50 protein-coding genes, 1 tRNA gene, 2 other RNA genes and 1 other annotated feature (2 of these 54 cut by a window edge) are annotated in these 57,671 nt (G+C 44.2%); of the genes, 51 read left to right on the top strand and 2 right to left on the bottom strand.

Features of this window, described 5'->3' with window-relative positions; translation table 11 throughout:
• The 46 genes from hydG to thrS form a co-directional block, all read left to right on the top strand.
• Positions 1-1,032, top strand: partial view of a [FeFe] hydrogenase H-cluster radical SAM maturase HydG gene (gene hydG / locus CKV62_RS06370; RefSeq protein WP_095066214.1) — the 3' portion only. It extends 387 nt beyond the left edge of the window; the window shows 1,032 of its 1,419 coding nt (coding positions 388-1,419); its start codon lies beyond the left edge, outside the window; it ends in the stop codon at positions 1,030-1,032.
• 194 nt (positions 1,033-1,226) lie between these two features.
• Positions 1,227-3,209: a single-stranded-DNA-specific exonuclease RecJ gene (gene recJ, locus CKV62_RS06365; protein ID WP_095066213.1), complete on the top strand. Its 1,983-nt coding sequence runs from the start codon at positions 1,227-1,229 to the stop codon at positions 3,207-3,209.
• Between the two features lie 11 nt (positions 3,210-3,220).
• A complete protein-coding gene (locus CKV62_RS06360) occupies positions 3,221-5,461 on the top strand; it encodes a RelA/SpoT family protein (RefSeq protein ID WP_095066212.1) in 2,241 nt (746 codons plus the stop codon).
• A complete protein-coding gene (locus CKV62_RS06355) occupies positions 5,461-6,096 on the top strand; it encodes an MBL fold metallo-hydrolase (protein WP_095066211.1) in 636 nt (211 codons plus the stop codon). The genes CKV62_RS06360 and CKV62_RS06355 overlap by 1 nt, the downstream gene beginning before the upstream one ends.
• Positions 6,097-6,145: 49 nt before the next feature.
• Positions 6,146-6,634: a Fur family transcriptional regulator gene (locus tag CKV62_RS06350; RefSeq protein WP_095066210.1), complete on the top strand. Its 489-nt coding sequence runs from the start codon at positions 6,146-6,148 to the stop codon at positions 6,632-6,634.
• Entirely contained in the window at positions 6,627-8,054 is a 1,428-nt protein-coding gene (hemZ, locus tag CKV62_RS06345; RefSeq protein ID WP_095066209.1) for a coproporphyrinogen dehydrogenase HemZ, read from the top strand. The genes CKV62_RS06350 and hemZ overlap by 8 nt, the downstream gene beginning before the upstream one ends.
• The gene (hisS, locus tag CKV62_RS06340) at positions 8,054-9,325 is read left to right on the top strand and encodes a histidine--tRNA ligase (protein ID WP_095066208.1); all 1,272 of its coding nucleotides are present in this window, start codon (positions 8,054-8,056) and stop codon (positions 9,323-9,325) included. Before hemZ ends, hisS begins: the two co-directional genes overlap by 1 nt.
• Before the next feature lie 8 nt (positions 9,326-9,333).
• The gene (aspS, locus tag CKV62_RS06335; protein WP_095066207.1) at positions 9,334-11,130 is read left to right on the top strand and encodes an aspartate--tRNA ligase; all 1,797 of its coding nucleotides are present in this window, start codon (positions 9,334-9,336) and stop codon (positions 11,128-11,130) included.
• An 80-nt stretch (positions 11,131-11,210) separates the two neighbouring features.
• A non-coding RNA gene (gene ssrS, locus CKV62_RS06330) (6S RNA) lies at positions 11,211-11,382 on the top strand.
• A gap of 41 nt (positions 11,383-11,423) precedes the next feature.
• The gene (locus CKV62_RS06325; RefSeq protein ID WP_095066715.1) at positions 11,424-12,725 is read left to right on the top strand and encodes a replication-associated recombination protein A; all 1,302 of its coding nucleotides are present in this window, start codon (positions 11,424-11,426) and stop codon (positions 12,723-12,725) included.
• A gap of 82 nt (positions 12,726-12,807) precedes the next feature.
• Positions 12,808-15,450, top strand: a complete 2,643-nt coding sequence (locus CKV62_RS06320; RefSeq protein ID WP_095066206.1) for an FtsK/SpoIIIE family DNA translocase — start codon at positions 12,808-12,810, stop codon at positions 15,448-15,450.
• A gap of 122 nt (positions 15,451-15,572) precedes the next feature.
• Positions 15,573-16,025 (top strand): helix-turn-helix domain-containing protein, encoded by a 453-nt coding sequence (locus CKV62_RS06315; RefSeq protein WP_095066205.1) that lies wholly within the window; start codon positions 15,573-15,575, stop codon positions 16,023-16,025.
• 39 nt (positions 16,026-16,064) lie between these two features.
• Complete coding sequence (locus CKV62_RS06310; protein ID WP_095066204.1) at positions 16,065-18,014, top strand: YgiQ family radical SAM protein; 1,950 nt, start codon at positions 16,065-16,067, stop codon at positions 18,012-18,014.
• A 23-nt stretch (positions 18,015-18,037) separates the two neighbouring features.
• Positions 18,038-19,075 carry an ABC transporter substrate-binding protein gene (locus CKV62_RS06305; RefSeq protein ID WP_095066203.1) on the top strand — a complete coding sequence of 346 codons (1,038 nt, stop codon included), beginning with the start codon at positions 18,038-18,040 and terminating at the stop codon, positions 19,073-19,075.
• Positions 19,076-19,190: 115 nt separating this feature from the next.
• The gene (gene rimO, locus CKV62_RS06300; RefSeq protein WP_095066202.1) at positions 19,191-20,537 is read left to right on the top strand and encodes a 30S ribosomal protein S12 methylthiotransferase RimO; all 1,347 of its coding nucleotides are present in this window, start codon (positions 19,191-19,193) and stop codon (positions 20,535-20,537) included.
• A gap of 270 nt (positions 20,538-20,807) precedes the next feature.
• Entirely contained in the window at positions 20,808-22,055 is a 1,248-nt protein-coding gene (locus CKV62_RS06295) for a competence/damage-inducible protein A (RefSeq protein ID WP_095066201.1), read from the top strand.
• A gap of 1 nt (position 22,056) precedes the next feature.
• Entirely contained in the window at positions 22,057-23,097 is a 1,041-nt protein-coding gene (gene recA / locus CKV62_RS06290) for a recombinase RecA (RefSeq protein WP_095066200.1), read from the top strand.
• 5 nt (positions 23,098-23,102) lie between these two features.
• Positions 23,103-23,546 carry a regulatory protein RecX gene (locus CKV62_RS06285; RefSeq protein ID WP_095066199.1) on the top strand — a complete coding sequence of 148 codons (444 nt, stop codon included), beginning with the start codon at positions 23,103-23,105 and terminating at the stop codon, positions 23,544-23,546.
• Positions 23,547-23,756: 210 nt separating this feature from the next.
• Positions 23,757-25,262, top strand: coding sequence for a ribonuclease Y (gene rny, locus CKV62_RS06280; RefSeq protein ID WP_095066714.1), 1,506 nt, complete (start codon positions 23,757-23,759; stop codon positions 25,260-25,262).
• 168 nt (positions 25,263-25,430) lie between these two features.
• Entirely contained in the window at positions 25,431-27,203 is a 1,773-nt protein-coding gene (gene dnaG / locus CKV62_RS06275) for a DNA primase (RefSeq protein WP_095066198.1), read from the top strand.
• Positions 27,204-27,229: 26 nt separating this feature from the next.
• Complete coding sequence (rpoD, locus tag CKV62_RS06270; RefSeq protein WP_095066197.1) at positions 27,230-28,405, top strand: RNA polymerase sigma factor RpoD; 1,176 nt, start codon at positions 27,230-27,232, stop codon at positions 28,403-28,405.
• Positions 28,406-28,512: 107 nt separating this feature from the next.
• Positions 28,513-28,851, top strand: coding sequence for a 6-pyruvoyl trahydropterin synthase family protein (locus tag CKV62_RS06265; protein WP_095066196.1), 339 nt, complete (start codon positions 28,513-28,515; stop codon positions 28,849-28,851).
• Positions 28,838-29,545, top strand: coding sequence for a radical SAM protein (locus CKV62_RS06260; RefSeq protein ID WP_231968304.1), 708 nt, complete (start codon positions 28,838-28,840; stop codon positions 29,543-29,545). The genes CKV62_RS06265 and CKV62_RS06260 overlap by 14 nt, the downstream gene beginning before the upstream one ends.
• A 1-nt stretch (position 29,546) precedes the next feature.
• A complete protein-coding gene (gene folE, locus CKV62_RS06255; RefSeq protein ID WP_095066194.1) occupies positions 29,547-30,110 on the top strand; it encodes a GTP cyclohydrolase I in 564 nt (187 codons plus the stop codon).
• Between the two features lie 62 nt (positions 30,111-30,172).
• A tRNA-Ile gene (locus CKV62_RS06250) sits at positions 30,173-30,247 on the top strand.
• Between the two features lie 209 nt (positions 30,248-30,456).
• A complete protein-coding gene (locus tag CKV62_RS06245) occupies positions 30,457-31,179 on the top strand; it encodes a tRNA (adenine(22)-N(1))-methyltransferase (protein WP_095066193.1) in 723 nt (240 codons plus the stop codon).
• 137 nt (positions 31,180-31,316) lie between these two features.
• Positions 31,317-32,420: a Nif3-like dinuclear metal center hexameric protein gene (locus CKV62_RS06240; protein ID WP_095066192.1), complete on the top strand. Its 1,104-nt coding sequence runs from the start codon at positions 31,317-31,319 to the stop codon at positions 32,418-32,420.
• A gap of 83 nt (positions 32,421-32,503) precedes the next feature.
• Positions 32,504-32,854: RNase P RNA component class A (gene rnpB, locus CKV62_RS06235), an RNA gene on the top strand.
• A 55-nt stretch (positions 32,855-32,909) separates the two neighbouring features.
• Positions 32,910-33,242, top strand: a complete 333-nt coding sequence (locus CKV62_RS06230; protein ID WP_095066191.1) for a thioredoxin family protein — start codon at positions 32,910-32,912, stop codon at positions 33,240-33,242.
• A gap of 215 nt (positions 33,243-33,457) precedes the next feature.
• Positions 33,458-34,597: a hydrogenase small subunit gene (locus CKV62_RS06225; RefSeq protein ID WP_038115599.1), complete on the top strand. Its 1,140-nt coding sequence runs from the start codon at positions 33,458-33,460 to the stop codon at positions 34,595-34,597.
• The gene (locus tag CKV62_RS06220) at positions 34,597-36,498 is read left to right on the top strand and encodes a nickel-dependent hydrogenase large subunit (protein ID WP_095066190.1); all 1,902 of its coding nucleotides are present in this window, start codon (positions 34,597-34,599) and stop codon (positions 36,496-36,498) included. Before CKV62_RS06225 ends, CKV62_RS06220 begins: the two co-directional genes overlap by 1 nt.
• Before the next feature lie 11 nt (positions 36,499-36,509).
• The gene (gene cybH, locus CKV62_RS06215; protein WP_038115596.1) at positions 36,510-37,316 is read left to right on the top strand and encodes a Ni/Fe-hydrogenase, b-type cytochrome subunit; all 807 of its coding nucleotides are present in this window, start codon (positions 36,510-36,512) and stop codon (positions 37,314-37,316) included.
• The gene (locus tag CKV62_RS06210) at positions 37,309-37,884 is read left to right on the top strand and encodes a HyaD/HybD family hydrogenase maturation endopeptidase (RefSeq protein ID WP_095066189.1); all 576 of its coding nucleotides are present in this window, start codon (positions 37,309-37,311) and stop codon (positions 37,882-37,884) included. The genes cybH and CKV62_RS06210 overlap by 8 nt, the downstream gene beginning before the upstream one ends.
• A 32-nt stretch (positions 37,885-37,916) precedes the next feature.
• Positions 37,917-38,294 (top strand): hydrogenase expression/formation C-terminal domain-containing protein, encoded by a 378-nt coding sequence (locus CKV62_RS06205; RefSeq protein ID WP_095066188.1) that lies wholly within the window; start codon positions 37,917-37,919, stop codon positions 38,292-38,294.
• Positions 38,295-38,571: 277 nt separating this feature from the next.
• Positions 38,572-39,582, top strand: a complete 1,011-nt coding sequence (locus CKV62_RS06200) for a glycosyltransferase family 2 protein (RefSeq protein WP_095066187.1) — start codon at positions 38,572-38,574, stop codon at positions 39,580-39,582.
• Between the two features lie 82 nt (positions 39,583-39,664).
• Positions 39,665-40,486: a C40 family peptidase gene (locus tag CKV62_RS06195; RefSeq protein WP_095066186.1), complete on the top strand. Its 822-nt coding sequence runs from the start codon at positions 39,665-39,667 to the stop codon at positions 40,484-40,486.
• A 178-nt stretch (positions 40,487-40,664) separates the two neighbouring features.
• Positions 40,665-43,280, top strand: a complete 2,616-nt coding sequence (alaS, locus tag CKV62_RS06190) for an alanine--tRNA ligase (RefSeq protein ID WP_095066185.1) — start codon at positions 40,665-40,667, stop codon at positions 43,278-43,280.
• A 173-nt stretch (positions 43,281-43,453) separates the two neighbouring features.
• On the top strand, positions 43,454-43,714 hold the full coding sequence (locus CKV62_RS06185; RefSeq protein WP_095066184.1) for an IreB family regulatory phosphoprotein: 261 nt from the start codon (positions 43,454-43,456) through the stop codon (positions 43,712-43,714).
• Entirely contained in the window at positions 43,714-44,133 is a 420-nt protein-coding gene (gene ruvX, locus CKV62_RS06180) for a Holliday junction resolvase RuvX (RefSeq protein WP_038115577.1), read from the top strand. The genes CKV62_RS06185 and ruvX overlap by 1 nt, the downstream gene beginning before the upstream one ends.
• Positions 44,134-44,155: 22 nt before the next feature.
• Positions 44,156-44,452 (top strand): DUF1292 domain-containing protein, encoded by a 297-nt coding sequence (locus CKV62_RS06175; protein ID WP_038115575.1) that lies wholly within the window; start codon positions 44,156-44,158, stop codon positions 44,450-44,452.
• 134 nt (positions 44,453-44,586) lie between these two features.
• Positions 44,587-45,993, top strand: coding sequence for an endolytic transglycosylase MltG (mltG, locus tag CKV62_RS06170; protein WP_095066183.1), 1,407 nt, complete (start codon positions 44,587-44,589; stop codon positions 45,991-45,993).
• A gap of 23 nt (positions 45,994-46,016) precedes the next feature.
• The gene (locus tag CKV62_RS06165; RefSeq protein WP_095066182.1) at positions 46,017-46,622 is read left to right on the top strand and encodes an O-methyltransferase; all 606 of its coding nucleotides are present in this window, start codon (positions 46,017-46,019) and stop codon (positions 46,620-46,622) included.
• Complete coding sequence (locus tag CKV62_RS06160; protein WP_095066181.1) at positions 46,622-47,863, top strand: peptidase U32 family protein; 1,242 nt, start codon at positions 46,622-46,624, stop codon at positions 47,861-47,863. The genes CKV62_RS06165 and CKV62_RS06160 overlap by 1 nt, the downstream gene beginning before the upstream one ends.
• Before the next feature lies 1 nt (position 47,864).
• On the top strand, positions 47,865-48,209 hold the full coding sequence (locus CKV62_RS06155; protein WP_095066180.1) for a DUF4911 domain-containing protein: 345 nt from the start codon (positions 47,865-47,867) through the stop codon (positions 48,207-48,209).
• A 96-nt stretch (positions 48,210-48,305) separates the two neighbouring features.
• A complete protein-coding gene (locus CKV62_RS06150) occupies positions 48,306-49,295 on the top strand; it encodes a hypothetical protein (protein ID WP_095066179.1) in 990 nt (329 codons plus the stop codon).
• A 183-nt stretch (positions 49,296-49,478) separates the two neighbouring features.
• Positions 49,479-49,708 (top strand) — a binding site (T-box leader).
• A 141-nt stretch (positions 49,709-49,849) separates the two neighbouring features.
• Positions 49,850-51,760, top strand: coding sequence for a threonine--tRNA ligase (gene thrS / locus CKV62_RS06145; protein WP_095066178.1), 1,911 nt, complete (start codon positions 49,850-49,852; stop codon positions 51,758-51,760).
• A gap of 134 nt (positions 51,761-51,894) precedes the next feature.
• Here thrS and CKV62_RS06140 read toward each other — a convergent pair whose 3' ends face one another.
• Positions 51,895-53,379: a DASS family sodium-coupled anion symporter gene (locus tag CKV62_RS06140; RefSeq protein ID WP_095066177.1), complete on the bottom strand. Its 1,485-nt coding sequence runs from the start codon at positions 53,377-53,379 to the stop codon at positions 51,895-51,897.
• Positions 53,380-53,776: 397 nt separating this feature from the next.
• Between CKV62_RS06140 and infC the strand changes: the two genes are divergently transcribed.
• From infC to CKV62_RS06110, 5 genes are all read left to right on the top strand, one after another.
• On the top strand, positions 53,777-54,295 hold the full coding sequence (gene infC / locus CKV62_RS06135) for a translation initiation factor IF-3 (protein WP_008601314.1): 519 nt from the start codon (positions 53,777-53,779) through the stop codon (positions 54,293-54,295).
• An 18-nt stretch (positions 54,296-54,313) separates the two neighbouring features.
• A complete protein-coding gene (gene rpmI, locus CKV62_RS06130) occupies positions 54,314-54,511 on the top strand; it encodes a 50S ribosomal protein L35 (RefSeq protein WP_038115553.1) in 198 nt (65 codons plus the stop codon).
• A gap of 46 nt (positions 54,512-54,557) precedes the next feature.
• Positions 54,558-54,908 carry a 50S ribosomal protein L20 gene (gene rplT / locus CKV62_RS06125; protein ID WP_005376311.1) on the top strand — a complete coding sequence of 117 codons (351 nt, stop codon included), beginning with the start codon at positions 54,558-54,560 and terminating at the stop codon, positions 54,906-54,908.
• A 140-nt stretch (positions 54,909-55,048) separates the two neighbouring features.
• Positions 55,049-55,363: a DUF6693 family protein gene (locus CKV62_RS06120; RefSeq protein ID WP_095066176.1), complete on the top strand. Its 315-nt coding sequence runs from the start codon at positions 55,049-55,051 to the stop codon at positions 55,361-55,363.
• Positions 55,364-55,841: 478 nt separating this feature from the next.
• A complete protein-coding gene (locus tag CKV62_RS06110; protein ID WP_095066174.1) occupies positions 55,842-56,201 on the top strand; it encodes an MmcQ/YjbR family DNA-binding protein in 360 nt (119 codons plus the stop codon).
• 105 nt (positions 56,202-56,306) lie between these two features.
• Here the strand turns inward: CKV62_RS06110 and CKV62_RS06105 are convergent, their stop codons facing one another.
• Positions 56,307-57,671: the 3' portion of a DUF2075 domain-containing protein gene (locus CKV62_RS06105; protein ID WP_095066173.1), read on the bottom strand. Its footprint extends 618 nt past the window's final position; 1,365 of the gene's 1,983 nt are visible here — the last part of the coding sequence; its start codon lies off the right edge, out of view; the stop codon is at positions 56,307-56,309.

The raw sequence follows: 57,671 nt of genomic DNA, 5'->3' as shown, positions 1-57,671 counted from the left end.
GAAGCGATGGGGCACAAACGTATCGTTATCGAGTCCGGTGAAGACCCTCTCAATAATCCTCTCGAATATATTCTGGAGTCCATTAAAACCATTTACAGCATCAAGAATAAAAATGGTGAGATTCGCCGGGTTAATGTCAATATTGCGGCATGTTCCGTAGAGGATTATAAAAAACTGCATGATGTCGGCATCGGGACGTATACATTGTTTCAAGAGACGTACAATAAGGAGAACTATGAAGCGTTGCATCCGACAGGGCCTAAAAGCGATTATGCATACCATACGGAAGCGATGGACCGTGCCATGCAGGGCGGAATCGATGATGTAGGCATCGGTGTTCTTTACGGCTTGGAGCATTATAAATACGACTTCGTAGGACTCTTGATGCATGCGGAGCATTTGGAAGCGGTATTCGGGGTAGGTCCACACACAATTTCAGTACCGCGTATTTGTCCGGCTGACGATATCGATGTAGATGATTTCAGCAATGCCGTGCCGGATGATATTTTTGAAAAAATCGTTGCTCTCATTCGCGTATCCACGCCGTATACGGGTATGATCATGTCCACGCGGGAAACGCAGGAAATGCGTGAACGGGGATTGGCATTGGGGATTTCGCAAATCAGCGGCGGATCCCGTACCAGTGTAGGCGGATACAAAGAAGAAGAAAAACCGGAGGATAACTCCGCTCAATTCGACCGTAGTGATACGCGTACATTGGATGAAATCGTGGATTGGCTTCTGGATCTCGGTTATGTGCCTAGTTTCTGCACCGCATGTTATCGCGCTGGTCGTACAGGGGATCGTTTTATGGCATTGGCTAAATCCGGACAAATTCATAATTGCTGTCAGCCGAATGCGTTAATGACGTTGAATGAATACATTATGGATTATGGTAACGAAAAGACTAAGACTCATGGGGCCAAGGTTATTGAAAGCCAGTTGGAAAATATTAAAAATGACTTAGTTAAAGACAAAGCAAAAGCGTATATTGCACAGATGAAGGATGGCGAACGGGACTTCCGGTTCTAAGTGGCTCACTGATATAGAATCTCCTATTGATAATGGGAGATTCTTTTTTGTTGAGAAGAACTTATCAATTAATTGAGAATAAAATATATAAATTATTTTATTTTAAAGGCGTTTTATTGTATAATAGATAATAATGATAATGATAATACGTTAAATCAGAGAAGGATATTGATTATAAATTGTTGAGGCATGTGATGATTAGAAAGAAGCGTTGGAGACTCTCGTCGGGGGATACAGAACAAGAGAATATCTTAATCCGTGAACTTGGTGTAAATCCTATCGTCGCAAAGTTAATGGTGAATCGTCACATCGATGTCAATGAAGGACGCCGTTTTTTAACGGGTAATTTATCCGATTTGCTTGAGCCGTTTACATTGAAGGATATGGATATCGCCGTTTCGTTGATTCAGAAGACGCTAGAGAGCAATAAGTCCATCGTGATTTATGGTGATTACGATGTGGACGGTATTACAGCGACATCTTTGTTATATCGTTTTTTTCAGCGTTTACATGCCAATGTGAGTTATTATATACCGGAGCGACAAAGTGAAGGTTACGGTTTAAATTTAGAGGCTCTTGAGCATCTTGTGGAGCAGGGAACGGCGCTTGTTATCACCGTTGACTGCGGTATCAGCTCATATGATATCGTGGAGGCCGTTCGGGATCGGCTTGATATAATTATTACAGATCATCATACGGCGCCGGATAGAATCCCCCGTGCCAAGGCGGTGATTAATCATAAGCAGAAGGATTGCCCTTATACGGATAAGAATTTATCCGGCGTAGGTGTGGCTTTTAAACTATGTCAGGCCTTATGGCTCACGAAGTATGGCGAATGGTATCTGGATGATCTCGATATCGTGGCTCTGGGAACTGTTGCTGATGTGGTGCCTCTTGTCGGGGAAAATCGGGTCATCGTGAAAGCTGGCCTTGAGAAGATGAATGAGCATCCTAATCTGGGCATTCATAAACTCATTGATGTGTCGGGTTTGCATGAAAAAAATATCACATCCGGTCATATCGGTTTTACGTTGGCACCGCGTTTAAATGCGGCGGGACGTGTCACACACGCCACCCGCGCCGTAGAATTATTGGTGACTGATGATAGTGACGTGGCCGAAGCGATTGCAGAGGAATTAAATGAGACGAATCGGGAACGGCAAGAGTTGGAGCGTAATATTTATGAACAGGCTCGCATCGACGTGTTGAATCAAGGTCATGAGGCGGATTATGTAACCGTCGTAGCCGGTAAAGAGTGGCATCCGGGCGTAATAGGAATTGTGGCGTCCCGATTAGTGGAGGAATTTTATAAGCCTACATTGGTCATCAGTATTCATGACGGAGTAGGGAAAGGATCTTGTCGCAGTATTGACGGTTTTAATATTTATGATGCGTTGAAATCCTGCGAGGATATACTGATTCAGTTCGGCGGTCATGCGGCTGCGGCGGGGTTCAGCATTGATGCGAATCGCATAGATGAACTGCGCAGTCGTCTGACGGAGTACTGTAAGCGTACGATAGATGATGAAGAATATGTACCGGTTGTCTTCATTGATGCGGAACTGCCTGTGGATGACATCGATGTGGATATTATAGACAGTATATCCGCGTTAGAACCGTACGGAATGGCAAACAGCACACCTGTTTTTGCCGTTATGGAAGCCGTTGTACAGGATATTATGCTTATGGGGCAGCTGAAGACTCACTGCAAGGTGATTTTAGAGACCTCCAGGGGTACTTTGGATGCAATTGCTTGGAATCGACCTGAATTATTTAAATTGATATTTGTAGGGACAAAGGTGAAAGTAGCCTTTTCATTGCAGAAAAATGAATGGCAAGGTACCGTGTCCCCGCAACTTATGATTCAGGATATAGAACCGATCACGGAGGAACCTATCAGCCTGACCGCAGAAGGCCTGCGTCAGATATACGTTATCGTGAAACATTCCATGCGCGGGAACAGCCAATCTGTTTATCATGTGGAACAGGCTATTTTACGCCGTAAGCCGACAGAACAGAATAATCGCAGTGCCTTGGCCTCTTTAGATGTATTTAAAGAGCTCGGTATTGTTAAGGAATATACAAGTGATGATGGTCAACTTATGTTGCGATGGAATACCGTCGAAGGAAAATTAGATCTTGTCACATCCGTAACATTTCTCACCTATAGTAGATAGGGGGTGACATTATGACAATTGTAAATGAAGAAGGCAAAGTGCTGCTGGAACCGGGGACCTTTAATAAGGAAAAAGCTTTGTCTGAATTTATGGATTATATTCATACATATTTGCCCGATGATGAGTGTAAACTCGTCATGAAGGCCTTTGAATTGGCGGATAAAGCTCATGAAGGCCAGTTCAGAGCTTCCGGAGAACCGTATATTATGCATCCGTTGGCTGTGGCCAATATCCTGGCTCATCTGCAAATCGATCATGTTACATTGATGGCGGCTCTCATGCATGATGTGGTGGAGGATACGTCGTATACGAAGGAAGATGTGGAGGAACTGTTCGGTTCCGAAGTAGCCTTCCTCGTGGACGGCGTAACGAAGTTAAATCAATTCCAATACGAGACAAAAGAAGACCGGCAGATGGAAAATTATCGGAAGATGATTTTGGCCATGGCGAAAGACGTGCGTGTCGTTGTTATCAAATTGGGTGACCGCCTGCATAATATGCGCACACTGAAGCACATGCGCAGCGACAAGCAGAAACGTATTGCCCGGGAAACCCTTGAGATTTTTGCGCCCCTTGCACATCGATTGGGGATCTTCAATGTGAAGTGGGAGCTGGAGGATTTATCCTTTCGCTATTTGGAACCTGAAAAGTATTATGATCTGGTAGACCAGATGAAGCAGAAACGGCAGGCTCGTGAGGATATCGTAAACGACACGATGAGTCAGCTCACGAAGGCTCTCGGCGAAGCTCATATCAAGGCGGATATTAAGGGTCGTCCAAAGCACTTTTACAGTATTTATAAAAAAATGAAAAAAGATAATCGCGACTTGTCTCAAATCTATGATTTGCTGGCGGTTCGGGTTATCGTCGACAGCATTCCCGATTGTTATGCGGTGCTCGGTATCGCTCACAGCTTGTGGAAACCGTTGCCGTATCGCTTCAAAGATTATATTTCCATGCCGAAATCGAATATGTATCAATCGTTACATACTACGGTTATCGGTACGATGGGGCAACCTGTGGAAATCCAGATTCGTACGTGGGAAATGCATCGCGTTTCGGAATACGGTGTGGCCGCTCATTGGCGCTATAAAGAGGGCAATAAGGGCGGTGACAAGGATTTCGATCAGAAGGTCGCCTGGTTAAGACAAGTCCTTGAATGGCAGGATACGAGCAATCCGAAAGAACTCGTCAATGCATTGAAACTCGATGTGTTCTCCGGTGAAGTATTCGTATTTACGCCGAAGGGTGATGTAGTGAAATTGCCGATCGGTTCCGTACCGCTTGACTTTGCGTATCGCGTTCATACCGATGTAGGGCATCGCTGCGTAGGGGCCAAGGTAAACGGCAAGATCGTGCCTCTCGATTACACATTGCAAAACGGGGATATCGTCGATATTATCACGTCGAAAACGGGAAAACCTAGCCTTGACTGGCTTAATATCGTAGGCTCCTCTGAAAGTAAGAGTAAAATCCGCAATTGGTTCAAGCGCGAAAATAAAGAGGAAAATATTGAAAAAGGTCTGGAAGCTCTCGAACGGGAGGCAAAGCGCCTCAATTATAACTGGAAGGAACTCTGTGCGGATAATCGCATTCAACAGGTCGTTAAACAGTTAAAATCGGGAACCGAGGAGGAAATGTTTGCTGCCTGCGGTTATGGAGGCATGCCGGTAAGCACTGTTTTGCTTCGCCTCGTGGAACTATATAAAAAATCCAAAGAGGTGGAGAATTCCAAACGCAGTACGGAGCAAATCATCGAGAAGCTTAAATCTCACAGTCCGAAAAAATCGAAGAACGGTACGGGCGTTCTCGTAAAAGGCGAATCAGGTCTCATGGTCAGAATGGCGAAGTGCTGTAATCCTGTACCGGGTGACGATATCATCGGTTATATCACGCGGGGCAGGGGCATTTCCGTTCACCGTTCCGATTGTCCGAGCATTGGTCATACGCCTGAAGATCTGGAACGTATGATTGAAGTGTCGTGGGATGAATCGTCCGGTGAATCCTTTCATGTCGGTATCGAAATTCATGCTTATGACAGAACCGGTATACTTATGGAGGTTATGGCAGTCCTTTCAGAATTGAAAATCACCATAACCAATATGAATGCCAAGGTTCAGGAATCTACTAAAAATGTAACCATTAATCTCGTTGTAGATATTCGAGATATTTCACAGCTCGATTTTGTTATGACCAAGTTGCGCCGTATTCGGGAAGTGTATACGGTGCAGCGCAGTAAAGGAGGTGCTTGATGGGAGAACAGAATTTAGTGCTCATGCGCATGCCGTTGGGATCGTTCGGGACAAATTGCTATGTTATCGGTGATAAGGCGGTAGGTGAAGCTTTCATTATAGATCCCGGTACCTCGCAGGTGATGGAGGCGCTTAAGAAACATGATTTGAAACCGAAGGCGATTCTCCTCACGCACGGTCACGGTGATCATATCGGAGGGGTTCAGGCTATTGTCGATGCTTATCATGTTCCCGTGTATATACATGCGGCGGATGTTCCATATCTGTCGGATCCGGAGCTTAATCTGAGTGTTTACAGTAATCCGACGCCTATCATTGTAAAAGCGGATATCATTGAAGTGTACCAGGGTGATCATATCGAGTGCGGTGATATCAATCTTGAGGTATTGGAGACACCGGGCCATACACCGGGCGGTGTATGCTATTATATGGACGGCATTGTTTTTGCAGGGGATACACTCTTTAAAGACTCCGTAGGTCGTACGGATTTTCCGAACGGATCGTATGAGACCTTGATGGAGTCTATCAGAGCTCAACTGTATAAACTGCCTGACAATACGATAGTCTATCCCGGCCATGGGCCCGAAACTACCGTGGCCTATGAAAAACAATACAATCCGTTCATCGGTGAGTAGGGCCGATGAATTGTATTTTAATTTTTAATGAGTAAAAGGGGTAATTAGAATGAACACGACATTAGAAAAATTAAAAGAACGCATCAAAGACAAAAAGTACAAATTGACGACACAACGTCAAACGATTTTACAAGCTTTTATCGATGCTGAAGAAAATCATTTGAGCGCAGAGGACGTATATGTATTGGTAAAAGAAGTGGCACCGGACATCGGACTTGCTACAATTTACAGAACGCTTGACCTCTTTACGGAACTCGATTTGTTAAAACGCCTCGATTTCGGTGACGGTCGTAACCGTTATGAATTGAACGATGAAGAATTTGCACATTTTCATCATCATTTAATCTGTGTAAAATGCGGTAAAGTATCCGAGTTTGAAGATGATATGCTCGAAACATTGGAATCTATCATCGCGAAGAAATTGAATTTCCGCACCATCGACCATCAATTGAAGGTTTACGGATACTGCAGCGACTGTCAGTCTCACATGACTGAGGCGGAACTTGAAAAGCTTGACCGCATGACTCATCATGCTTAACGGATATCTATATACGGGGCCTTTGCCGTTAGGCTCCGTGGTAGCCCACAACTGTGGCGCGGCGAGCCTTTTTTCGAACAGGGATAATCCGGACGTGCGACTTGAAGGTCGAGAGGATGGTCAACGATATGTATTGACTGTCTCTATTGATGACCGTATGGAGGTCTTTGAAGGTCCTCTTACATCGATGGGACGCCGTCATATCGGTCAAGCCCTGCTTCGTTTTCTGCGTGAATATCAAGGTTTGTCTGTGGAAGTACCGTGGGGTACCATGGTGGGTGTACGACCTACCAAGCTTTTGCATAAATATATAGATACATATAAATCCATTCACACAGCGACTCGTCACATCAGGGACGAGTTTTCTGTGTCTATGGAAAAACTCGAAACACTGGCGGCTATCGGTGCTTATCAACGCCCTTTTTTAGAATCTACCGATGACAAAACGGTAAGTGTGTACTGCGGGATTCCCTTTTGTGATACCCGCTGTGTTTACTGTTCGTTTCCCTTTGGTATCTATCAGGAATACAAGGGTAGATCTGATTTTTTGCGTGCGCTGCATCTCGATATGAAGGATATGAGATCGATTATTGACGAGTACGGACTTACCGTGGATTCCCTGTATATGGGCGGCGGTACACCGACAGTGCTGGGAAACGAAGATTTTCACCATGTGTTACAGCAATTGGCGCTCCTTGTGCCGGACGGTCGCGAATTTACCGTTGAGGCGGGGCGTCCCGATTCGGTAACGCCTGAAAAATTAAAGGCCATGCTCTCTGCCGGTGTAAATCGAATCAGTATTAATCCGCAGACCATGCAGGATGATATCTTGCGATATATCGGGCGCGGGCATACTGCCCAGGATGTCGATAATTTGCTGCAATATGTGAAAGTACATACGCCATTTGCGGTCAATATGGATTTTATCGCCGGTCTGCCGGGCCAGATGATGGAGCATATGACAGAGAATATGGATTATGTATGTCAAAATTTGCCGGAAAATGTTACAATTCATACATTAGCATTAAAGCGTGGCAGTCCTTTATATGATTTGAATATGCAAGACCGGATTCCTCATGAAGACGTGGTGGCGGAAATGGTGCAGTACGGTAAGGAGCGCCTCGAAGCGGCCGGGTATGTTCCGTATTATCTATATCGCCAGCAATATATGAGGGGACAATTGGAAAATATCGGTTATACATTACCGGGCAGGGCCTGCAGTTATAATATTCAAATCATGGAGGAGCGACAGAGTATTTTATCCATCGGACCGGGCAGCTCGTCCAAGTGGATGCGGGCCCCGGCGTATCGACAGCTGAAGCAGCATATGCCGAAGAATGTGGATGTGTACTGCGACACCATTGATGTGTTATTGGAAAAACGTCATAAGATTTGTGAAAAATTTTGGGAGGTTGTGTAATGGCTATTAAGAAACCGAGAGGTACACAAGATTTCTTGCCGGAACAGATGAAGAACTGGCACTATATTGAACAACGTATGCGCGATATTTGTAAAGTGTACGGGTTCAATGAAATCCGCACACCTGCCTTTGAAGATACGAAATTGTTCTTGCGCGGTATCGGGGAAACGACGGACGTGGTGCAAAAGGAAATGTATACCTTTACCACCGGTGATGACGGCGGTTCCAGCTTTACGTTGCGTCCTGAAAATACGGCATCCGCTGTACGCGCATACTTGGAAAATAAGGTGTACGGCAAAGAAGGTCTGACGAAGTGGTACTATATGGGGCCTATGTTCCGTCATGATAAACCGCAAGCCGGTCGATATCGTCAGTTTCACCAGTTCGGTGCGGAGTTGTTAGGCTCTCAATCACCTGTGGTGGACAGCGAAGTTATCTGTATGGTCGTTCAGTTATTGAAGGACTTCGGCCTTAAAGACCTCAATGTTGAGGTTAACTCCGTAGGCTGCCCTAATTGTCGACCTGCATATCGTGAGAAATTAATCGCTTTCTTTGAACCGAAGAAAGATCAATTATGCAGCGATTGTCAGGATCGTCTATATAAAAATCCGTTGCGCATTTTGGATTGTAAAAATGAAACCTGTAAAGCGCTGTCTGTAGGAGTTCCGGAAATTCATGAGCACTTGTGCGCTGAATGTCATGATCATTTTGTGGAATTGAAGACGTACCTGAGCGCTGCCGATGTGCAGTATACATTGAACCCACGCCTTGTACGCGGCCTCGATTACTATACGAAAACCGCTTTTGAGGTGCAGTATACGCCGCTTGGGGCTCAGAGTGCCGTTGCCGGCGGTGGTCGTTACGACGGACTCGTGGAGGAACTCGACGGTCCTCACACACCGGCTATCGGGTTTGCGATGGGCATGGAACGGTTGTTGCTGGCCCTTGAAAAGCAAAACTTATTACCGGAACCTGAATTGGAACCGTCCGTATTCGTGGTGGCTCTCGGAGATGCGGCGAAGGTAGAGGCTTTCAAAATCTGTCACGAACTGCACGATAAATATGTGACGGTTGAAATGGACGGACAGGGCAAGAGCATGAAGGCTCAATTAAAATACGCTAACAAAATTAATGCGAAATATGTTATTATATTGGGTGATGATGAATTGGCGCGTGGGGAGGCCATTATCCGATTCATGGATACAAGTGAGCAGGAAACTGTGCCGCTCGATACAGTTTCTGAACGTATAACTTCTTTGGTGAAAGGATGACAATTAGAATGGAAACAATGCAAGGCTTACACCGTACACACGGTTGTGGCACTATTTCCGAAGCGGAGGTAGATAAAGAGGTCGTATTATGTGGTTGGGTGGAACGTCGTCGTGACCACGGCGGATTGATTTTCTTGGATCTACGCGATCGTTCCGGTGTAGTACAAGTAGTGGCATCTCCTGATCATAATGTGGAATCGTTCCACAAAGCGGAGGATGTGCGTAATGAATATGTGCTATGTGTGCGCGGTAAAATCACAAAACGCGATGCGGATGCAGTAAATCCGAACCTTCCGACGGGGGCATATGAAATGTTCTGCGAGGAGTTGCGCGTGTTGAATTCCTCTAAAACGCCTCCTTTCTATATTCAAGATGATATCGACGTGGACGAAAATATCCGTTTGAAATATCGTTATCTCGACTTACGTCGTCCTGAAATGCAACGCAACTTGATTTTGCGTCATAAGGTGACAAAGGCGATGCGCGATTTCTTCGACAGTCGTGATTTCTTGGAAATTGAAACACCGATGCTTACCAAGTCCACACCGGAAGGGGCTCGTGATTATCTCGTGCCGTCCCGTGTGAATGCAGGTACATTTTATGCATTGCCTCAGTCTCCACAGATTTTTAAACAAATCCTGATGGTGGCGGGGTATGAAAAATATTTCCAAATCGTTCGCTGTTTCCGCGATGAAGATTTACGTGCGGACCGTCAACCTGAGTTTACTCAGCTGGACTTGGAAATGTCCTTTGTTGATGAGGAAGATATTTATGCATTGCTCGAAGAGATGATCGCTCATGTATTTAAAACGGCGTTAGGTAAAGAAATTTCTTTGCCTATGCCTCGCATTACATGGGATGAAGCGATGGATAAATACGGTTCCGATAAGCCGGATCTTCGCTTTGATATGGCATTTACGGATGTTACCGAATTGGTAAAAGATACCGAGTTTAAAGTATTCCGCTCCGTAATCGATAACGGTGGTATCGTAAAAGGTATCGTCGTACCCGGCGATGCGGGGATTCCTCGCCGCGAGCTTGACGATCTTGTTGAATATGTAAACCGGTATGGTGCGAAAGGCCTTGCATGGGCATGCTTTAACGAAGATGGCTCCATCAAATCTCAGATCATGAAATTCCTAGGTGAAGATACGATTCGAAGCATCGGTGAGAAAATGGGCGCTAAGGGTGGCGACCTCGTATTGATGATCGCCGATAAACCTGCTACGGTAGCTCGTGCATTGGGTGAATTACGCCTTGAAATGGCTCGTCGCATGAACATGATTGACGAAGATAAACTGGCTTTCACATGGGTGACGGATTTCCCTATGTTTGAATACAATGAAGATGAAAAACGCTATGTTGCGATGCATCATCCGTTCACGATGCCTCGCCATGAGGATCTTGATAAATTGCAGTCCGATCCGGGCAGCGTGAAAGCTATCGCATATGATATGGTATTGAACGGCGTCGAAATCGGTGGCGGTTCTTTGCGTATCTATCAATCCGATGTACAGGAAAAAGTATTTGCCGCTATCGGTTTGTCCTCAGAGGAAGCAAAATCCAAATTCGGCTTCATGCTTGATGCATTCCAATACGGTGCACCGCCTCATGCAGGCTGTGCATTCGGCCTCGACCGCTTGGTAATGTTGATGGCCAAACGTCAATCCATTCGCGACGTAATTGCATTCCCTAAGACACAAAGTGCGAGCGACATCATGAGTCAGGCACCGTCCGAAGTGGAAATGAAACAGTTAAAAGAATTACATATTAAAACAGATTTAGGTGAAGAAAAATTAGTGTAAAAATATAGGCAAGAATTACATGAATTTGAAATGTCAAGACTTGTAAATGCCTAATCTTTCTGATACTATTTATGTATAAGGTATCCCTGCCATGTGCGTGTGATATCGCAGTTTTGAGCCAACACATTTACTTTGGGAGTCTAAGCTCTCGTCCGAACGTTACGCCCAGTCGGGACAACTGCAGGATGAGGAGGACACCCACCTGCCCTTGCAGGATCAAAACGCGGTACATTACGGCATGGTGGGGCTTTTTTTTGATTTGAAAAATTTGTGTGACAAAGTGGGGTGATATGATGGACAGTTTATTTGATACGCCGCAAACAAATGTGTACGAACCGTTACCGGTGCGCATGCGCCCCACTGAACTGGATCATTTATATGGTCAGGAAAAGGCGGTAGGTAAGGGTACTTTTTTGCGCGCCATGGTAGAAAAGGATACGATTCCGTCTATGCTTTTTTATGGACCGTGCGGTACGGGTAAGACTACATTGGCGGGAATCATCGCGAAGGTGAGTCACAGTCACTTTGTCAATTTAAATGCTACAAATGCGGGTATTGCTGAGTTGCGCAACATCATAGAGGATGCCCGTAAACGCGTAAGGTCACTGCAGCAGCGAACCATTTTATTTCTCGATGAAATTCATCGTTTTAATAAAAGTCAACAAGACGTGTTACTACCGTGTGTAGAGGACGGTACGATTATCCTTATCGGGGCTACCACGGAAAATCCCTTTTTTGAAGTCAATCGTCCATTATTATCCAGATTGCGTCTCATCACGCTGGAGGCGCTTACTCCGAAAGCGATACGGCAGATATTGCGCCGTGCCGTTACCGATGAGACTGTAGGTCTTGGAAAACGAAAGCTCCATGTAACGGATGAAGTGTTGGAGAATGTAGGCATTTTCGTGAACGGAGACGGACGGATGGCGCTCAACATATTGGAGCAGGCCGCCGCCATGGTACCCGATGAAGGGGATATTACCATTGAGGTCCTTGAAAAGGTCGTCGGTCGCCGTATTTATACATATGACAAGAAGGGCGACAGTCATTATGATACGATTTCCGCTTTTATTAAAAGTATGCGCGGATCGGATGTACAGGCGACATTGCACTATTTAGCACGTATGATCGAGGCCGGAGAGGATCCTAATTTTATCGCTCGCCGTATCGTTATCTGTGCTGCAGAGGATGTCGGCCTGGCTGATCCTCAGGCGCTCATTCTGGCAAATGCAGCGGCACAAGCTTCGCATATGGTAGGCTTTCCGGAGGCTCGTATCATTTTATCTGAAGCGGCCTGTTATGTGGCGTTGGCGCCAAAGAGTAACTCCGCTTATATGGGAATTGATGCAGCGATTTCCGATGTGCGTCATAAGGATTGCGGTCAAGTGCCTGATCATTTAAAGGATAGTCATTATAGCGGTGCCGGTAAGCTCGGTCATGGACAGTCTTATAAATATGCTCATAATTACCCTAACGGTTATGTGCAGCAACAATATTTGCCGACACCGTTAAAAAATGCCGTGTATTATGAAGGTATTAAACGCGGTAAAGAAGCGGAGTTAATTCAGGACTGGGAAGAACGTCGCAGGAATTAAATAAATACTTCGATATATGGTATAATATAATGATAGTTTATTCATCAGTAATATTATATAAGTAAGGGGTTTGTACAGATTTATGGCAGAAGAAAATACTTCCACCAGAAAAAAGCGTACTGCACAACGCAAGCGAACAACATCAAAGCAGAACTCGGCGGGCTTTTCAGTTCGCAATGAGGTGAAGGGCTTAATTGTGATAGCCTTTGCCGTTATTTCTTTGCTGGGCTTTTTCGGTGCGGAACTCGGTGTAGTCGGTGACATCGTAACGGGAATATTTAAATATGGCTTCGGTTTAGGCGGTATTGTACCATGTCTATGCGTACTCTGGATCGGCTGGCGACTATTGTATCACGGTACCTTTGTATCCGTTACAAAGCGCGGCATTGCGATGGCATTATTTTTCTTGTTTCTATTAGCACTTGTTCCGTTATGGCGCGTGCCTGAGGGACAGGAATTGTTGACCACGCAATTAGCGGATCAAGGCGGTGTTGTAGGCGGTGCTATTGCGACCTTCTTGCGTACTCTTCTGGGCAATGTAGGGGGCATCATCATGGATGTGGTGCTCTTATTGTGCTTTGGTCTCATCGTTACGCGATTGTCGTTGCGCAACGGCTTGCAAAAAGCGGTAGATAAAACACAGGTCGGCCTTGATGTGGCGAAGGAAGTGGCTGCGGAAAAAGTTGCTGTTGCGAAAGAAGTCTTCGACGACTGGAATGAACAACGCAAGGATGCGGCTCAACGAAAAGCATATAATCGGGAGAAGGATATGCGATTTTCCGAGGCTGCGGATCAGGCGTTGCACGGACTGGAAGAACGCGGTGTAACACCCCCGACAGAGGTCGAGGATTATCAATTTGAAGATGATTTTGAAACCGCTATACCAACAGATGAAATATCGTCTGCTACATCAGCTCAACCTTCTTCATGGAAGGAACTGGCTGAATTGGAGGCTCGTAATCGCGCTGCTGAAACCTTGGCGGATATATCGGTGGTCTCCGGTGATGCACAGCATGGCGAAGCTGTTGATTCATCTGACGATGATGATTATATATATGCCCCTGATGAGGAATATGAATATGTGCCTGATGAAGAATTTGACGATGAATCTTCTGCGGTGAATATTGTTTCCGCTGTACCCGGCACAGGTGCCGCAGCCAGCTCGGTCAGTGCAGGTGCAGGCATGTCCGGTATGACTCTAAATGTGCCGTCTATCGCAAGTACTACGGAGGATACGGCACAAGTGGCGGTGTCTAAGGAGGGGCATATCCACCGTACTTATGATCGGCCATATCACTTCCCGAGTCTTGATATTCTATCGAAAGGGAAGGGGAGTCAAACTAGCGGTGATGAAGTGGCTCATAATGCGATGTTGCTTGAAAATGTATTGAGCAGTTTCGGTATTACGGCTAAGGTGGTCAATGCTACTCAGGGGCCGACGGTAACACGTTATGAAATTGAACCGGCTCAAGGTGTTAAGGTGAGTCGTATCGTCAATTTGACCGATGATATCGCCTTAAATCTTGCAGCTCAACATATCCGTATGGAGGCTCCGATTCCTGGTAAATCCGCTATCGGTATAGAGGTGCCGAATAAGGCGACAGAGGCTGTTCATTTGCGGGACGTACTAGACTGTAGCGACTTTAAGGACGCCCGAGGAGGCATTCCTGTGGGGCTTGGTAAGGACATTGCGGGTAAGCCGGTCATTACGGATTTGGCAAAAATGCCTCACTTACTGGTGGCCGGGACAACGGGTTCCGGCAAATCCGTTTGTGTAAACACGCTCATTTCCAGTATTCTTTTCAGCCGTAAACCGGAAGAGGTTAAACTGCTTCTCATTGACCCTAAAATGGTTGAATTATCCGTATATAACGGTATTCCTCATTTGATGGCACCGGTTGTGACGGACATGAAAAAGGCGGCCGCCGTATTGCGCTGGGCCGTACGAGAAATGGAAGCGCGATATAAAACATTTGCGGCCACCGGTGTACGTGATATAAAACGGTATAATGAACTTCATCCGAAGACGGCCATGCCGTTGGTCGTTATCATCATCGACGAGTTAGCGGATCTTATGATGACGGCTCCTGATGATATAGAGGAATCTATCAGCCGTTTGGCGCAGATGGCACGTGCTGCAGGGCTTCACATGGTGCTTGCCACACAACGTCCATCCGTCAATGTTATTACCGGTTCTATCAAGGCGAATGTGCCGAGCCGTATTTCCTTTGCCGTAGGATCTCAAATTGATTCCCGTACCATTCTTGATATGGCGGGTGCTGAAAAACTGCTCGGTAAAGGGGATATGCTCTTTGCGCCGATCGGTGCGAATAAACCGATTCGTATACAGGGGGCATTTATCTCAGATGATGAGGTAGAAAAATTAGTAGAATTTGTGAAAGCACAACGTGAACCGGAATACGATGATACGGTGACAAAGGAGGCGGAAAAGGACTCGGATAACCAATTGTCCGACGGCGAGGATATATATCGCGACGAACTTTTGGAACGCGCTGTAAATCTCGTTATGGAATCTGGGCAAGCCTCGGTATCGATGCTGCAACGTAGATTCCGCATCGGCTATACGCGGGCGGCCCGACTTGTGGATACGATGGAGGATCTTAAGATTGTAGGTCCTAGCATGGGCAGTAAGGCAAGAGAGATATTGATGAGCTCTGAACAGGCGAAAGCTCGATATTTCTCGGATGACCATTCGGAGGAATAGCTTTCTGCTTATGATAAATAATTTAAATGGTTCTCTTTTATAATTCTTTTAATGGACCTATGCTTTCATATGATCTTTGATCAGAAAGTGTATCGATTACATAGATTCGGAAAGGATGGAGTATGGCTGAATTAGGCGAAGAATTACGCCGGGAACGGGTGCGACGTAATTTAACTTTTAAAGATGTAGAACAAGCGCTGCATATTAAAACTACCTATTTAGAGGCTATCGAAGACGGTAATTATGATGTGATTCCCGGACGGGTCTATGTAAAAGGTTTTATACGAAATTACGGGAATTATCTGGATTTAGACGGGGATCGACTGGTAGCGGCCTATCAAAATCAGGTCGGTGATATAGATACGTTTTCTGTACGTCCCGTGTCGAGATATAAGGTACAGTCGAAGCCTACACTGGTACAGAGTGAATATGCGGAATATCAGACGACTAAAAAGCGTATGTCATTGGAAACGCGTCAGCGTAAACGACAGCGCTCTATCGTACAGGAACGCATTATCTTAGGCGTGATTCTGCTCTGTATGGCTATATTTTTATTATGGTTATTTTTATTCTGAACATGGTTGAGGAATAATAGAAAGGCATTTGCGTGATCAATGGATAGATTTTTGGTGACAGAGCCTTCTGAAATGCAGGAACGGGGATGGGCTGAGTTGGATTTTGTCCTCATCAGCGGGGACGCATATGTAGACCATCCGTCTTTTGCTCCGGCGGTCATAGGCCGATACCTGGAGTCTAAAGGTTATCGCGTAGGCATTATAGCTCAACCTGACTGGAATGATGTATCAGCTTTCAAAAAGCTGGGAAAACCGCGTCTGGCATCTCTTGTGACCGCCGGTAATTTGGATTCGATGCTCAATAAATTCACGGCGGCAAAGAAGGTACGTCGTGAAGATGATTATTCTCCGGGAGGCGAATCGGGACATCGACCTGACAGAGCGACCTTGGTGTATGCGAATCGCATGAAGGAAGCCTTTAATGATGTGCCGCTTATAATCGGTGGTATTGAGGCATCGTTGCGACGTTTTGCCCATTATGACTACTGGTCTGATACGGTGCGCCGGTCCATTCTGGTAGATTCCAAGGCGGATGTGCTTGTGTATGGCATGGGGGAGCTACAGATTGCCGAGCTTGCCGATGCACTTGACAAGGGACAGTTCAAAGAATCATTGCCATTTATACGCGGTATCTGTTATATGTCCAAGGATATTCCTATGCTGGAGTATGTAGAATGTCCTTCGTTTGAATCTGTGAAAGCCGATAAAATGGCTTTTGCCGATGCATTCCGGATTCAATATGATGAACAGGATCCGTTCTACGGACAGACGGTAGTGCAGAAGCATGGAGACCGCTATCTCATTCAGAATACACCGGCTTTACCGTTAACGCAGGAACAAATGGATAGTGTTTATAACCTTCCATACACCCGTAAATGGCATCCTAAATACGATGAGAAGGGCGGTGTGCCGGCGTTGAGCGAAGTGCAGTTTAGTCTTGTCAGTCATCGCGGCTGTTTTGGCAGCTGTTCATTCTGTGCCATTACAAATCATCAGGGGCGAATTATTCAGAATCGCAGTCATGAGTCCTTAATCGATGAAGCTCATACGATGATTAACATGGATAACTTCAAGGGCTATATTCATGATGTGGGTGGGCCGACGGCAAATTTCAGACATCTGGCGTGTGATAAACAGGCCGTGTTCGGTGCTTGTAAAGGCCGTACCTGTGCCGCTCCCGAACCTTGTGAAAATTTGAATACCAATCATGATGATTACATTGCGTTGTTGCGTAAACTGCGTAAGCTGAAGGGGGTAAAAAAGGTATTTGTCCGATCCGGACTACGTTATGATTATGTATTGGCGGACAATAATAAGGATTTTGTACGGGAACTTTGCGAGTTTCATGTGAGCGGACAGCTGAAAGTGGCCCCTGAACACGTATCAAAACGCGTGACGACAATGATGGGGAAGGCCGGTAAAGAAGAGTTTTTACTCTTTAAGTCATGGTTTGAAGAAGCTAATCAAAAACTCGGTAAAAAGCAGTATTTAGTTCCTTATTTTATGAGTTCTCATCCGGGATGCTCTCTGGAGGATGCTATTGAATTAGCCGAGTTTTTACGAGATCATCATATGTATCCGGAACAGGTGCAGGATTTTATTCCAACACCGGGGAGTTTGTCTACGTGTATGTATTATACGGGGATTAATCCTCTTGACGGAAAGCCTGTATATGTGGCGAAAAAAGGTCGGGATAAGGCGAAACAGCGAGCATTAATGCAGTTTAAGAATGTTGAAAATTATGATTTGGTGAAGGAAGCTTTAATCGAAGCCAATCGTCGAGATTTGATAGGATTCGGGCCCAAATGTTTAATACCGCCTAGACCGATTGGACGCAATAATGAACGTCACAGCGGTCAACGCAGCTCCGGAGGACGTTTTAATCATAAGAAGAAATCTAATGTAAAAAAACGTGACGGAGCGACCGGATGGAACAGTAACAGCTCTGGACAGAATACACGCACAGGAGCTAAACGAAAGAGTAGATAATTTATGTCTTAGGGGAGGCATATATGAAACGATGGATTGCACCGGGGATATTGGCCCTATTTGTGATTGCCATGTTAGGTTATGGTGGATATTACTATCATCAGGAACAACTTGAGCAGGCGAAACAGCCTGTTCGCGGAGAAATTACCGTATATACGGATCTGCCTAACAGTTTAACGAGCTTATTGGCCGAAAAGTATCAGGAAGAACAAAATGTTAAAGTGACGATTCTGCCTCTTACGGAGGAACAAATGGCACAACGTACCGCATCACCCTTAGCGGATACGTCCGGAGATGTGGTGTTGACTTCTGAAGATAATCTTGTTATCGGTACCAATAACGGGAAATATGTACCTATCGTAAATGAACATAGTGATGAGGTTAGAGATAATCTGAAGGATCCTAACGGCTATTGGGTGGGCCTTTGGTATGATCCGGTCGTATTTGTACAAAATGAAAACTTTTACAATGGTATAGGTAAATATATTACCACTTGGGATACATTGGCGAAACAAGGTGACTGGTCCGTGATTATGACGGACTTTGTGGCGTCTCAAAATGCGGCTAATCTGCTTTACAATATGGTTGAGTATAAAGGTGAGCCGGAAACGTTGGCGTATTTATACGGTTTGAAACCTCATGTGGTGCAACATGCTAAATTCTTGTCTACGCCTATCCGATTAACCGCGTTAGGTGAAACAAATATCGGTATCGGTAATCTTTCCGATGCCGCTCAATATGTACATCAGGGCTATCCTATAAAGATTATCTACCCCGTAGACGGTACATCCTACTATGTGACGGGCGGGGCAGTGCTGAAGAATTCCAAGCATAAAAACGATAGTGTTGAATTTATCAATTGGCTATTATCGACAAAAACTGCGAAGTTTATGGTGGCTAATAACTTTACTTATATGTTTACGAATCCGGAACTTATCGAGCCGAAAGATTCCCTTGAACATGAACTGGTTTTATGGCCTGTAAATGGCGGTTATACCATGGAAGGTAAAAAGTTGCTATTAAATCATTGGGTCAGTCAGGTTCGATTCCGTAAGGAGTAACAAGTGTAAAAACAGCATGGGAATACAAGACATCTCTGTTAGTATAGTAGTCAACTTTATTTCGTATGGAATAATATAAAACATGATCTGAATATAAAAGGTGGAAAGAATATAGATGAGTAAATTGCTAGGGTATGTCAGCCTAGGTTGTGCTAAAAATTTAGTGGATACAGAGGTAATGTTGGGCCTATTAAAGGATAATGGGTATACAATTACAGAGAATTTGATCGAAGCGGACCTGATCGTTGTCAATACATGTACTTTTATTGAAAAAGCGAAGGTGGAATCTATTAACACGATTCTTGAGGTCGCTCAATACAAGCAGGATGGGGCCTGTAAGGGTCTTATTGTAGCCGGATGTCTCAGTCAACAGTATCAGGATGAACTGTTTCAGGAAATCCCCGAAATTGATGCCCTCATAGGTACCGGTGCATGGGATCAGGTAATGGTGGCCGTTGATGCTATTGAGCATGGCAATCGCAGTTGTATCATGGAAAATATTACTAATATCTATGATGAACGGATGCCTCGTATACAGACGACTCCTCGTTACAGCGCATATGTTAAAATTGCCGAAGGCTGTAACAACGGTTGTACGTTCTGCATTATTCCGAAGGTACGTGGCGCTTTTCGTAGCCGTACGATACAATCCATTAAGACCGAGGTTGAAAGACTGGCCGCCGCAGGGGTTAAGGAAATTGTTCTTATCGCTCAAGATACAACCAGTTATGGTATCGATTTAAACGATGGGAAACCGTTGTTGACGAATCTGCTGAAAGAGTTGACTGCAGTGGACGGTATTGAATGGATTCGTATGCTTTACCTGTATCCGACATTCTTTTCCGATGAACTTCTGGATCTTATTGTTAATGAACCGAAACTTTGTAAGTATGTAGATATTCCGTTACAACATGTGAATAATGATATTCTGAAGCAGATGAACCGTCGTGATGACCGCAGTGATATCGAGCGTTTATTGAAGAAAATCAGAAATGCGCCGACACATATTACATTGCGCACATCTATTATCGTCGGTTTCCCGGGGGAAACGGATGAGCAATTTGAAGAATTATGCGATTTTGTGAAAGATATCAAGTTTGATAATATGGGCGTGTTTACATATTCCCAGGAAGAAGGTACACCGGCCGGTGCTCGAGAAGATCAAGTGCCGGAGGATATCAAGGAAGAACGATATCATACGCTCATGTCCATTCAGGCGGCTATTTCAGAGGAGAATAACCGGAATCTGGAAGGTACCGTTGATTACGCAATGATTGAGGAAATCGAAGAGGGGGAACACAACACCTTACTCGCTAAGGGGCGTTTGAAATCACAGGCTCCCGATGTGGATGGAAATATGTATATCGAGGACTGCGGCGATCAAATAAAACCGGGGGATATCCTCAAGGTGCAGGTGGAACAGGGCTTTGCATATGATGTGGTGGCTATAGTTGTAGAGTAATTATATCTATTGTTAGCAGTATATAAGATTTATTGTTAGTAGAATATATGATATCTTTTAAGTTTGATAGAGATTATAGAAACTTATGGAGACTTATGAGGCCTAATAGGAGCTCGTGGGCCTCTATAGAAATTATGGAGACTTACAGAAACAACTAGAGCTTTATAGATTCTAACATGGAGTTATATCGGTTTATATAAATTCATATAGACTCATATAGATATTAATTGATACACAGTTCGATCGGTTCGAATGTGGAGGTGATTTCTGATGATTGTAGAGCTTATATCTACAGGCTCAGAGTTATTGCTGGGGGATACGGTGAACACCAATGTATCCTGGTTGGCTCAAGAATTAAATAAATTAGGTTATACTATTGCCTATCAGTCCGTTGTAGGTGATAATCCAAAGCGCATGGCGGAGGTCTTTCAAAATGCCGCACATCGTGCCGATATAGTTATCAGCACGGGCGGATTGGGTCCCACTCAAGGGGATATTACGCGCAATGTCTTGGCCGATTCCATCGGTCGTCTCGTTGTATTCAGTTCGGAAGCGATGGCGGAGGTACAAGATTTTTTTAAGCGGGTGAACCGTGCTATACCCGATGCAAGTCGTCGCGAAGCACAATTGCCGGAAAGGGCCGAGGTTCTTCATAATCCTGTAGGTGTGGCGCCCGGGGTTGTGGTAGAGGATGGTGATACGACTTATTTCTTATTGCCGGGGCCGCCGGGTGAGATGAAAGGCATGTTTCAGGAAAGTGTCATTCCATATTTGGAGCGGCGTTTCGGTTCTCAAGGCGTGGTGACATCGTATCGCTATGGCGTATATGATATTCGAGAAATCGATTTGGAAAAGACCTTGATGGACCTTATCAAGAGTCAATCTAATCCGACCATTGCACTACTTATTAAAAAAGGCTATATCGAGGTTCGCATTACCGCAAAAGCGGAAACAATGGAAAAGGCGCAGCTTTTACTCAATCCTTGGGATGCGATTATACGAGAACGGTTAGGTAATCGTATCGGTCGGAATTTATCGGTATCCATGGAGGAAACTCTAAGCAAAACTTTGCTTGACGAAGAGGCTACAATAAGTACGGCTGAATCCTGTACCGCAGGATTAGTCGGTAAACTATTAACTAATGTGAGTGGTAGCAGTGAATACTATATGGGGGGGATAATCTCCTATAGCAATGATGTAAAGCATCGTGTTTTGTGTGTGCCTGAGGATATGTTGAATACATACGGTGCGGTCAGTGAAGAAGTGGCAAAGGCCATGGCTGAAGGCGCGCGTTCTGTAGGTCAGACGACATATGCCGTATCCATTACGGGCATTGCAGGCCCCGGTGGCGGCAGTTCCGAAAAGCCAGTAGGTCTTGTATGGTTCGGTATATCCGGCCCGTACGGCACGGTGGCGCATAAGGCGAATTTGATCGGAAATCGTGAAGATATCAGACAAAGTGCGGCAGAGCTCGCATTATATTATGCTTATATTTATATAACAGAAAAGGGGAAATAGAATGGCTGTTGACGGCAGACAAGCAGCGTTGGATAACGCGTTAAAACAAATTGAAAAAGATTTCGGTAAAGGAGCGATTATGCGCCTTGGTGAAGCGGCGGATCGCATGAATGTAGAGGTAATCTCATCCGGTTCCCTAGCCATTGATATCGCGGTCGGCGTAGGGGGATTCCCTCGTGGCCGCGTCATCGAAATTTACGGTCCTGAATCATCCGGTAAAACAACGGTTGCACTGCATGCCGTAGCAGAGGCGCAAAAGCAGGGCGGTATTGCCGCTTTCATCGATGCGGAACATGCGATGGATCCCGTATATGCGCGTAATTTAGGTGTGGATATCAATAATTTGTTGATTTCTCAACCGGATAATGGTGAACAGGCCCTTGAAATCACGGAGGCCCTCGTTCGCAGCGGTGCCGTAGATATCGTCGTTGTTGACTCCGTTGCAGCGTTAGTGCCGAAAGCGGAAATCGACGGTGAGATGGGGGATGCTCACGTAGGCTTGCAGGCTCGTCTGATGAGTAAAGCATTGCGTAAGTTAACCGGTATTATCAGCAAGTCTAAAACGGTTGTTATCTTTATTAACCAGTTGCGTGAAAAGGTTGGCGTCATGTTCGGCAATCCTGAAACGACAACGGGCGGTCGTGCTTTGAAATTCTATTCCTCCGTGCGTTTAGATGTGCGTAAGGGCGAGCTTATTAAAGCAAATAATGAAAATGTAGGGGCTCGTACAAAGGTTAAGGTTGTTAAAAATAAAGTAGCCCCTCCATTCAAAACGGCTGAATTTGATTTGATGTACGGTGAAGGCATCTCCAAGACGGGAACGCTTATCGATATCGGTACGAACATGGAAATCATCAATAAATCCGGTGCATGGTATTCCTATAACGGAGAACGCATGGGTCAAGGCAAGGAAGCGGCAAAACAATATTTGGCTGATAATCCTCAAATTGCTGATGAAATCGATCGTATCATCCGCGATACCTTAGCCGTTGGTACGGAGGAACTCGATGTAATCGGTGAAGATACGACCGAAGAAGTATAACCGTTATGAGTGATGAAACATTACAGGCCGCCATGGATCAGGCTTACCGATTTTTAGCACAGCGATTTTTGAGTTCTTATGAACTGACTCAAAAGATGCGACGCAAACAAATCTCGGATGATGTCATCGAATGTGTGTTAGAGCGTCTGCGATATTATAATTATATTAACGATGAACGCTTGTCAGAACAGGTGTTGACGTATTTGATGAAAGAAGAAAAATACGGTGTTTATATGATTAAGCAGAAGATGAAACTTCGTGGGCTTGATATACCGCAGGATATAGCATCTTATGATGAGGTAAAGGCGGCCTATCGTGTAGTGGAGAAAAAATTCGGTTCTGTTTTAAAAGAGGATGTTACACCTCGGGTAAAAGTTTTTAATTTTCTCAAATACAGGGGGTTTGCAACACATACGATTCGTATTGTATGTGATGATTTTTATGACTGAAAAGGGCTTTTACAGACGTCCGTCCAAGCCTGTTAAACCTTGACAGAATGGGCATTCAAGTCTAAAATTAATATAGCCTTATTTGTATTATTTATGGTAAGGTTTATAGACAATTTAATGCATAAACGGCATAAAAGGAGCATGAAAGCTCAAGTATTGAGAATTTAGGAGGTGAGTCTGATTTTAGAGTATAGTCTGATTGCAGTGGTGATGGTACTGATTGGACTAGGGGTAGGCTATTTTTTACGTAAAAATATTGCTGAAGGAAAACTGAATCAAGCTGAACAAGAGGCTGAACGCATCATTGCAAACGGTGTGCGTACAGCAGAGTCTAAAAAGAAGGAAGCTTTATTAGAAGCGAAGGAAGAAATTCATAAGCTCCGTTCCGACGTGGAACGAGAAAATAAAGACCGTCGTTCCGAATTACAGCGTATGGAACGTCGTATTCTTCAAAAAGAAGAATCTTTGGATAAAAAATTAGACAACATTGAACACAAAGAGGAAGCTTTACATCGCAAAGAAGCTGACTTAGCCCACAGTCGTGAAAAGGTCGAAGCTCTATATGAGAAACAAATGGCGGAATTGGAACGCATTTCCGGCATGACCTTTGAAGAGGCAAAGAATATCTTGTTAACTAATGTGGAACAGGAAATTCGTCATGAAACGGCTATTATGGTTAAGGAAATGGAACAGCAAGCTAAGGATGAAGCGGAGAAAAAGGCGAAAGAAATTATCTCCTCCGCAATCCAACGTTGTGCTGCTGACCATGTAGCGGAAACTACCGTATCCGTAGTGGCATTGCCGAATGATGAAATGAAGGGACGTATTATCGGTCGTGAAGGTCGTAATATTCGCGCTCTTGAAACATTAACCGGTATTGATTTGATTATCGATGATACTCCGGAAGCAGTTATTTTATCCGGTTTCGATCCTATTCGTCGCGAAGTGGCTCGTATAGCATTGGAAAAATTGATTGTCGATGGTCGTTTTCATCCGGCTCGTATTGAAGAAATGGTTGGTAAGGCTCGTAAAGAGGTGGACCAAACCATTAAAGAAGCCGGCGAACAGGCAACTTTTGAGGCTGATGTTCATGGCTTACATCCTGAGATCGTTAAGATTTTGGGTCGATTGAAATACCGTACCAGCTACGGTCAAAATGTATTGAAACATTCTATTGAGGTCTCTCATTTGGCAGGGTTGATGGCAGCTGAACTGGGCTGTGATGTGACACTGGCTAAACGAGGTGGCTTAATCCATGATATTGGTAAAGCTTTGGACCGGGAGCTTGAAGGTTCTCATGTTCAAATCGGTGTCGATGTGGCACGTAAATATCGTGAAAGTGCAGCAGTTGTTAACTGCATCGGGGCTCATCATGGTGATGAAGAGTTCCAAACTGTAGAGGCTGTATTGGTAGCCGCTGCAGATGCAATCTCCGCAGCTCGTCCTGGAGCACGCAGAGAAACATTAGAAAACTATTTGAAACGTTTATCTAAATTGGAAGAAATCGCAGAATCCTTCGAAGGCGTTGAAAAATGTTTTGCTATTCAAGCCGGTCGAGAGATTCGCGTTGTAGTAAAGCCGGATAAGATTGATGAAGCCGATTCAACATTACTTGTTCGGAATATTGTAAAACGCATCGAGTCTGAACTTGAATATCCCGGCCAGATTAAGGTTGTGGTTATTCGTGAAACTCGCGTCGTGGATTACGCAAAATAATAGGCGCTTCGGCGTTATAGATAGGCTGCAATGTTCGCATTGCAGCCTATTATTATCCTTATGGATATTGTCGATAATAAATAATTGTTACAATTAATATGGAAAGAAAAGAGGAATTTTCCTCTTTATATAGAATATATTATATATGGGTCCAAAGGAGGTTTGGTTATGAGTCGGTATTTTGAAAATGAATTAATTGAGCAGATAAAAGATGCCAATGACATTGTATCGGTCATATCCGAACATGTGGCCTTAAAGAAGCGGGGCAAGAACTATTGGGGTTGCTGCCCCTTTCATAATGAAAAGACGCCTTCCTTTAGTGTAGCTCCGGATAAGGGGTTTTATTATTGTTTTGGCTGCCACGCATCGGGCAATGCCATTAAATTCCTTATGGAGCTCGATCATCTTACCTTTGTGGAGGCGTTGGAGCGATTAGCGAATCGGGCGAATATTCCCTTGCCGGAGGCAAAATTGTCACCGGAACAGCGGGCCCGTGATGAAAGGCGTAAGAAATTATATGAAGCTTGTGATTTAGCGGCCACGTTTTTTCACAATTGTTTGACCCAAACCTCTATGGGAAAGCCGGGGCTTGATTATCTAAAAAGGCGGGGGCTTACAAAGGAAACGATAGAAAAATTTAAGCTCGGCTTTGCACCTGATGGATGGGATAAACTGTATCATGCTTTTCATGAGCGAGGTATAGAGGATTCGATTCTGCTGGAGTTGAATTTGGTTCGGAAGAATCAAAAGGGGCAGTTTTACGACTTCTTCAGAAATAGAGTCATGTTTCCGATTATGGACGGAAAAGGTCGTGTAGTCGCCTTCGGGGGTCGTGTTATGGATGACAGCACTCCGAAGTATTTAAACTCTCCTGAATCCCCAATCTTTGAGAAGGGAAAAATCTTGTTCGCTTTTGATAAAGCCTATAAATCGATCCGTCAGGAAAAGCAGGCTATTCTTGTAGAAGGGTATATGGATGTTATTTCCGCTCATAATCAGGGGGTGACGAATGTGGTGGCCTCTTTAGGTACCGCATATACCAAGGATCACGGACATATCCTGATGCGTCAGGCCGATGAAATCGTCCTCGCCTATGATATGGACGGGGCCGGGCGTCAGGCGGCGTCACGGGCGATTGAATTATTGCAGAATACGGATTTTAAGGTACGTGTTCTCGCCATGCCGGATGGGAAAGATCCGGACGATTATGTGCGGAATCACGGGGCGAAAGCCTTTAAAGAGCTTATTGCTCAGGCGGTAAAGCCTCTCGACTATCTTTTAAGTGAATCGCTAATCAAGCATGATACGAATGATACGGAAGGCAAGCAGGCGGTATTGGCGGACGTATTTCCGTATATCGCGAATATCCACAGTCAGACGCAGCGCGATGATGCGCTCAAGGCGTTGGCTTTGCCGTTGTGGCTTGATAACAGCAGTATCTTCAGATACTTTAGAGATTACGTAAAAAAGGGACAGATTGAACTTGTCGATATGGCCTCTGTACCATTGCCTACCAAGGAATTGGTGAAAGGCGATGAAGAGCGGTTACTGTCATTAGCTTTTACGGATGGAGACGTCTTGCAAGAAGTGATGAACTATCTGCCTTTGGAAGACTTTCAAAAAAATGAATATCGAGTTATAATAGAAAAGATTTACACCTTATTTATGAAAGAGCACCGTTTAGATGAATCCAGCATTCAAAGTGTTTTGACGGCGCAGGAGTATGATATATATTCAAGATTGTTAGTGATGTGTGATGATGACGATAAGGTGCAAGTGCCCGGATTAATCCGTAAGATTAGGCTTCATTCGTTGCGTGAACAGTATAAAACGCATTCAATTATGGCGGATCAATTAAAACGGGCAGGAGATTCGACGTTTATTAGCGAATTACATAAGTGTCAGGATATACAGAATTTGATCAGAGAATGGTCTAAGTAAGTCAATAAATTATAAAGGAGAGCGCTGTGGCTAAGAAAGTACAAAAAAGTCAAATTGAGGAGATTGTGGATCAACTTCTTGAAAAAGGCCGGAAGACCGGTGTGTTGACGCAATCAGAGATTTCAGATGCTCTTCACGAGCAATCGGATCTCACTGCAGAACAATTAGATGACATTTATACTACTCTGGGTAAGCTTAATATTGATATCGTATCCGATGTGGATGCGGACGATGATCATGAAGATGATAATCCGATTGAGCCGGATGATGGTGAGGATGATGAGGAAAACGGTGCGAGTGAAAAACATATTTCCATCGATCTCAGCGTGGATTCCGGTGTAAATATCGATGATCCGGTGCGTATGTACCTTAAGGAAATCGGGCGTGTTCCATTGTTATCGGCCGACGAAGAAATCGTGTTGGCGAAACAGATTGAAGCCGGTGCCGAGGAAGATGCTACCTATAAGGAAATTCAACTCAGTAAAAAGGCTAAGAAGAAGTTGGTTGATGCGAACTTGCGTCTCGTTGTGAGTATCGCGAAACGTTATGTGGGTCGAGGCATGTTGTTCCTGGATTTGATTCAGGAAGGTAATCTCGGTCTTATTAAAGCGGTGGATAAATTTGATTATACGAAGGGGTATAAGTTCTCCACCTATGCTACCTGGTGGATTCGTCAAGCCATTACGCGTGCCATTGCTGATCAGGCTCGTACCATTCGTATTCCGGTGCATATGGTGGAAACCATCAATAAATTGATTCGTATTTCCAGACAATTATTACAGGATAAGGGCCGTGAGCCGTTACCTGAGGAAATTGCGGAAGGTATGGGCATTACCGTAGAGCGCGTGCGTGAAATTCAAAAGATTGCACAGGAACCGGTATCGTTGGAAACGCCGATCGGTGAAGAGGAAGACTCCCATTTGGGGGACTTCATCGAGGATCAGGATGCGATCGCTCCGGATGATGCGGCAAGCTACATTTTGTTGCAGGAGCAGATCGAAGACGTATTCACGTGCTTAACGGATCGGGAACAGCAGGTGTTGATTCTGCGTTTCGGGTTGAAGGATGGTAAACCTCGGACTCTTGAAGAAGTGGGACAACATTTCAATGTTACGAGAGAACGCATTCGTCAGATTGAAGGCAAGGCCTTAACGAAGTTACGAAACCGCGGAAAACGCGATAAGATTAAAGACTTTTTATAAGAACAAAATAGAGTCTCTCTCAAGCCTTTTGTGGAGTTGTTTGAGAGGGACTCTATTTTTCGTGTTATAATGAATGTGATTTATATGTGTAGACTAAAGGAGTTTCGATGTTTACAGTTTGCAAGCGTTTAGAGGTGAGCGCATCTCATCAGTTAAAACTGGATTATCCCAGCAAGTGTCAGCAGTTGCATGGACATAACTGGATTATTACCGTATATGCCCGTTCAGAAGAGCTCGATCATAACGGTATGGTCATAGACTTTACGATTATAAAGAAAAAGATTCACAGACGTCTGGACCATCATCATATTAATGATGTGCTGGGTGATATCAATCCCACTGCGGAAAATATGGCGAAGTGGATTGCCGATGAATTGGGACCGAAATGTTTCAAGGTAGAGGTACAGGAATCGGAAGGAAATGTTGCGATTTATGAACGTGATTGAAATCTTTTCCTCTATCGACGGCGAAGGCAGTCGTCAAGGTTTCTTAACGACGTTTCTGCGGTTGTATGACTGTAATATTCGCTGCTCCTATTGCGATACAACGTATAGTTATGGACCGGACAGTGTGTATAAACAGATGTCCGTTCAAGAGGTAGCCGATACCATTGAAAGTTTAGGTAATCACCGCATCACCATTACCGGTGGCGAGCCTTTACTGCAGGAACGAGAAGTTATTGCGCTCATTGATGAGCTGACACGTCGCAGTGAATCTTCCGAATCTTGTGTATCAGAGCGTGAGGATGAAATTTATTCACATGATACGATGCCATATGATTTCAATATCGAGACGAACGGTACTATCGTACCGAGCTTTCAACGGGATAATGTATGGTTCACCTATGATTACAAGACACCGTCGTCTTTGGCGGAGAAGTCTATGAATCTCGATATATTCAAGGTGGCTACCGGGCGGGATCTCATCAAATTTGTGGTCGGTACCGTTGAAGACTTGGATTGTATGCACCATATTCTTGAAACGCAGACGACAAAGGCACACATTTATGTGTCGCCCGTCTGGGGACGGATTGAGGCGGCCTCGATTATTGAATATATGAAAACTCATAATTGGCAGAATGTGAGATTTCAGCTGCAAATTCATAAGTTCATCTGGGATCCTGATGCGAAGGGGGTGTAGTATGGACACGGAAAAAATCGAATCACTAGTGTATCAGCTCTTGGAAGCGTTAGGGGAAGATCCCGATCGTGCGGGGCTGGTAGAAACGCCGAAGCGCGTTGCTCAGATGATGGCGGAGGTATATGAAGGCATTCGGTATACCAATGCGGAAATTGCCGAAATGTATGGAAAAACATTTCCCGTAGATACTGATCAGATGGTGGTCGTTAAGAATATTACGTGTTTCTCTCACTGCGAACACCATATGGCGCTCATGTATGATATGAGCATCAGCATCGGATATATTCCGAAAGGCCGCGTCATCGGTTTGTCCAAGGTGCCGCGTATTGCGGAAATGTGTTGTAAACGATTACAGTTGCAGGAAAAAATCGGAGAGGATATCGCCGAGGTCATCTCTATGGCGACGGGGTCCGAGGACGTCATCGTTCATATTACGTCATCGCATAGTTGTATGAGTGCCCGCGGTATTAAATCGACGGACAGTAAAACGACGACATTGGCTACGAAGGGCGTATTTAATGAGGACGGTATGATTCAACGATTTATGCTGATGAAAGAGTCCTGATTAAGTCCGCTTGACGGATACTTATGGGATTCGGTATAATTAATGAGCTAGAAATTAACTGTGGGCCTATAGCTCAGGGGTAGAGCAACCGGCTCATAACCGGTCGGTCCCTGGTTCGATCCCAGGTGGGCCCACCACTTATGACATGTACCGTCCTTGAGACTTCAAGGGCGGTTATTTTTATATATGAACATAATTTATATATTTGATCTATATATGATGATGTTAAAATAGCGCGTTATATTTAAAATAGTGCGACGTATTTGAATCATACGGTGTATTTGAAATACAAGTTTTATAGATTTGAACTGGTAGAGTTGTTATTTACTGATAATAAGGAAAATATATGGAACCTAGACCAATGATGGATCGTTTGGAAGCGGTGTTTTCCATCGTTCCGAAGGCACGAGCTATAGCTGATATCGGAACTGATCACGGCTATTTGGCGGTGGAGCTGATTAACCGTAATCGGGCGGACTTTGTCATTGCCGGAGATGTTCATAAGGGGCCTCTTGCTTCGGCCAGGGCTTATGTAGAGTCGTGTAATCTGCAAGGGCGTATCGACTGTCGTCTGGGCGATGGCCTGAAAGTCACGAAACGAGGCGAATTGACGGGGGCCATCTGTTGCGGTATGGGAGGCTTTCTGATTCGGGATATCGTGGATGCGGGGCCGGAGCCGTTGGAGTTTTATGTGCTGCAGCCGCAAAACGGTCAAAAAGAATTGCGCCAATATATGGTGCAAAAGGGATATATAATCGTTCTTGAAGTCATCGTAGAGGATAACGGCAAATTATATACGGCGTTTTTAGCCGTTCGCGATGATTGTGTCGAGTCCTATACAGGTATAGCCGAGTATCCAGATGTATATGCTGAGCTTTCAGAGGATTCTCTGCTGTGGTCCATCGGAGCGCTGCTTGAACAAGAGCGTCCACCGCTATGGAATACATATATAGAATATCTGATATATCAACGCCAATGTGCGTTGAATGGAATGACGGATGCGTTGAGTCATACGGATAAATATAAAGAACTCGCTGGGGAAATCGCGTACTTAAGGACATTGTTGTAAATAGTTTGGAATTTCTGTACAGCTCAATTAAATGTATAGGCGTTCATTTATGGTTTTAAAACTGTATTCATTAACATCATATAGTATTTTGTTAAAATCAAATATAATTAGTAAATCCAGGGAAAGGTGTGATTATAATGACAACTGTTCAACATGTTATAGATGTGATGGAACGGCTGGCACCTCGGTCTTATGCGGCGTCATGGGATAATGTAGGCCTTATGGTAGGCAATCGAAAGACGGTTGTTAAAAGTATTCTTACGACGTTGGACGTGACGACGGAGGCAATCGGGTATGCGGTAGAACATAATTGCAATCTTATCGTCAGTCATCATCCGTTGATTTTTAAAGGTCTTAAACAGGTGTCTTCAGATACGGCTCTGGGACGAATGATTGAAATGTTGATTACCAATCAAATCGCCGTATATAGCGCTCATACAAATCTTGATATCGCACCGGGCGGATTGAATGATATGTTGGCGGAACGGTTGGGACTCATAGATGTACAAGGGTTTATTAAAACCGGAGAAGATGTGCTGTATAAGATATCCACCTTCGTACCTGAAGGTGCAGCTGATGCGGTGCGTATCGCCATGGGAGAGGCCGGTGCCGGTCGAATCGGAAATTACGATTATTGCAGTTTCAGCGTGAACGGAGAAGGGCGATTCAGAGGAAATGATCAGTCTCATCCTGTCATCGGCGAAGCGGGGACGATGACTATTGTGCCGGAGGTACAAATCAATGCGATTGTGGATGCTACGAATTTCAATGCTGTTTTGATGGCTATGAAAGAGGCGCATCCTTATGAAGAGGTGGCTTATGAAGTCGTATCTCTGGCTGAACCGAACGGAGCGATTCAATATTTAGGACGCATAGGCAGATTGCCGAACGCATTAAAGATGGATACATTTCGCGAATGGGTGCAGGAAGCTTTGCCCGATGCGAATATCCGCTTTTGCGGTGTAGTGCCGGAGAAGATTCAGTCCGTTGCACTTTGTTCCGGTGCCGGAGCCGAGTTTATCAAGGATGCGGCTCGATATAAGGTTGATGCCTATGTGACAGGCGATGTGAAGTATCATGATGCACAACTGGCGAAAGAATCGGGAATCCTCGTTGTAGACGCCGGTCATTTCGGTACGGAATCCATCGTGGCTTACGGTTTACGTGAGTATTTAGAGGCCTCCTCATTGGAGGTTCCTGTTCACGCTTATGGAGAACAACAGGACTTTTTCTTTTTATAATGCAAGAGTATATCTTCTTTGAGACTTTCACATGCCCCCTTGTTCTTGCGTGATATAGTACTGCTATGATAAACTGAAGTGAAGCAAGTATGAAAGACGGTTGCGAGTCCGTTGGATTCGAGGAAAGTCCGAGCTCCATAGGGCAGGATGCCAGATAACGTCTGGCGAGGGTGACCTTAGGGAAAGTGCCATAGAAACGGAAACCGCCACATCAGTGGTAAGGGTGGAAAGGTGAGGTAAGAGCTCACCAGCAGTCTGGTAACAGGCTGGCTCGGTAAACCCCATCCGGAGCAAGACCGAATAGAAAAGGGTTAAGGGTGGTCCCGCCTACCTTTCGGGTTGTGTCGCTCGAGCGTACAGGCGACTGTGCGCCTAGAAAGATAATCGTCACCGCGCAAGCGGAACAGAACTCGGCTTATTGATTGCTTGCTTCATTATTAGAAAACGAATTATTGTATATATGATTTAAGACTTTGTTAGGAGAACTTCATGGCAATTACAGCGATTACTAGTGTACAAGAATTTGATGAAAAAGTACTTGGCTCCAAGGGTTTGACTATTGTTGATTTCTGGGCAGGTTGGTGTGAACCCTGTATCGTTATGCGTCCCGAGGTGGAGGCGGTGGCCGAAAAATTAAAAGGTGAAGTACAGTTTTTCACCGTTGATGCGGAGGATAAAAATCTACGAGGTATTTTGCTGAAAGAAGATATCGATGGCATCCCATCCTTGGTATTTTTCCGGGACGGTAAAATGCTCGATTCTCTTGTGGGCTATAAGAAAGCTGACATTCTTGAAGAGCTCATCAGAGAAGCAATCAAATAATTTAATAACTGAAGGTTTTTATAAAACCAGATGATACGGAACTGTATGCAGGATATATCATTACTCTTGTATACAGTTCTTTCTTTATGCTATGAGGCTTTTTACTGTTTAAAATAGTGTGGAGATGTTATAATAGCAATATAAATGCAAGAATAGTTGTAGTTTATTAAGTAATATATACATTGCGCAAAGTTGTTGTAAGGAGGCTATATTCCGTGAAGAATCGTGTAAACAGTTTATGGACACTCTTCCAGGAGCGACGTTTGAGTCGACGTACATTTATGAAATCCTGTGTAGCGCTCACAGCTATTTTAGGATTGCCGCCAACGATGCTGGACACCGTTGTAAAAGCGGCTGAAACGACTGAATTACCTACGGTAATCTGGTTGCATGGTCATGAATGTACAGGTTGTAGTGAAGCTTTTATCCGTTCATCCTCACCGTTTGCATCGGATGTTATCTTGAATATGATTTCTCTCGAATATGATGATACATTAGCGGCCGCATCCGGAGCCCCTTTAGAGGAGCATTTGGAGAAACTGATTACGGAGAAGGCCGGTAAATACATTTTGGCTGTTGAAGGGGGGGTTCCTCTTGATGAAGATGGCGTCTACTGTACCGTAGGAGGTCGTACATTTAAACAGTCTTTGTTGGAATGTGCTAAAGGGGCTGCGGCGATTATCGAATACGGATCCTGTGCATCCTGGGGCGGTATTCAAGCGGCTAAACCGAATCCGACAAATACGGTATCCGTCTCTTCCGTCGTATCGGGAAAACCGATTATCAAGGTGCCGGGATGTCCTCCGATTCCTGAGGTTATGACAGGTGTAGTCATGCATTATGCATTATTCGGGCAAATTCCGCCGCTTGATTCTCAAGGGCGTCCTAAACAATTCTACGGTAATCGTATCCATGATACATGCTATCGTCGTGCTTTCTTTGATTCAGGTCTCTTTGTTGAAAAGTTTGACGATGATGCATCTAAAGCGGGCTGGTGCTTATATAAGGTGGGGTGCCGCGGACCGCAGACATACAACTCCTGTGGTAATTTGCGCTGGTGGAACGGTTTGTCCTATCCGATTCAATCCGGTCACGGCTGTATCGGCTGTTCTGAAAAGGGGTTCTGGGATAATGATGTATTCTATAAACGCTTGCCGGATATTCCGTTGGCCAACACCATTACAACGGCCGATACAATCGGCACGGTAGCAGCCGTCGGTGCTACTGCGGCGGTTATTGTACACGGTGCGGCAACCCTTGCCCGTAATAAGTACAATGATATCCAAGAGGAAAAACGCTTGAAAGAAAGCGGCAAGTGGGATGAAGAAAAGCACAATAATGGAGGAAGTCACTAATGAAACGCGTAGTAGTAGATCCGATTTCCCGTATTGAAGGTCATTTGCGGGTGGAGATAAAGGTAGATGAAGGTAGCGGTAAGGTAGAGGACGCATTATCCTCGGGTACGGCTTGGCGTGGTATTGAACTTGTTGCTAAAGACCGCGACCCCCGTGATCTTTGGGCTTTCGTACAACGTATTTGCGGCGTATGTACAAGTACGCATGCACTGGCCGCATTGCGGGCCGTAGAGGATGCGGTGGGCATTTCCATTCCTAAAAATGCGAACTATATCCGCAATATCATGCACAGCTGCTTAGATGTGCATGACCATATCGTGCATTTTTATCATTTGCATGCTCTGGACTGGGTCAGCCCTGTAGCGGCGCTCAATGCGGATTCGGCAAAAACGGCTCAATTACAGAATGATGTGTTGGCTACGTATAATATAGGAGGACTTGCTCCGGCTGAAACAGCGTCAAAGGATTCCGCATATCCTAAGGAATTTCCTAAAGCGACTACCGCTTACTATACAGCGGTACAGCAAAAGATTAAGAAAATTGTTGGATCCGGTCAGCTGGGCATTTTTTCCGCTCAATGGTGGGACCATCCGGACTATAACTTATTGCCTCCTGAAGTACATTTAATGGGTGTAGCTCATTATTTGAATATTCTGGATCGTCAACGGGATATCGTTATTCCTCATGTTGTGTTCGGCGGTAAGAATCCGCATCCGCATTACATCGTAGGCGGTATGCCCTGTGCCATTTCCATGAATGACATGAATGCCCCTATCAATACACAACGCCTTGCGGCGGTGGAACAATCCATTTCCTTGTCGAAGGATTTGGTGGATAATTTCTATGTGCCTGATTTGTTGGCTATCGGCAAAATCTACGTGGAAAAAGGCATGATTGACGGTGGCGGCCTTGCTAAAAAACGTGTAATGTCCTATGGTGACTATCCTGATGAATCTTATAGCGGCATTTCTGACGGCGATTACCATAAAAAATGTGTCGTCCGCTCCAATGGTGTGGTAGAAAACTTCGGCCTCGGTGTCGATAAAGCGACTTTTATCAACTTGGAAGGCAAGGATTTTATGGATCCTCAATACCTCAGTGAAGAGGTGGATCATTCATGGTTTACTTATCCGAATGGTGAAAGCTCTCTTCATCCTATTGACGGTGTTACGGACCCTAAGTTTACCGGTCCTAAATCGGGGACGAAAGAGAAATGGGAATTCCTCGACGAAGATAAGAAATATTCCTGGATCAAATCGCCTACTTTCAAAGGTAAGACAGCAGAGGTGGGTCCATTAGCGAAATATATCGTCGTATATACAAAGGTAAAACAAGGTATCATCAAGGATCCGACCTGGGCGGAATCCATGATAGTCCGTCAAATAGATACCGTATCTCAGGTATTGGGCGTACCTGCACATGTATGGATGACAACCATGGTGGGTCGTACAGCATGTCGTGGCCTCGATGCGCAAGTAGCGGCAAATATGAGCCAATATTTCTTTAATAAGCTCGTTGCAAATATCAAGAACGGTGATACCGCCGTAGCGGATATGACTAAATTCGACCCTAATACATGGGCACCGGATGCGAAGGGCGTTGGTCTTGTAGATGCACCGCGTGGCGGCTTGGGCCACTGGATTCACATCAAGGACGGTCGCTCCGCAAATTATCAATGTATCGTGCCGTCCACATGGAATGCATGCCCTAAGACGGCTGCTAATGAACATGGGGCGTACGAAGACGCCATGATAGACACGAAGGTGAAAATTGCGGATAAACCGTTGGAAATCCTGAAGGTAATTCACTCCTTCGACCCATGTTTAGCATGTGCTACTCATTTATACAATAAAAAAGGTGAGAAAATTGTTTCCGTTAATACCGATGCATTGTGTAAATAAGGGGTGGCATTATGTTAATACATACTGACAAAAAAGCGTATGTCGTATTCAGTTTATGGCTGCGCATATTCCACTGGACTATGGTGCTCAGTGTAACCGCATTGTTCTGGACCGGCCTTTATATAGGTGATCCGGGCTTTGCGGCGATTACAGGCAATCCGGAGCCGACCTTCGCTATCGACGGTTGGTTTTCGATGGAAACGATGCGTCGCATCCATTTCATCGCCGGAGTTATTCTGACATTTTCCTTCATATTCCGATTTGCCGGTGCGATTTGGAATCGCGGTGACAGATTGTTGCCGAAATTTAGACAAAAACGATACTGGTACGGTTTACGGGAAACAACATTGCACTATCTGATGATTCCCCAGAAGCATGAACATCATTGGCTAAGAAACTCATTGGCCCGTACGGCATATTTAGCGGTATATATTTTGTTCTTCTTTGAAATTCTGACGGGATTTGCCATGTACAGCATGATTAATCCTAATAGTATTTTAGGAGGTGCACTGGCTCCGGTCATCACGCTGTTTGGCGGTGAATATAAGGTTCATATCATCCATCATTACATAGCATGGTGTTTCTTGTTCTTTACTATCATTCACGTGTATATGGCGTTCCGTGAAGATGTGATGGAGGAATCCGGCGAAGTATCCGCTATGGTATCGGGTATGAAATATTACGCTCATGATCCGATTGATATTGAAGATTTGAACGGTAAACGTCGTCGTGGTGAACGTATCGATAAACCGTCCTTTACGACATATCGACCTAGCGATCCTAACGATCCTAGAGAAAGAGAATTACAAGATGACTGATACAAGTGCTGAATATATCAGAGGCTTGGAAGAATACGCGGACTCGGAGGGTCCGCGTATTGATTTAAACAGCCTTTATGATGACGGTAATAATGAAATCGTCCTCCTCGGGGTCGGTAATATCCTGCTGACCGATGAAGGCCTCGGTGTGCATGTTGTGAAAGAATTACAACATTCATATTCCTTTACACCTGCTGTAAGCATCATCGATGGCGGTACGATGGGGATGGAGCTGTTGACGTATATGCGGGGCATGAAAAAAATACTCCTTGTCGACGCCATCAATGGTGGTGAAGCGCCCGGCACTGTTTACGAGTTCCCTCATAAGGAAGTGGAGCAATACTTCACGGAACATATTTCGGTTCATGAAGTCGGAATGCAGGATATTCTTCGTATCCGAGCGATTCAGGAGCAGCCTTTAGAGGATGCTGTCGTAATCGGTGTCGAGCCGGAATCCCTCGAAATCGGCTTTGAACCGAGCGAAGTTGTACAGCGCGCCGTGCCGGAGGTAAAGAAGCGGGTTTTACAGGTTCTGGAGCGTTGGGGCGTTACTGCAGAACCAAAATAATTCATGAAGATGTATTTGTAATAGGAGATTATATGATTGAAAATTACAATAATGTGCGTGCCGTTTTAAATGAGTTGCGCGCTGCGCTGAAGCAACTGCGAGAAACCGGTGAAACCTATTCTGTTTATATAGAGAAAACGGGACTTACCGAGGAGGAACAGGTAGAAGTACTGGAAACGTTGGGACGGGGTCATATTACAATTTCCTTTAATGAAACGGATCAACCGGTGGAATGGTATGAATCTCAGTTTTCCGGCATCTGGATCGGTACCTATAAAAACGGTCGCGATGATTCTATTCTGCATACTGTAGAGGTTTCCAGATACCCCGTAGTGGCCGGTGCTTATGATGAAGATATGGAAACGGCGGAAGAGAATTTACAAACTTGGATTGATGCTGCCGGATTATAAGCGGTAAAATCCTGTTGCAATAGCGGTCATCGTAGGTTCATTTTTGTGCTTTTTTCATCGATTTTATATAAACGATTTCATAATTAAAAATAAATATATTTTTTATTTATTTGGATTACTAATATATAAAAAAGATGAAGGTGAAATTTGGTTATAAGTGAATAACCCTTGTATTTACTGGGTTTGTTCGGATAATTGGCTTTATTGTTAACCTTTGACATTTGCCGTAATTTACTATTTCACATAAAATAGGTGAGTAAAGTACTTTGGAGGATTTATGTTACTTTCTATTGTAGTGCCTGTATATAACGAAGAGGATAATATAGCTACTTTTTACAAAGCTGTAACTGATGTTATGTCAGGTCTTACATATGATTATGAAATAATCTATGTAGATGATGGATCTACTGATTCGTCGGCTATGATACTGCGTGAAATTGCTAGCGATGATAAACATGTCAAAGTGTTATTGCTGGCTCGCAACTTCGGGCATCAGACGGCATTGACTTGCGGTCTTGATTACGCTCATGGTGATGCAGTTATTACAATGGATGGTGATATGCAGCATCCGCCTGCTTTGATTCCCGAACTCGTTCGGTTATGGGAGTCAGGGTATGATGTGGTGCGCACCATACGGGACTCGACAGAGGACGCAAGCTGGGCTAAATCTTTCACGTCAAAGTATTATTACAAGCTAATGAATAAGATGGCTGATGTTCCTATCGTGGAGGGCGGATCCGATTTTCGCCTCATGAATAGTAAAGCATTGGGCACCCTGAAACGCTTTCGGGAACATGGACGTTTCTTGCGCGGCATTGTCGGGGCCTTAGGATATCGACAGGCGGAATTACATTTCGTGGCACCTCCGAGATATGCAGGGGTTTCCAAATTCAGTGTACGCAAGATGATTCGTTTCGCTCTAGATGGAGTTACAGCGTTTTCCAGAGTTCCGTTGCGAGCGGCTCTCTATGTAGGTGTACTGTGCGGGGGACTGAGTTTTTTACTTATCCTGCATCTCCTTTATGTGTACCTTACGGGACAAGCTCTTAACGGATGGACGACAATAGGCGTATCCATTTTATTTATTGGTGGAATTCAACTCGTCGGTTTGGGGATTATAGGCGAGTATGTAGGTCGTATTTTTGAAGAGGTGAAGCAACGGCCTTTGTATTGGGTTAAGTCCGCAATAAACTTTGAGGGGCATGAAGAGGTACCTGTGATGGGACCAAGCAGTGCCGATGTGTTTATCGCGTCGGAGACTTATACCGACCAAAGCAAGGAAGACTAGCTGTATTTGTGAATGCAAATAAATGACGGTTAGTATATTTTGAATAAGTAACTTACTTTAAGTTTTTTTGGAAAGGAAGCATATGAAGTCAAAATATAGTAAGGCGAAAATAACGGCATTAACATTAACTTTTGTGTGTGCCAGTACTGCCATAGTTGGCGCAACAACCGCAACAATATTGCAATATGGTGATAAAGGCAAAAGTGTTACAGCGGTTCAACAGCAACTGATTAAACACGGCTATAATGCAACAGATAAAAACGGTGTATACGGTAAGGAAACAAAATGGGCGGTTCGCCTGTTCCAACAAGATCGCGGACTTCCTGTAGACGGTATTGTAGGTCCTGCAACGTATAATGCCTTAATGGGGGCCCCTCGTTCTACTAAGGCGGCGCTAACGCATAATGCGGCAACAAAAGCAGTGGCAACGAAGTCTGCTTTCACAAACAGCAATGCCACATCCCGTCGTATTGCCGGTCAATCGATTAATGGGAAAAAAGTTAGATTAAATAATCTTACAAAGAGTGAAACACCTAGCAGCATTCATGCTATTTTGTCGGAAGCCAACAAATACCGCGGTGTACCGTATGTATTTGGCGGCACTACACCAAGCGGCTTTGACTGCTCCGGTTATGTTAAATATGTATTCGCGCAACAGGGTATTTCTTTGCCTCGTTTAGCGGATGAGCAATATAATGTAGGTGTTGAAGTATCTCGTGCCAATTTGAAGGCAGGGGATTTGGTATTCTTTGAAACCTATGAACCGGGCCCGTCTCACTCCGGTATTTATATCGGCGACGGTCAATTCATCAGCGCTACATCCAGCAGCGGTGTTGCTGTAGCAAGCTTGGATTCCGGTTACTGGGGCGAACGCTATATCGGTGCGAAACGCGTTGTACGCTAAAACTCTATACTAGCTCAAAAGAGGCTATACGAATCAATTATGTACTTGTTGATCCGTATAACCTCTTTTTTATATGGTGAAAATCCACGAATTATGCGGACTTATCATGGTTTTTGATAGATTTTCTATATTATTTACGGTATAATTAGGAGTAAATAATTTTAGGAGGAATATACACATGAAGGGTAATGAGCTGCGTCAAGCGTACTTGCAGTTTTTTGAAAGTAAAGGGCATTTAAGGTTAGATAGTTTTTCTCTTATACCGGAAAACGATCCGTCCCTATTATTGATCGGGGCGGGGATGGCGCCGTTAAAGCCTTTCTTTACCGGTAAACTGGTACCTCCTTGTCATCGTATCACAACAAGTCAGAAATGTATGCGTACAGGGGACCTTGAAAACGTAGGTCGTACCGCACGTCACCATACATTCTTTGAAATGCTCGGCAATTTTTCCTTCGGCGACTACTTCAAGAAGGAAGCCATTCATTGGGCATGGGAATTTTTGACGGAAGTCATCAAACTCGATAAAAATAGACTGTATGTCACTGTATATCCGGATGATCAGGAGGCTTATGATACCTGGCATAACGATTGCGGTGTAGAGGAAAGCCATATCTCCCGTTTGGAGGATAACTTCTGGGAAATCGGTGAAGGTCCATGCGGTCCGGACAGTGAAATTTTCTTTGACCAGGGACCTGAACACGGCTGCGATGATCCGAATTGCGCACCCGGCTGCGACTGCGACCGGTATCTTGAAATTTGGAATCTCGTGTTCACTCAATTCAATAAGATGCCGGACGGTTCCTATGAACCGTTGGAACATAAAAATATCGATACCGGCGCCGGTCTTGAACGATTGGCATCCGTATTGCAACATTGTAAAACGAACTTTGAAACGGATCTGATTTTCCCGATTATCGAGGCTACGGCAAAACGTGCAGGCGTATCTTATAACGATAATGAAAGCACAGATGTATCCTTGAAGGTTATTGCGGACCATGCCCGTGCCGTAACGGCATTAATTTCTGATGGTGTATTACCATCTAACGAAGGTCGCGGTTATGTATTGCGTCGTATCTTGCGCCGTGCCGTGCGTCATGGTCGCTTACTCGGTATTGACGGTATTTTCTTAACACCTCTTATCGACGTAGTCGTAGATATTCTAGGACCGGGAATCAAGTCCATCGCTGAAAAAAAAGACTTCGTAAAACGGGTCGTTCAAAACGAAGAAGAACGCTTCAATCAGACGTTGGAACAAGGTCTTGAACTATTGTACTCCTTAATCGATACGTTGTCTGCTGAGAAAGCGACTGTCGTACCGGGGGTAGAAGTATTTAAATTATATGATACATACGGATTTCCTTGGGAATTAACAGAGGAAATTGCATCTGAACGCGGTTTCAGCATCGACCGTGACGGTTTCGATGCGGCGATGAAGGAACAGCGTGAACGTGCCCGTGAAGCACGTGTTAAAGAAGATGCAAAGGTGGAAACACCGGATATTACATTCCTTAAGGATGAAGAACTTCTCGAGGATGAAACTGTAACGGTATCTTCTGTTCTTATGATCGGTAAAGGTTCCGAACGCTTGCAAACGGCCGCTGACGGCGATGAAATCACCGTTATCGTACGTACGACTCCATTCCACGCTGAGGGGGGCGGTCAATTAGGTGATACGGGCTTTATCGTCGGGCCGATGGGCAAGGTAGAGGTTCATAATACGAAACGTTTGCCTGAAGGCACAGTTTATCATATCGGTACCGTTGTAGAGGGTTCTGTTTCCGAAGGTGATGACGTAACGCTTGAAGTGGATACGGATCGTCGTGCTGCGATGGCTCGTAATCATACGGCAACTCACTTATTGCATGCGGCATTGAAACAAGTGTTAGGCGAGCATGTGAATCAGGCGGGTTCCTTGGTAACGCCGGATTATTTACGTTTCGATTTTACTCATTTCTCACCTGTAACACAGGAGGAACTTGAAAAAATAGAGGCCCTCGTAAATGAAGAGATACTCAAAGCAACGGATCTTGCTATCGCTGAAATGTCTATGGACGAAGCGAAAGCAAAAGGAGCGATGGCACTCTTCGGTGATAAATACGGCGATGTTGTACGCGTAGTAGAGGTACCCGGATTCTCCGTTGAATTGTGCGGAGGTTCTCACGTGGGCAATACGGCCTTCATCGGGTCTTTCCGTCTGACATCCGAATCCGGTATCGGATCCGGTGTGCGTCGTATCGAAGCGATTACGGGGCGTGCAGCTCTTGAGGCGGCAAAACAGGATCGTCTGACTATCGAACGTTTGGCAGGAGAGCTTAAGACGAAACCTGCTCAGGTAGAGGAACGTTTGCATCAAGTATTGGCTGATGCGAAAGCGGTTGAACATGAACTCAATGAAATTCGCAAGGAAATCACAGCCAGCGGTGCTGCTGATATCGTGTCCGCTAAGGTGAATATCAACGGTGTCGATGCCATCTTCGCATCCGTTCGGGTTAATACGATGGATGAACTTCGAGATTATGCGGACCAGGCCCTCGATGTACTCGGCGGTTCCGGTGTGGTTCTCCTGGGTTCCGTTATGGGTGATGATAAGGTAAGCTTTGCATGTAAGGTATCTAAAGACATTGTAGGCAGAGGTGCTCATGCAGGTAATATCGTAAAAGCCGCTGCTCAGGTTACGGGCGGTAATGGTGGCGGTCGTCCTGATATGGCTCAGGCCGGCGGTAAAGAACCGGATAAATTATCGGCAGCACTTAAAGCAGGTGGAGATGCTTTGTCATCTATGTTACAATAATATATATAACTGTATAATTATTATTGATATATACTGTTTAATACTATGCAGTTATATATGTAACCTAAGCTAAGATTAACTATCCGGCCCAGTCGGACGGTTAGCATACGAGGTTGAGTCTCGTCTTTCACAAGGACGGGCCTCGCCTGATGTACTGAAAAGGAGGGATATGCATGAAGGTTTCCGATGAAACTATGTTATTCCGTAAAGTTGAAGATGAACCGGTAACAGCTGAAGAGGTACTTACTCGCGTTTATCAATCGATTCAAGAAAAAGGGTATAACCCGATTAATCAGATCCTGGGATATCTTATCTCCGGTGACCCTGCGTATATCACAAGTTATAATAATGCACGGTCAGACATTCGCCGTTTAGAGCGGGATGATTTGATTGAAGAATTATTAAAAGAATACGCAAAGGCTAAGCAACTATAATGAGGATTATGTCATTGGACGTAGGCAGCCGGACTATCGGCATCGCCTGCAGTGATGCATTGCTCATGACGGCGCAAGGCATAGAAACCATTCGCAGAACATCCCTTGAAAAGGATTTTCACAGACTGCAGGAACTTATCACTGAATACGAGGTGCATGAGCTGGTCGTGGGAATGCCGAAAAATATGAATGGTACAAAAGGGGATAGAGCTGTAAAGACGGAGGAATTCGTCGCCAAGATGAAAGAAGTCATCGATTTACCTGTTACTTATTGGGATGAGCGGTTATCCACCGTCATGGCGGAACGCCAACTCATCGCAGCTGATGTAAGTCGTAAAAAACGCAAATCTGTGATCGACAAGATGGCAGCGGTTGTAATTTTGCAAGGATATTTAGATCGCTTGCAGTTTAATAAATAAGTATTTAAAAGGAGGGTTTCCAATGGTTGACCAAAATTTTGAAGGCGAAGTGTATTACTTGGAATTCGAAGATGAAAACGGTAAGAAACAGTACTTCACGGAAGACGTTGTTTTGAATCATGAAGGCCAAGAATACGCCGTTCTTGTACATGTGCAGGAGGAAGAGGCTGACCATGAAGGTCAAGATGATACGTATATGATCTTGGCCCGTATCGAAACAAATGAAGAAGGCGTAGAGGAATATGTGCCTTTGGATGAAGATGATGAACATTTCGAAGCTCTGGTAAAATTGTATGAGGATATGGATGACGACGAGTAATCCATTGTAAATGTAGCGTATTGCCATGGGGTGATGCGCTATTTTTATGTCCTGAACTTCATAGGGGAAATATAGAGTTTATGGTATAATAGAGTGACAATTGACGCTTATTTGATAGAAAGGAACTCAATATCGTGAGAAAACCCTTAAAATATATTTGTATTATGATTATCGTAGGTATTTTGGTTATCGTAGGCGGCCTCAGTGCATTGTACTATATGCCGAATACATTTGCTCAGGATGACGGATCTCAAGTGGTGGTCATCGATAAGAATCAAACGGGATCAGAAATTGCGGACATGCTTTATGAAAAAAGCCTCATCCGTTCCACTCAAGGCTTTAAGCTGTGGCTGCTGTTGAGCGGTACCGGTGATAAGCTTCAAACGGGGCATTATCAGATTCCGAATAAGGTGTCTGTGAAAGAACTCATTTCCCTGTTGCAGGAGGGTCATGTAAAATCAATTCGCCTGACTATTCCGGAAGGTTACACGGTAGGCGATATCGCGATTGAGCTTGAGAAGAATAAGATCATGAAGTCGAAGGACTTTTTAGAGGAAGCGAAGACCTTTGTACCCTATCCGTATATGAAGGGGACAAAGCCCGAAACATATCCCGTAGAGGGATTTTTATTTCCAAGTACATATGAGATTCCTGTAGATGCGACACCGCGCAATGTGATTCAAATGATGGCGGATGAAATGAACCGCTATCTGACTCCGGCCGTAAAAAAACAGATTCAGGCTCAACATATGAGTATTCACGACTTTGTGACATTGGCGTCTATTGTTGAACGTGAATCTCTATTTGATGCGGATCGTCCGACTATTGCTGGTGTATTTAAAAAACGTTTGGCTCATGGCATTCCATTGCAGTCCGATGCGACGATTTCCTATGTACTCGGTTATGCGAAGGAACATGTAACATTGGGGGATACTCAATTACAGAGCCCTTATAATACATATGTGAGCAAAGGCTTACCACCGGGACCGATTGCAAATCCCGGTAAAAAATCTCTTGATGCGGTGCTTCATTCCGAAAACACGGATTATTTGTACTTCGTAGCGGATAAAGAAGGTCATAATCACTTCTCTAAAACCTATGAGGAACATTTAGCGGCGGTTCATAAGATCTACGGCAGTGATTCCACGTCGTCCAGTAATGAATCCGCGGCGCAGGCGGCAGGGCCTAACTATGATGTGGCTGCTGCTACTACTGAGCCTAATTACAATTACAGTTCGGCGGAAGCGGTGGAAGCGGATTCTCAATATGTTGATGTAGAACCGACCACTAAGTATACACCGACAACGATTCCTGTCACGACGGCACCGGAAGCCGCACAGAGTGCACCGCCTGCAACATCGAATGCCGACTCCGGCAGTAATTATGTACCGACGACGATTCCTGTTACGACGGCACCGGAATCGATGCAGAACGTGATTCCGAATTCGTCGCAGTCGAATGTGCCGCCTATTCAGGTACAGCGACCGCAACCCGTGAATCCGTCCGGCGGGACAAACTCCAATCAATACAACTATCGATAATGTAGGAGAATCTATCTACTTTCATGACATTAAATGATATTTTAAATGAACAGCGTATTTATGCGATGCTTAATGATGTACCGATTTTGCGAGAATCGGAGGTACATCTGTTTGAAGAATTAATAGGATTATATCGGCCCACCTCCGTGTTGGAGGTGGGCACCGCCATTGGATATTCCACCCTGTTGATGGCTCCTCTGCTTGATGAGGGAGGCCGCATTACATCCATAGAACTGGATGAGGTGCGTCATAAAATGGCGAAATATTATATTGACCAATCCGCCTATGCGGATGAGATTACCTTGATTCAAGGTGATGCGTCTCAGGTGTTAACGAATCTTGTAGGCGAATATGATCTCGTCTTTTTGGATGGGCCGAAAGGTCAGTATTTAAAACAATTGGAACTGATTTTGCCGCATGTGAAAGAAGGGGGCGTTATCCTCGCGGATAATGTACTCTTCAGAGGTTACGTGCGCGGCGAAAAAGAGGCGCCGAAGCGCTTTAAGACAATCGTTAAACGATTGCAGGAATATTTGAACTTTGTAGAAAACAAAGAATTATTTAATACCACGATTTACCCTATGGGGGACGGTATGAGTGTGAGTGTGTGGAAAGGACACAACCAATAATGGCAGAACATTTTATGGAATTACTTTGCCCAGCGGGCAATATGGATAAATTGAAGATGGCGATTCGCTATGGCGCGGATGCCGTCTATTGTGCAGGGAAGCGTTTCGGACTTCGCGCGGGAAACTCGAACTTCTCCGATGAAGAGCTGAAGGAAGCGGTGGAATTTGTACATTCTCATGGCAAGAAAATCCACGTCACCTGCAATATTATTCCTCATAATGAGGACTTTGAAGGCTTGGAGGATTATTTGAAATTCCTTGAAAGCATCAATGTCGATGCCATCATCGTGGCGGATATGGGAATTTTCAGCCTTGCAAAACGCGTGGCTCCGGGGCTTGAGTTACACGTGAGTACGCAAGCGTCCACTACAAACTGGCATACTGTACAGATGTGGAAGGAATTGGGGGCCGCCCGTGTCGTGGCGGCTCGTGAAGTATCGCTGGCGGACCTTAAAGAAATGAAGGACCATGTAGATATCGAAATCGAGTCCTTCGTTCATGGTTCCATGTGTATCTCGTATTCGGGACGCTGCCTTCTATCGAACTATATGACGGGAAATCGCGATGCGAACCGCGGTCAATGTTCTCAATCCTGCCGCTGGAAATACTCCCTTGTGGAGTCCAATCGTCCCGGCGAATATTATCCTATCGAAGAGGATGAACATGGTACCTATATTTTTAACTCCAAGGATTTATGCCTGATTCATCGTATTCCTGACCTCTATGAGGCCGGTATAGACAGCCTTAAAATCGAAGGCCGCATGAAATCCGTTCACTATGTTGCGACGGTGGCCAAGGTGTATCGCACAGCTATCGACACGTATTTGAAAGAAGGCAAGGACTGGTATGTGCGTCCTGAATGGATTGAGGAATTGGAAAAAATCTCTCATCGTCCGTATACTGACGGCTTTGCCGAAGGTCGACCTGATGAAAGCGCACAAAACTACGGTAAATCCACGAATACGCAGAGTCACGATTTCATCGGTTTAGTTTTGGGCTATAATGAAGAAGAAAAATATGTGGATCTTGAACAACGCAATAATTTCAAGGTCGGCGATAAGGTTGAATTCTGTCAGCCGAAAGGTGATTTAGTCGAAGCCGTTATCGAGATGATGACGGATGAGGACGGCAATTCTATCGATGTGGCACCGCATGCGCAAATGAGAGTCCGCCTTTATATGGATACGCCTCTTGAGCCGTATTCCATGATGCGCCGCGAGTGTAATCAGAAGGGAGACTGATATGAGCGGTACTCGATTAGAAGTGAACCATTCGAAGGTTTCGGAATTACCGGGTCGGAATCAATCTGTTCTGTCCGATGATCCGTTAGTGCCGAGCCGCTCCATAGGGGCTTTTGAAGAGGCTCCTGATGAGTCTGACTCCGGTGAAGAAGCGTATGTGTACTTTCATATCGATCCGAAGCATACGAATTTCGTCAATCGTATCATCGAAGGCTATGAGTACGTCGGCGTGATGACCTCTGTTGATAATGAGGGTTTATGTATGGTGCGCTGCACGCCGTCGACCAGGTCTCTGGCTATTGATATTTTGCAAAGTCTGCCCGAATATGTAACAATAGAAGGGTAGCATGGTGTCATTGCTCAGTGTATTTGTGATGATGCCGAATTTTGGTGTATAGCTTATCAGGCTATAGTGAAATAATAGAGAAATGAGAGTAAATCTATGAAACAGTCTATTTTGAAACGTGCTTTATTAACAGCTTGTCTCGGTGTGTCTATGGCAGGCGTCGCTATGGCGGGCCCTGTAGGTCCCGTTGTTATCCCTCAAGCGGGAGAAGTGGTTGTGATTAACCACGGACCTGATCTTACGTTTACAGGGAATATCAATTTTGATGTGGAAAGCCAGGAAAACAATAATTTAAAGGTCGGTTCCAACGTGGTTCCGAACGTATTGTACGGCGCGGCTTTCAATAAAGCCGGTGCACCGGACACCATTATCCCTGCTCAGACCTATGTTTACGTGGGTACGAAGGACGGTGCGAATGCTTTCACTGAACCGAGTGACGGGGACAAAAAAGGTGCTAAATGGAATGTGGAAACCTTGAAGAAAACCAAGGAGGGCGAAGTGCAATTAGCGAGTCGCGGTGTGCCTGAAAAGCCGCTGGCGAATCAAGTGTTCACCATCAAGGATTCCATTATGCTGAGTGCCGTGGATATCAGTAAAACTGAAGTGGGCCGCAACAGCAAGGGCGTTCTGTATATGAATGTACCTAAAGAGTTGAAACTCACTGCCGATACGGGTATTCCTGATGATGTGCGTGAAACGATGCCGGCCATGTTCCGCGGTAAGCAGGGGGATTCCCTTATGGTGAATCTCATGCCGCTAAATGATGAGGAACGTCAGCAATTGGCGACGAATCCGCATAATGCAAATGCTATCGTATTCAATCGCGGCATGAATATCGCAAAAATGATCGGTTCCTCCGCGCGTACCAGCAAGGTATACACATACATGAAGGACCATTATCTGAACCTCGTTATCGTTGCGAAGGATTATGATGATAACGGTGCACGAGGTAGCGGCGTTATGATGGTGTCCAAGCAGGACAACTCCAACGATATTCTGTTGACCCTTTATAAAGGTCCGGATCTTTCTAGCAGTAAACTGGAAAAGGTAATCGGCGCAATGTTGTCCACGAACTTTAAACGGTAATAACAAAAATAAAACGGCTCGAGGGTGTTTTCGGGCCGTTTATTTAAAATATAAATGTATTCATATACATGAAGAGATACTTTACAATTTATGGCTTTTATAAAAATTACAGTTTCTAGTTTTTATGAAATTTACAGTTATACTGTATTGAAATTTTTAGTACTCTATGATACTATAATCTAGTAAAAAGTTATGCAAAGGACATGATTCTCATATCCCTGTGTGTCAGAGAGAGGCGGATGCTGGAAATGCCTTACACATATATCGGAATTACCCCCTTTAAACTGATTTGTCGAACCTGAAGTAGGCAAATACGGCCGCCACCGTTATCGGGCTTAATGAAGTGAATTAACTATATCGTTCGGTATAGGTAGTTAACTAGGGTGGAACCGCGAATGATCTTCGTCCCTTGTTTGTAGGGATAGAAGGTCTTTTTTTATTACCCAATTTCTACAAGCTAATTACTCAATGTTTATGTATTGTGTGGTAAGTAGGTATATTGGTGAAAGTAGAAAATCAAAGCTATCCTAGTTTATAAATTGGAGGAAAGAAAAATGGCAGATGTAAAAATCATTTTACCTGATGGTAGTGCAAAGGAATACGCTGCTGGCACTACTCTTGGGGAAGCAGTAAAACAACTATCTAACAGCTTGGCTAAAAAAGTACTAGCTGCAAACATAAATGGTGAATTAACAGACCTTCGCGAAGAACTTGTAGATGGCTCTGAAGTTGCGTTCTTAACATTTGAAGATGAAGGGGGCAAACATACTTTGCGCCATACAGCTTCTCATATCTTGGCACAAGCGGTAAAACGCTTATGGCCTAATGCCAAATTGGCAATCGGTCCTGCTATCGATAAAGGTTTTTACTATGATATCGATATGGAACATACTTTGACTCCTGAAGATTTGGGTAAAATCGAAAAGGAAATGAGCCGTATTGTAAAAGAAAATTTATCGATTACTAAATCCGTTATGCCTCGTGCGGAAGCGATTGAATTCTTTAAATCCAAACATGAAGACTACAAGGTGGAACTTATTGAAGACCTTCCGGAAGATGCCGTGATCTCCTGCTACTCTCAAGGTGATTTCATCGACCTTTGTGCAGGACCTCATGTGGCATCCACGGGCAAGGTGAAAGCTTTCAAATTACAAAGCATTGCAGGTGCATACTGGCGCGGCGATGAAAAGAATAAAATGTTGCAACGTATTTACGGTACTGCGTTCGAGAAAAAGGAAGAACTGGATGCATACTTACACATGTTGGAAGAAGCGGCTAAGTGTGATCATCGTAAACTCGGTAAAGAACTCGGCCTGTTCGTTATCAAAGAAGAAGGCCCCGGATTCCCGTTCTTCTTGCCAAAAGGTATGGCGCTTCGCAATGAATTGGAAAAATTCTGGCGCGAAGTTCATCATGAATTTGAATATGAAGAAATTCGCACGCCGATTATCTTGAATAAACACTTGTGGGAAACATCCGGTCACTGGTACCATTATCGTGAAAATATGTATACTACAATCATCGATGATGAAGAATATGCAATTAAACCTATGAACTGTCCGGGCGGTATCTTGGTTTATCAGAATGAAATGCATTCCTATCGCGATTTGCCGTTGCGCTATGCGGAACTCGGTTTAGTACACCGTCACGAATTATCCGGCGCGTTACACGGTTTATTCCGCGTTCGTGCTTTCACACAGGACGATGCGCACGTATTCATGTTGCCGTCTCAAATGCAAGAGGAATTGATGAAAGTTATCGAGCTCTTTGATCGCATTTACAGCCAGTTCGGTTTGAAGTATCATGTGGAATTATCCACAAAACCGGATAATGCGATGGGCGACGATGCTATCTGGGAACAGGCGACAGATGCATTGCGCAATGCTATTGAAGCTAAGGGAATTGATTACGTAATCAATCCTGGTGACGGCGCTTTCTACGGCCCTAAGCTCGACTACCATATCGAAGATTCTTTGGGCCGTACATGGCAATGCGGTACTATCCAATTAGATATGAACCTTCCTGAACGATTCCAGATGGAATATATCGGTGAAGACGGTCAAAAACATCAACCTATCATGATTCACCGTGCGTGCTTCGGCTCCATGGAACGTTTCATCGGTATCCTGACTGAACACTATGCAGGTGCATTCCCTACATGGATGGCCCCTGTACAGGTGAAAATTCTGCCTATCTCCGAAAAACATGTTGAATACGCTAAGCGGTTAGCTAAACAGATGCATCATGACTATGTACGCGTGGAAGTGGACGATCGCAGCGAAAAAATCGGCTACAAAATCCGCCAGGCACAAATGGCGAAGGTACCGTATATGCTCGTCGTAGGGGACAAGGAAGTGGAAGAAGGCACCGTTAACGTACGTAAACACGGCGGCGATGAATTGGGCTCAGTTCCATTTGACGAATTCTTCAATGCAGTTAAAATTGAGATCAAGGAACGTAACTGACAGGTTGATTTAATGGCCGATATATTACTCTTATCGTAAAATGACTAAAAGAAAGTCCTGCAATCTCTATGGTCATAGAGGTTGCAGGACTTTTCAATATAAGGGGAATAACAGCGTTTTATCGTTTCATCCCGCTATGCGATACCGATCCAGTGCCAGTATGTGAGTGTAAATACGAGCATCATGATATAACCGATTATGGTCAACGGAATACCGGTGGTCATAAATGTTTTCACGTCAAAGGTTTCCGTACCGTAGGCCACCATACCCTGCGGCGAGTTGACCGGCAGAATCAGGCCGAAACAAATGGCGTACTGCATGAGCATGGTCACACCGATCGGATTGAGTCCTTCTGCGCTGTGCCCCATGACGATGGAGATAACGATCGGAATCATTGCCGATGAAAGGGCTGTTGCGGAAGCGAAACCTAAATGGATGATGATGAGAAATGCCGCCATAATGGCGATGAGCAGGAAGATGCTGGCTGTTTCGAGGGAAAAGGCGTTTACGAACACTTGAGCAAGCCAGGTTGCCGCTTTTGTTTTTAGTAATACGGAGCCGAGACCGATGCCGGCGCCGAACATGACGATGGATCCCCAATCGATATGTTGCTGCGCAAACTTCCAGTCCATGATACCGAGCCCAGGAAAGAAGAACAGGGCAATGGCGACGATGGTGGTAGTCGTGGTATCGATGGAATGCAGTTTACCGCCGGTAGCCCATAATGCGAGAAGCCCGATCGAGATGCATAACAGTTTCTTTTCATCCGCTGTCATGGGGCCGATTTCATTGCGCATTTTAGCCAGTTGTACATCACCTCCGACGAGCTCCCTGAATTCGGGTCTGATTAACAGCTGTGTCACTATGTAAGTGATAACTGCCATGGTAATCGAGAACGGTGCCGCCGCGATGAGCCAGTCGGCCCAGCTGATGCTGGCGTTCATCTGTGTCTGCATGAAACCTACAGCTACAAGATTCTGGGCTGCCGCCGTCTGAATCATGATGTTCCAGAACGAGTCCGCCTGAACGGCACCGACCATGAGGAGGGCGGCGACTCTGCTTTTTCGTTCAATACCCAGATTTTCAACGATCCCTATGATAATCGGTGCCAGGCAGGCGATACGGGCTGTCGCGCTCGGCACAAAGAAGGCCAGGATGAGCCCCGTAATGATGACGCCCAGATAAATCCGGCTTACCCTGGTGCCCACGCCGGACAGTACGAGCATGGCTATACGCCGGTCGAGGCCGGTCTTGCGCATGGCTACGGAAATGAACATGGCGGCACCGACGAGAATCATGGCCGGTGTCGAATAACCGGAAATGATGAGCTTCAACGCACTGGTCGTGCCTAAAAATTTGGCGGGGGCTTCGGGATTCGGAGAAAATCCCAACAGCAGTGCCGTAAGAGCCGTAATCATGGTGGCGCTTACGGGATAGGATACGGCGGATGTCATCCAGAGGATGACGGCGAAAGCGAGGATGCCGATCATACGGTGTCCTCCTGTGGATAAAGTGTCCGGAGTCGGCAGCGCCATAATACCGCCCAGAATGATAAAGGCGAGTATAAGTCCCGCATTCTGTACTGATGTACGAGGTTTTTTCATTATAGATTCAGACATGACAGTACTCCTTTCTTAAGGATAAAATAAGGTTTCGTTATCGAAATGAATAATATATAAAGGTACATAAAAATATAATTTATACCATTATTATTTAAATATATTGTATACTTTCAGCGGCTGATTTGTCTGTAGCGAATTATATATATGCATAATAAAGATAATAACCGTGACCGGTATGCCGATATCTTATAAGTAATCGTAATTGTGCCGGCAGCGGATTCCATATGATATTTATCGGTAGGGCTTGACAGTATATATTTGATCTGATATCATAATTAAGTAATTTGTGAAGCAGAGGCCATCCGCCACTCACCTGATATCGAGAAGTATGAGGTTAATATAGAGAATTCTATTCGGATGGTGTTTGCCGTCCGTTTTTTTTATTCTCTTGGAGGTGAACGCTATTAGCAAGGATACACCACGCATTAATGAAGAGATTCGTGCTCGTGAACTTCGTGTAGTAGGTCCTGAAAATGAGCAAATCGGTATCATGTCTGGCCGTGAGGCTTTGGCATTGGCTGAAGAACAGCATCTTGATCTTGTGGAAATTGCACCTAACGCTAAACCGCCGGTAGCTCGCATTATGAACTACGGTAAATATCGTTATGAACAACAAAAACGCGAGAAAGAAGCGAAGAAAAAACAAAAAATCGTAACTTTGAAAGAAGTCAAATTACGTCCACATATTGAAGACCATGACTTTTACGTTAAAATGAAAAATGCATCCAAATTCTTGGCTGAAGGTAACAAAGTAAAAGTAACCATCATGTTCCGCGGTCGTGAGCTTTCACATCCTGAACTCGGCATGGCGGTATTGACACGTTTTGCTGATGAACTCAAAGAAACGGCGTCTATTGAAAAAGCAGCTAAGTTAGAAGGTCGTAACATGACCATGATTTTAGTAAGTAAGTAATGTATTGGGAGGATTATTATGCCAAAGATTAAAACTCGTCGCGCAGCGGCTAAACGTTTCGCAGTAACAGGAACCGGTGAATTCAAGCGTGCAAAAGCTTTCAAAAGCCACATTCTTGAAAAGAAATCTCCAGCTCGTAAACGCAATTTACGCAAAGCCACATTGGTTGCAAAAGCCGACTACAAACGCGTAGTTAAATGCTTACCATACGCTTAATCGTTAATAGTTAATCGATCATATCGTAATTTAGGAGGAATATACAATGGCAAGAGTGAAAAAGGGCGTTACAGCTCATGCACGTCATAAAAAGATTTTAAAATTAGCTAAAGGTTACCGCGGCACACGTTCCCGTTTGTTTAAAAAAGCTAACGAAACAGTAATGAAAGCGTTGTACTACGCTCGTCGTGACCGTCGTGCGAAAAAACGCGAATTCCGTCAATTGTGGATCGCTCGTATCAACGCAGCGGCTCGCATTAACGGCACAACTTACAGCCGTTTCATCGCCGGTTTGACTAAAGCAGGCGTTGAAGTTAACCGTAAAATGTTGGCTGACTTGGCAGTTAACGATGCAGCAGCATTCGCTAAACTTGTTGAAGTAGCTAAAAACGCTTAATAGTATAACAACCAGATTAAGGACTCTCTGATGAGGGTCCTTTTTTGTATGGTGAAAGCAGCATTCATAAGATGAATTAATCTGCTTAATAATGTATAATATATCTATTATGTAAAATTATTTTATGAGGAGTGAACTTTATGACAGGACAAATGGAATCTCGATTTGAAGGCTCTGTACTTGGATATATCGGGTATACTTTGGCAGCGTTTCTGATTACGGTATGTACCTTCGGCATTGCATTCCCTTGGGCGGAGGTTATGTTCCGGAGCTGGATTTGCCGTAATACGATTATTAATGGTAAACGACTTTACTTTGATGGAACTGGTACACAACTATTTGGTAGTTATATTAAATGGTGGTTCTTCACCTTTATTACCTTTGGCATTTATAGCCTTTGGTTGTTCAATAAAATGACACATTGGCGCGTTAAGCATACACACTTTGTCGAGTAATAGAATAAGAAATATATTTTAAGTATTAAAGCCTATAGTACATATTCAGTACTATAGGCTTTTGTCGTATCCGATATATTATTTTCTATACCCGCCACATCCTCTTGTATTAGAGTTTGGGCCACAATAACTTTGGCTAGTATTGTTACAAGTTGTATTACTAGAGTTATTGCAGTTGTATTGTGTAGTAGTATTACAACTTGTTTGGGAACCATTGCATACATAATCGTAAGCAAATCCTGTAGATACTGCAACAGTCACGGCTAAAAAGGTCATGACGAGCATACGTTTTGTAAATCTCATATGTATCATCTCCTTAATTTTATACTTATATTGTACTACTATAGGTCAAATATTATATTATATTATATTATATATAAGTTATATATAAGTTATTTAAGCATTGGTATTTTATAGGATAAATGCTGTATGCGTAGACATGTATTAAAGTTAGCCTATATAAACGAGGTGAGATACGATGAATCGTAATGAATTAATTCAATACATACAAAAAGAATATATCTGTGATGTAGACTATCCATGGGAAAAATACCCTGACTATGTAGTAATTCGACGTAGAGACAATCAAAAATGGTTTGCGGGAATCTTTAATATTCATGGACAGCAGGTAGGACTTGATATAAGTGAATCATTGGATGTAGTAAATCTTAAATGTGATCCTGATTTGATTCCTAATTTGATTCATGAAAGTGGAATCTATCCTGCATATCATATGAATAAACAGCACTGGATCTCGGTGGATATTGAAGGATATAAAGATGTAGAGAAACTTAAAATGCTGGTGGATATGAGTTATAGATTGGTTGGTAAGAAGTAATAGTAATAGTAATAGTAATAGTAATGTATATAGATTTTGTTCTTAAATATAAGAGCCAGTGGTGCTATAGAAATAGCACTACTGGCTTTCTGTTTGTATAGAATACTATAACTTATGCAGCTTGGAGTGAAGTTCATCTATATTAGAATTCGGTTTGTCGGCGGCCATTGGTTGTGTCGCTAGAACAACTTGAGGTTCGTTGTAAGTATAGTTTAACTGATGATTATAGGCTAATTTAAAGTAATTGGCTAAGTCTTTATTTGTACAGTAGATGTAGCAACCTTTTTGACCACGTGTCATTAATGTACGGTATGTATTTTTTACAATTTCATTTGCAATACGATGTCCTTCTTCAGGGTTTTCTTTTAAAATTTTTTTGATACCTTTGATAGACTGATCTGTTTTAGCACGTTTATTAATATCTACGATGAGTTTGCCATTTTCATAACGTAGATCATCACCGATAATAACACCTACGTATTCAAATTCAAGGCCTTGAGTGGTATGAATACAGCCCGCTTCATTAATAGAATCTGGATCTATTGCATATGTAGTAGAATTTCCTAAGTTCCAGCTGATTCCAAAATTATGTTCCGGTATTTGGATATCTTTTACAAGAGAAGTTGTTCGACCTTCCTTAGGCCAATCCCAACAATAGCCTGCTAAAACTCGAGACTTATTGTTTATCTCATTTTTTGCTTTTATAGCAGCATACATAGCATTAGGATCATCAAAAATCCTAAAGTCATAATCACCTTCAAAACCATCATAGTTTGCTGTTTCTGCAATTTGAAGAACGTTGTCTAACCAAGCTAAATAGCCGTCAGAGCCATTACAACGGAACTGGGATTCTAGTGCGCCCTCATAAACAAGAGCCTTTTGCTCAGTACTAAACTTTAATATTTTATCGATAGTACCTGCATCTTTAAATGTAACACGTTGATTTCGATCAATAAAGAAGACACTAAAGAGGGAGGCATTAATAATTTCTTTGATTTGGTCTTCTCCTTCATTTTGGTACATTCCAGATTTTTCACGTAATCTATGTGCTTCATCAACAATTGCAATTTGAAGTGCATTTTTAGAACGTGTATGGAATGTGCCACTACTTTGGAATAATGCTTTAATCTCTGTTTTCTTGAACCCTTTTTGTAGTATAGTACTATATACATTACGTGGTGCAGCATTAGATGTAATGTATTGAGCCATATAGCCATTATGAATACATTCTGCCAATAAGTTTATTGCTACAACACTTTTACCAGTGCCGGGACCGCCACGAACAATATATACAGTTTTTTGATTGTTCTTAATAGCATCTAGAGCAGCTTTTTTTATGCGTTCGAATTCAACCTTTTGGTCATCAATAAGAACAAATTCTTTATTACCCTTCAACATACTTAGAATCGAATCCTGAAGAGCTTTAGACGGTCTGAGCCTACCATGCTCGATAGATTCCATGATATTTGT

Source organism: Veillonella rodentium, assembly GCF_900187285.1.
Classification (GTDB): domain Bacteria; phylum Bacillota; class Negativicutes; order Veillonellales; family Veillonellaceae; genus Veillonella; species Veillonella rodentium.
The sequence above is the reverse complement of the archived record's forward strand: the minus strand, read 5'-3'. Positions and strand labels throughout refer to the sequence as shown.

Bases quoted from the DNA above. Each gene is read 5' to 3' on its own strand.
- recJ (WP_095066213.1), top strand. From the start codon at position 1,227: ATGATTAGAAAGAAGCGTTGGAGACTCTCGTCGGGGGATACAGAACAA.
- CKV62_RS06360 (WP_095066212.1), top strand. From the start codon at position 3,221: ATGACAATTGTAAATGAAGAAGGCAAAGTGCTGCTGGAACCGGGGACC.
- CKV62_RS06355 (WP_095066211.1), top strand. From the start codon at position 5,461: ATGGGAGAACAGAATTTAGTGCTCATGCGCATGCCGTTGGGATCGTTC.
- CKV62_RS06350 (WP_095066210.1), top strand. From the start codon at position 6,146: ATGAACACGACATTAGAAAAATTAAAAGAACGCATCAAAGACAAAAAG.
- hemZ (WP_095066209.1), top strand. From the start codon at position 6,627: ATGCTTAACGGATATCTATATACGGGGCCTTTGCCGTTAGGCTCCGTG.
- hisS (WP_095066208.1), top strand. From the start codon at position 8,054: ATGGCTATTAAGAAACCGAGAGGTACACAAGATTTCTTGCCGGAACAG.
- aspS (WP_095066207.1), top strand. From the start codon at position 9,334: ATGGAAACAATGCAAGGCTTACACCGTACACACGGTTGTGGCACTATT.
- CKV62_RS06325 (WP_095066715.1), top strand. From the start codon at position 11,424: ATGGACAGTTTATTTGATACGCCGCAAACAAATGTGTACGAACCGTTA.
- CKV62_RS06320 (WP_095066206.1), top strand. From the start codon at position 12,808: ATGGCAGAAGAAAATACTTCCACCAGAAAAAAGCGTACTGCACAACGC.
- CKV62_RS06315 (WP_095066205.1), top strand. From the start codon at position 15,573: ATGGCTGAATTAGGCGAAGAATTACGCCGGGAACGGGTGCGACGTAAT.
- CKV62_RS06310 (WP_095066204.1), top strand. From the start codon at position 16,065: ATGGATAGATTTTTGGTGACAGAGCCTTCTGAAATGCAGGAACGGGGA.
- CKV62_RS06305 (WP_095066203.1), top strand. From the start codon at position 18,038: ATGAAACGATGGATTGCACCGGGGATATTGGCCCTATTTGTGATTGCC.
- rimO (WP_095066202.1), top strand. From the start codon at position 19,191: ATGAGTAAATTGCTAGGGTATGTCAGCCTAGGTTGTGCTAAAAATTTA.
- CKV62_RS06295 (WP_095066201.1), top strand. From the start codon at position 20,808: ATGATTGTAGAGCTTATATCTACAGGCTCAGAGTTATTGCTGGGGGAT.
- recA (WP_095066200.1), top strand. From the start codon at position 22,057: ATGGCTGTTGACGGCAGACAAGCAGCGTTGGATAACGCGTTAAAACAA.
- CKV62_RS06285 (WP_095066199.1), top strand. From the start codon at position 23,103: ATGAGTGATGAAACATTACAGGCCGCCATGGATCAGGCTTACCGATTT.
- rny (WP_095066714.1), top strand. From the start codon at position 23,757: ATGGTACTGATTGGACTAGGGGTAGGCTATTTTTTACGTAAAAATATT.
- dnaG (WP_095066198.1), top strand. From the start codon at position 25,431: ATGAGTCGGTATTTTGAAAATGAATTAATTGAGCAGATAAAAGATGCC.
- CKV62_RS06265 (WP_095066196.1), top strand. From the start codon at position 28,513: ATGTTTACAGTTTGCAAGCGTTTAGAGGTGAGCGCATCTCATCAGTTA.
- CKV62_RS06260 (WP_231968304.1), top strand. From the start codon at position 28,838: ATGAACGTGATTGAAATCTTTTCCTCTATCGACGGCGAAGGCAGTCGT.
- folE (WP_095066194.1), top strand. From the start codon at position 29,547: ATGGACACGGAAAAAATCGAATCACTAGTGTATCAGCTCTTGGAAGCG.
- CKV62_RS06245 (WP_095066193.1), top strand. From the start codon at position 30,457: ATGGAACCTAGACCAATGATGGATCGTTTGGAAGCGGTGTTTTCCATC.
- CKV62_RS06240 (WP_095066192.1), top strand. From the start codon at position 31,317: ATGACAACTGTTCAACATGTTATAGATGTGATGGAACGGCTGGCACCT.
- CKV62_RS06230 (WP_095066191.1), top strand. From the start codon at position 32,910: ATGGCAATTACAGCGATTACTAGTGTACAAGAATTTGATGAAAAAGTA.
- CKV62_RS06220 (WP_095066190.1), top strand. From the start codon at position 34,597: ATGAAACGCGTAGTAGTAGATCCGATTTCCCGTATTGAAGGTCATTTG.
- cybH (WP_038115596.1), top strand. From the start codon at position 36,510: ATGTTAATACATACTGACAAAAAAGCGTATGTCGTATTCAGTTTATGG.
- CKV62_RS06210 (WP_095066189.1), top strand. From the start codon at position 37,309: ATGACTGATACAAGTGCTGAATATATCAGAGGCTTGGAAGAATACGCG.
- CKV62_RS06205 (WP_095066188.1), top strand. From the start codon at position 37,917: ATGATTGAAAATTACAATAATGTGCGTGCCGTTTTAAATGAGTTGCGC.
- CKV62_RS06200 (WP_095066187.1), top strand. From the start codon at position 38,572: ATGTTACTTTCTATTGTAGTGCCTGTATATAACGAAGAGGATAATATA.
- CKV62_RS06195 (WP_095066186.1), top strand. From the start codon at position 39,665: ATGAAGTCAAAATATAGTAAGGCGAAAATAACGGCATTAACATTAACT.
- alaS (WP_095066185.1), top strand. From the start codon at position 40,665: ATGAAGGGTAATGAGCTGCGTCAAGCGTACTTGCAGTTTTTTGAAAGT.
- CKV62_RS06185 (WP_095066184.1), top strand. From the start codon at position 43,454: ATGAAGGTTTCCGATGAAACTATGTTATTCCGTAAAGTTGAAGATGAA.
- ruvX (WP_038115577.1), top strand. From the start codon at position 43,714: ATGAGGATTATGTCATTGGACGTAGGCAGCCGGACTATCGGCATCGCC.
- CKV62_RS06175 (WP_038115575.1), top strand. From the start codon at position 44,156: ATGGTTGACCAAAATTTTGAAGGCGAAGTGTATTACTTGGAATTCGAA.
- CKV62_RS06165 (WP_095066182.1), top strand. From the start codon at position 46,017: ATGACATTAAATGATATTTTAAATGAACAGCGTATTTATGCGATGCTT.
- CKV62_RS06160 (WP_095066181.1), top strand. From the start codon at position 46,622: ATGGCAGAACATTTTATGGAATTACTTTGCCCAGCGGGCAATATGGAT.
- CKV62_RS06155 (WP_095066180.1), top strand. From the start codon at position 47,865: ATGAGCGGTACTCGATTAGAAGTGAACCATTCGAAGGTTTCGGAATTA.
- CKV62_RS06150 (WP_095066179.1), top strand. From the start codon at position 48,306: ATGAAACAGTCTATTTTGAAACGTGCTTTATTAACAGCTTGTCTCGGT.
- thrS (WP_095066178.1), top strand. From the start codon at position 49,850: ATGGCAGATGTAAAAATCATTTTACCTGATGGTAGTGCAAAGGAATAC.
- CKV62_RS06140 (WP_095066177.1), bottom strand. From the start codon at position 53,379: ATGTCTGAATCTATAATGAAAAAACCTCGTACATCAGTACAGAATGCG.
- rpmI (WP_038115553.1), top strand. From the start codon at position 54,314: ATGCCAAAGATTAAAACTCGTCGCGCAGCGGCTAAACGTTTCGCAGTA.
- rplT (WP_005376311.1), top strand. From the start codon at position 54,558: ATGGCAAGAGTGAAAAAGGGCGTTACAGCTCATGCACGTCATAAAAAG.
- CKV62_RS06120 (WP_095066176.1), top strand. From the start codon at position 55,049: ATGACAGGACAAATGGAATCTCGATTTGAAGGCTCTGTACTTGGATAT.
- CKV62_RS06110 (WP_095066174.1), top strand. From the start codon at position 55,842: ATGAATCGTAATGAATTAATTCAATACATACAAAAAGAATATATCTGT.